Annotated in this window: 41 protein-coding genes (1 of these 41 running past the window's edge); 24 read left to right on the forward strand and 17 right to left on the reverse strand. The window is 72.3% G+C overall.

What is annotated here, in order from left to right; translation table 11 throughout:
• The 5 genes from AB0G52_RS25375 to AB0G52_RS25395 form a co-directional block, all read right to left on the reverse strand.
• On the reverse strand, window positions 1–2,634 hold the 5' portion of the coding sequence (locus AB0G52_RS25375) for a S8 family peptidase (protein WP_361338874.1). 678 nt of this gene lie to the left of the window's left edge; 2,634 of the gene's 3,312 nt are visible here — the first part of the coding sequence; its start codon is at window positions 2,632–2,634; the stop codon falls past the left edge of the window.
• Between the two features lie 230 nt (window positions 2,635–2,864).
• Window positions 2,865–3,548, reverse strand: a complete 684-nt coding sequence (locus AB0G52_RS25380) for an ABC transporter ATP-binding protein (protein ID WP_132891256.1) — start codon at window positions 3,546–3,548, stop codon at window positions 2,865–2,867.
• Window positions 3,549–3,648: 100 nt separating this feature from the next.
• The gene (locus tag AB0G52_RS25385) at window positions 3,649–5,121 is read right to left on the reverse strand and encodes an ABC transporter permease (protein ID WP_361338878.1); all 1,473 of its coding nucleotides are present in this window, start codon (window positions 5,119–5,121) and stop codon (window positions 3,649–3,651) included.
• Between the two features lie 155 nt (window positions 5,122–5,276).
• Window positions 5,277–6,521: an Ig-like domain-containing protein gene (locus AB0G52_RS25390; RefSeq protein ID WP_361338881.1), complete on the reverse strand. Its 1,245-nt coding sequence runs from the start codon at window positions 6,519–6,521 to the stop codon at window positions 5,277–5,279.
• Between the two features lie 223 nt (window positions 6,522–6,744).
• Window positions 6,745–7,089 carry a hypothetical protein gene (locus tag AB0G52_RS25395; protein WP_361338884.1) on the reverse strand — a complete coding sequence of 115 codons (345 nt, stop codon included), beginning with the start codon at window positions 7,087–7,089 and terminating at the stop codon, window positions 6,745–6,747.
• A gap of 109 nt (window positions 7,090–7,198) precedes the next feature.
• Between AB0G52_RS25395 and AB0G52_RS25400 the strand changes: the two genes are divergently transcribed.
• Together AB0G52_RS25400 and AB0G52_RS25405 are read left to right on the forward strand one after the other, a co-directional pair.
• Window positions 7,199–7,516 (forward strand): LAETG motif-containing sortase-dependent surface protein, encoded by a 318-nt coding sequence (locus tag AB0G52_RS25400; protein WP_132891260.1) that lies wholly within the window; start codon window positions 7,199–7,201, stop codon window positions 7,514–7,516.
• Between the two features lie 41 nt (window positions 7,517–7,557).
• Window positions 7,558–8,340, forward strand: coding sequence for a hypothetical protein (locus AB0G52_RS25405; RefSeq protein ID WP_361338887.1), 783 nt, complete (start codon window positions 7,558–7,560; stop codon window positions 8,338–8,340).
• Between the two features lie 116 nt (window positions 8,341–8,456).
• Here AB0G52_RS25405 and hutH read toward each other — a convergent pair whose 3' ends face one another.
• From hutH to AB0G52_RS25420, 3 genes are all read right to left on the reverse strand, one after another.
• A complete protein-coding gene (hutH, locus tag AB0G52_RS25410; protein WP_132891364.1) occupies window positions 8,457–9,995 on the reverse strand; it encodes a histidine ammonia-lyase in 1,539 nt (512 codons plus the stop codon).
• A 76-nt stretch (window positions 9,996–10,071) separates the two neighbouring features.
• A complete protein-coding gene (locus AB0G52_RS25415) occupies window positions 10,072–11,217 on the reverse strand; it encodes a sensor domain-containing diguanylate cyclase (RefSeq protein WP_132891261.1) in 1,146 nt (381 codons plus the stop codon).
• A 79-nt stretch (window positions 11,218–11,296) separates the two neighbouring features.
• A complete protein-coding gene (locus tag AB0G52_RS25420) occupies window positions 11,297–12,091 on the reverse strand; it encodes an enoyl-CoA hydratase-related protein (protein WP_132891262.1) in 795 nt (264 codons plus the stop codon).
• A 213-nt stretch (window positions 12,092–12,304) separates the two neighbouring features.
• Between AB0G52_RS25420 and AB0G52_RS25425 the strand changes: the two genes are divergently transcribed.
• A complete protein-coding gene (locus AB0G52_RS25425; protein WP_361338891.1) occupies window positions 12,305–12,841 on the forward strand; it encodes a hypothetical protein in 537 nt (178 codons plus the stop codon).
• Between the two features lie 687 nt (window positions 12,842–13,528).
• On the opposite strand, the gene AB0G52_RS25430 is transcribed toward AB0G52_RS25425, so the two are convergent.
• Both AB0G52_RS25430 and AB0G52_RS25435 read right to left on the reverse strand, forming a co-directional pair.
• Complete coding sequence (locus AB0G52_RS25430) at window positions 13,529–14,635, reverse strand: adenylate/guanylate cyclase domain-containing protein (RefSeq protein ID WP_132891263.1); 1,107 nt, start codon at window positions 14,633–14,635, stop codon at window positions 13,529–13,531.
• Window positions 14,636–14,810: 175 nt separating this feature from the next.
• Window positions 14,811–15,686, reverse strand: a complete 876-nt coding sequence (locus AB0G52_RS25435; protein ID WP_361338894.1) for a biotin--[acetyl-CoA-carboxylase] ligase — start codon at window positions 15,684–15,686, stop codon at window positions 14,811–14,813.
• A gap of 110 nt (window positions 15,687–15,796) precedes the next feature.
• Between AB0G52_RS25435 and AB0G52_RS25440 the strand changes: the two genes are divergently transcribed.
• From AB0G52_RS25440 to AB0G52_RS25455, 4 genes are all read left to right on the forward strand, one after another.
• Window positions 15,797–17,380 carry an acyl-CoA carboxylase subunit beta gene (locus AB0G52_RS25440; RefSeq protein WP_132891265.1) on the forward strand — a complete coding sequence of 528 codons (1,584 nt, stop codon included), beginning with the start codon at window positions 15,797–15,799 and terminating at the stop codon, window positions 17,378–17,380.
• A gap of 17 nt (window positions 17,381–17,397) precedes the next feature.
• Window positions 17,398–17,610, forward strand: coding sequence for an acyl-CoA carboxylase epsilon subunit (locus AB0G52_RS25445; protein WP_132891266.1), 213 nt, complete (start codon window positions 17,398–17,400; stop codon window positions 17,608–17,610).
• 89 nt (window positions 17,611–17,699) lie between these two features.
• Window positions 17,700–17,828: a hypothetical protein gene (locus AB0G52_RS25450; RefSeq protein WP_361338898.1), complete on the forward strand. Its 129-nt coding sequence runs from the start codon at window positions 17,700–17,702 to the stop codon at window positions 17,826–17,828.
• Window positions 17,829–17,865: 37 nt separating this feature from the next.
• The gene (locus tag AB0G52_RS25455) at window positions 17,866–18,468 is read left to right on the forward strand and encodes a nucleoside triphosphate pyrophosphatase (RefSeq protein ID WP_361338901.1); all 603 of its coding nucleotides are present in this window, start codon (window positions 17,866–17,868) and stop codon (window positions 18,466–18,468) included.
• Here AB0G52_RS25455 and AB0G52_RS25460 read toward each other — a convergent pair.
• Window positions 18,440–18,961, reverse strand: coding sequence for a hypothetical protein (locus AB0G52_RS25460; RefSeq protein ID WP_361338904.1), 522 nt, complete (start codon window positions 18,959–18,961; stop codon window positions 18,440–18,442). The genes AB0G52_RS25455 and AB0G52_RS25460 overlap by 29 nt on opposite strands.
• Window positions 18,962–19,333: 372 nt before the next feature.
• Between AB0G52_RS25460 and AB0G52_RS25465 the strand changes: the two genes are divergently transcribed.
• Window positions 19,334–21,106 (forward strand): biotin carboxylase N-terminal domain-containing protein, encoded by a 1,773-nt coding sequence (locus AB0G52_RS25465; RefSeq protein ID WP_132891269.1) that lies wholly within the window; start codon window positions 19,334–19,336, stop codon window positions 21,104–21,106.
• A gap of 523 nt (window positions 21,107–21,629) precedes the next feature.
• Here AB0G52_RS25465 and AB0G52_RS25470 read toward each other — a convergent pair.
• Both AB0G52_RS25470 and AB0G52_RS25475 read right to left on the reverse strand, forming a co-directional pair.
• Window positions 21,630–22,574 carry a DeoR/GlpR family DNA-binding transcription regulator gene (locus AB0G52_RS25470; protein ID WP_207921842.1) on the reverse strand — a complete coding sequence of 315 codons (945 nt, stop codon included), beginning with the start codon at window positions 22,572–22,574 and terminating at the stop codon, window positions 21,630–21,632.
• A gap of 190 nt (window positions 22,575–22,764) precedes the next feature.
• Window positions 22,765–24,213, reverse strand: coding sequence for an NAD(P)H-quinone dehydrogenase (locus tag AB0G52_RS25475; protein ID WP_361338907.1), 1,449 nt, complete (start codon window positions 24,211–24,213; stop codon window positions 22,765–22,767).
• Window positions 24,214–24,310: 97 nt separating this feature from the next.
• Between AB0G52_RS25475 and AB0G52_RS25480 the strand changes: the two genes are divergently transcribed.
• The 7 genes from AB0G52_RS25480 to AB0G52_RS25510 all read left to right on the forward strand — a co-directional run bounded on the left by AB0G52_RS25480 (window position 24,311) and on the right by AB0G52_RS25510 (window position 30,946).
• Window positions 24,311–24,751, forward strand: coding sequence for a gamma-glutamylcyclotransferase (locus AB0G52_RS25480; RefSeq protein WP_132891272.1), 441 nt, complete (start codon window positions 24,311–24,313; stop codon window positions 24,749–24,751).
• Between the two features lie 93 nt (window positions 24,752–24,844).
• Entirely contained in the window at window positions 24,845–25,669 is an 825-nt protein-coding gene (locus AB0G52_RS25485; RefSeq protein WP_132891273.1) for a purine-nucleoside phosphorylase, read from the forward strand.
• Between the two features lie 366 nt (window positions 25,670–26,035).
• Window positions 26,036–27,667 (forward strand): phospho-sugar mutase, encoded by a 1,632-nt coding sequence (locus AB0G52_RS25490; RefSeq protein ID WP_132891274.1) that lies wholly within the window; start codon window positions 26,036–26,038, stop codon window positions 27,665–27,667.
• 244 nt (window positions 27,668–27,911) lie between these two features.
• The gene (locus AB0G52_RS25495; protein WP_361338931.1) at window positions 27,912–29,057 is read left to right on the forward strand and encodes a hypothetical protein; all 1,146 of its coding nucleotides are present in this window, start codon (window positions 27,912–27,914) and stop codon (window positions 29,055–29,057) included.
• Between the two features lie 104 nt (window positions 29,058–29,161).
• Window positions 29,162–29,641 carry a hypothetical protein gene (locus tag AB0G52_RS25500; protein WP_132891276.1) on the forward strand — a complete coding sequence of 160 codons (480 nt, stop codon included), beginning with the start codon at window positions 29,162–29,164 and terminating at the stop codon, window positions 29,639–29,641.
• Window positions 29,638–29,997 (forward strand): hypothetical protein, encoded by a 360-nt coding sequence (locus AB0G52_RS25505; protein WP_132891277.1) that lies wholly within the window; start codon window positions 29,638–29,640, stop codon window positions 29,995–29,997. The genes AB0G52_RS25500 and AB0G52_RS25505 overlap by 4 nt, the downstream gene beginning before the upstream one ends.
• A 184-nt stretch (window positions 29,998–30,181) precedes the next feature.
• Window positions 30,182–30,946, forward strand: coding sequence for an SDR family oxidoreductase (locus tag AB0G52_RS25510; protein WP_132891278.1), 765 nt, complete (start codon window positions 30,182–30,184; stop codon window positions 30,944–30,946).
• A 137-nt stretch (window positions 30,947–31,083) separates the two neighbouring features.
• Here the strand turns inward: AB0G52_RS25510 and AB0G52_RS25515 are convergent, their stop codons facing one another.
• Both AB0G52_RS25515 and AB0G52_RS25520 read right to left on the reverse strand, forming a co-directional pair.
• Window positions 31,084–31,707, reverse strand: a complete 624-nt coding sequence (locus AB0G52_RS25515; RefSeq protein WP_132891279.1) for a TetR/AcrR family transcriptional regulator — start codon at window positions 31,705–31,707, stop codon at window positions 31,084–31,086.
• Window positions 31,708–31,769: 62 nt separating this feature from the next.
• Window positions 31,770–32,432 carry a PH domain-containing protein gene (locus AB0G52_RS25520; protein WP_132891280.1) on the reverse strand — a complete coding sequence of 221 codons (663 nt, stop codon included), beginning with the start codon at window positions 32,430–32,432 and terminating at the stop codon, window positions 31,770–31,772.
• Between the two features lie 138 nt (window positions 32,433–32,570).
• On the opposite strand from AB0G52_RS25520, the gene deoC reads away from it, so the two are divergent.
• Genes deoC through AB0G52_RS25535 form a run of 3 tightly spaced genes read left to right on the forward strand, consistent with a single transcriptional unit; the run spans window position 32,571 to window position 35,876 of the window.
• Window positions 32,571–33,530 carry a deoxyribose-phosphate aldolase gene (deoC, locus tag AB0G52_RS25525; protein ID WP_132891281.1) on the forward strand — a complete coding sequence of 320 codons (960 nt, stop codon included), beginning with the start codon at window positions 32,571–32,573 and terminating at the stop codon, window positions 33,528–33,530.
• A 20-nt stretch (window positions 33,531–33,550) separates the two neighbouring features.
• Window positions 33,551–34,987, forward strand: a complete 1,437-nt coding sequence (locus tag AB0G52_RS25530) for an aldehyde dehydrogenase family protein (RefSeq protein WP_361338934.1) — start codon at window positions 33,551–33,553, stop codon at window positions 34,985–34,987.
• A complete protein-coding gene (locus AB0G52_RS25535; RefSeq protein ID WP_361338914.1) occupies window positions 34,980–35,876 on the forward strand; it encodes an aldehyde dehydrogenase family protein in 897 nt (298 codons plus the stop codon). The genes AB0G52_RS25530 and AB0G52_RS25535 overlap by 8 nt, the downstream gene beginning before the upstream one ends.
• A gap of 94 nt (window positions 35,877–35,970) precedes the next feature.
• On the opposite strand, the gene AB0G52_RS25540 is transcribed toward AB0G52_RS25535, so the two are convergent.
• The gene (locus tag AB0G52_RS25540; RefSeq protein WP_132891283.1) at window positions 35,971–36,369 is read right to left on the reverse strand and encodes a hypothetical protein; all 399 of its coding nucleotides are present in this window, start codon (window positions 36,367–36,369) and stop codon (window positions 35,971–35,973) included.
• A 127-nt stretch (window positions 36,370–36,496) separates the two neighbouring features.
• On the opposite strand from AB0G52_RS25540, the gene AB0G52_RS25545 reads away from it, so the two are divergent.
• The gene (locus AB0G52_RS25545) at window positions 36,497–37,126 is read left to right on the forward strand and encodes a uridine kinase (RefSeq protein ID WP_361338917.1); all 630 of its coding nucleotides are present in this window, start codon (window positions 36,497–36,499) and stop codon (window positions 37,124–37,126) included.
• 225 nt (window positions 37,127–37,351) lie between these two features.
• Here the strand turns inward: AB0G52_RS25545 and AB0G52_RS25550 are convergent, their stop codons facing one another.
• Entirely contained in the window at window positions 37,352–38,086 is a 735-nt protein-coding gene (locus AB0G52_RS25550) for a SigE family RNA polymerase sigma factor (RefSeq protein WP_132891284.1), read from the reverse strand.
• Between the two features lie 246 nt (window positions 38,087–38,332).
• On the opposite strand from AB0G52_RS25550, the gene afsQ1 reads away from it, so the two are divergent.
• The 5 genes from afsQ1 (at window position 38,333) to AB0G52_RS25575 (ending at window position 42,246) form a co-directional block, all read left to right on the forward strand.
• Complete coding sequence (gene afsQ1, locus AB0G52_RS25555; RefSeq protein WP_177232965.1) at window positions 38,333–39,010, forward strand: two-component system response regulator AfsQ1; 678 nt, start codon at window positions 38,333–38,335, stop codon at window positions 39,008–39,010.
• Entirely contained in the window at window positions 39,007–40,599 is a 1,593-nt protein-coding gene (locus tag AB0G52_RS25560) for a HAMP domain-containing sensor histidine kinase (protein ID WP_361338921.1), read from the forward strand. The genes afsQ1 and AB0G52_RS25560 overlap by 4 nt, the downstream gene beginning before the upstream one ends.
• Window positions 40,599–41,201 (forward strand): hypothetical protein, encoded by a 603-nt coding sequence (locus tag AB0G52_RS25565; protein WP_132891286.1) that lies wholly within the window; start codon window positions 40,599–40,601, stop codon window positions 41,199–41,201. Before AB0G52_RS25560 ends, AB0G52_RS25565 begins: the two co-directional genes overlap by 1 nt.
• 201 nt (window positions 41,202–41,402) lie before the next feature.
• Complete coding sequence (locus AB0G52_RS25570; protein WP_132891287.1) at window positions 41,403–41,954, forward strand: VanZ family protein; 552 nt, start codon at window positions 41,403–41,405, stop codon at window positions 41,952–41,954.
• 94 nt (window positions 41,955–42,048) lie between these two features.
• Window positions 42,049–42,246, forward strand: a complete 198-nt coding sequence (locus AB0G52_RS25575) for a PspC domain-containing protein (protein ID WP_132891288.1) — start codon at window positions 42,049–42,051, stop codon at window positions 42,244–42,246.
• The last annotated feature ends 138 nt before the right edge of the window (window positions 42,247–42,384 follow it).

Here is a 42,384-nt window from a genome sequence, read left to right on the forward strand (position 1 = left end):
GTACGCCTGCATGCCGTCCTGTGAGTAGCCGGCGTCGGCGATCGGCAGACCCTGCGCGTCGTGTCCGCTGTACTGCGTGGCGTCGAAGGCCCACTGGGCGCCGTCGACGGTGGAGACGTGGAAGGTGCGGGTGGCGGGCAGCTTCTGCTCGACCCCGAGGCCGATGACGATGTCCTCGCCGACGACACCCCAGGGGCTGACCGCTCCGGTCTTGCCGGGGGCGGAGGCGCCGAGGGTGTTGCGCACCGTGGCCAGCTCGCCGGCCTTGAAGTGCCGGACCTTGCCGCCCTGGAACCTCTTGACCTGGGCGCTGGTGGCGACGTCGTACTCCTCGCCGCCGCCCTTGACGAACTGGCCGCTCCAGGTCTGCGTCAGGCCGCTGACGTCCGGTCCCAGACCGGCGGTCCTGATCTTGTCGAAGGTGTCGAAGCCGGCCCCGATGCCGATGCCCGCCGGGTCGTACATGTAGTCGACCGTCGCGAAGTTCGACGTGGCCGCCGCGTCCGGCACGGTGATGTCGGACGCCTTGGTGGTGCGGGCGTCGACGGTGACCGTGAGGTCCTTGGTGACGCTCAGCTTCGGCTGGACCAGCCAGTCGAGGCCGCCGTCGAAGGTGGTGAAGTCCTTGGCGATCCAGGCGTCGAGCAGGTACGTGCCCTTGGGCACCCGGAAGGTGGCGGTCCCGGTGTCGGACACCGGCACGTTGATCCCGCTGCCGTTGCCGAGGCCCGAGTAGCCCAGCAGACTCGTGTTGTAGAGCCCCGCCGGCTTGCCGTCCCGCCCGATGTGCTTGACCGTGACGCTGTACGACTGCACCTCGCGCTGGACCGCGGCCGCCGTGCGGACGCTCTGGCCGCCGCCGGTCGCCGTCACGTACGCCGAGTAGGCGCCGTCGAGGGTGCCGCCCAGCTTGGTGTTGACGGTGACGCCGACCGAGGCCGTGCCGCCCGCCGGGACGATCACCTTGGTCGCGTCCAGCGAGAAGAAGCCGGCCGGGGCCGCCGCGCCCTTGGGGTCGATGGCGGACGAGGTGAGGCTGAGGGTGACGTCCTTGGTGCCGACGTTGCGGTAGGTCAGCTGCTTGGTGACCGGGGTGTCGTCGGTGTGCGGCCACTGCTGCACACCGAAGTTGATCGACGACGGCTCGGCGAGCACGGTCTGCTTGATCGCCTTGTCGACCGCGATCCGGCCCGAACCCTGCTGGAACGGCGTGTACTTGCCGCCCTTCGCGGAGCCGGTCAGGGCCGACTTCAGCTCCTGGTAGCCCCAGTCGGGGTGCTCCTGCTTGAGGATCGCGGCGGCGCCCGCGACGTGCGGGGTGGCCATCGACGTCCCGGAGATCGTCAGGTAGCCGGCCGGGTTCTCGCCGACCTCCTGGTCGATGACGCTGCCCTTGGCCGCGGCGGCGGTGATGTCGACGCCCGGGGCGGTGACGTCCGGCTTGATGGAGCCGTCGGCCGCGGGTCCCGTGGAGGAGAAGTCGGCGAGCTTGTCGTTGCCGTCGACGGCGCCGACGGTGAGCGCGGCGGCCGCGCTGCCGGGCGAACCGATCGACTGGGGGCCCTCGTTGCCCGCGGCGATCGCGAACAGGATGTTCTTCTCCGCGGAGAGCTTGTTGACCTCCGCCTCCAGCGGGTCGATCTCCGGGGAGTCGTAGCCGCCGAGGCTGAGGTTGACGACGTCGGCGCCCTCGGCCGCCGCCCACTCCATGCCGGCGAGGATCCCGGAGTCGTCACCGGAGCCGGTGTCGTCGAGGACCTTGCCGTTGAGGATCTTGGCGCCGGGTGCGACACCCGTGTACTTGCCGTGCGACTTGGCGCCGGTGCCGGCCGCGATGGACGCGACGTGCGTGCCGTGGCCGAAGTGGTCCGAGGCGTCGGCGGCCGTGGTGAAGTTCTTGGAGGCGATCACCTGGTCCTTGAGGTCCGGGTGGGTGGTGTCCACACCGGTGTCCAGGACGGCGATCTTCACGCCCTTGCCGTTGTAGCCGGCCGCCCACGCCGCGGGGGCGCCGATCTGCGGCACGGACTTGTCGAGGGCGGCCTTGCGGACGCCGTCGAGCCAGACGTGCGCGATGCCGGCGGCCGCCTTGTCGCCGTTGGTGACCGCGTCCCACAGCTCGGGCGTTTCCTTGACCGGGGTCTGCACGGCGTCCGCGTTGAGGGCCTTGAGGCTGTGCCGCAGGGTGCCCGCGTCCCGCACGTCGGCCTTGGCCGTGGTGGCGGCACCGCTGTAGCCGACGATGACCTTCAGGCCGTTCCTCTGCGCCCTGCGGGTGGCGGCCTTGTTCAACTCGGTGACGTCGAAAAGCCGTTGGTCCAGCTTTCCGGAGGCCACCAGCCGGACGGCGTCACCGGGCACGACGAGGGTGTGCCCGTCGACCTTGCTGATCCGGAACGGTATGTGCTCGCGCCCCTTCGCCCGCTCCAGGCCGACGACGCGGCCCTTGGCGTCGAGGGTGACGCGGTCACCGGTGATCAGGGTGACGTGCTGCTTGCCGGCGAGCGAGGCGCGGGCCGCGGCGACGGCCGCTGCCGGGCGCTGTTCCGGCTTCGCCGACGCCGGGCTGGTCATGCCCGCGGCGAGGGCGACGGCGGCCGCGGTGGCCACCGTGGCCGCCGCGGCTCTTTTCACTTGTCTGCGCAAGACTCCCCCTGGGAGACGGTGTGCCGGGCGAATTCCCCGTTCACCCGGTCGGGGGCAGTCTCGTACGTGCGTACGTCAACCCCCCGGACACGGAGTATGCCGGGGGGTGATCAGGGGGCTCAAGAGATGAGAGAGCGGTAAGAAGAGAGCGAGAGATTTGTTACCGGCCGGGGCGGACACCGTTACACAACCGCGCGGTTGTGCGCGGGAGTTCGGTGTTATGCGCCGGCGTTCTCCTTGACGGTGATCCTGCCCTTGCGGAGGGTCGCGAGGCGCGGGGCCTTCTTCGCGATCGCGGAGTCGTGGGTGACCATGATGAAGGTCAGCCCGTGCTCCTTCCACATGCGCTCCAGTACGTCCATGATCTCGTCGCGCATGCCCTCGTCGAGGTTGCCGGTCGGCTCGTCGGCGAGCAGCACCTTGGGCTGTTTGACGAGGGCCCGGGCGATGGCGACGCGCTGCTGCTGGCCGCCGGACATCTCGCCGGGGAGGTGGCCGAGGCGTTCGCCGAGACCGACGGACGTGAGCGCCTCGGCGGCGCGTTCCCGGCGGTCCTTGGTCCTGACGCCGAGGGGGACGAGGGCGGTCTCGACGTTCTCCTGGGCGGTGAGCGTCGGGATCAGGTTGAAGGACTGGAAGACGAAGCCGATGTTCGCGCTGCGGACCGAGGTGAGCTTCGTCTCGGAGAGCTTGGCCAAGTCGGTGCCGTCCAGGACGACTTCGCCGGAGGTGGGGCGGTCCAGGCCGCCGAGCATCTGCAGGAGGGTGGACTTGCCGCCGCCGGTGGGGCCCTGGATGACCAGGCGGTCGCCGTCGGCGATGGTCAGGTCGATGCCGTCGAGGGCGCGGACGGGGTCCTTGCCGCGTGCGTAGAGCTTGGTGACGTTTCTGAGTTCGTACATGGGGGCTCCTGAAGGTACTGGGGTGGGGCGGCCGCTTGTCGGCTGCGGACCGGTGGGGGTTGTTCGCGCAGTTCCCCGCGCCCCTTGCGGGGCACGTCGGCTACTCGACGCGCCGCAGTGCGTCCGCAGGGCGGAGCCGTGACGCGCGCCAGCCTCCGAACGCGCCCGCGATCAGGCCGCCGGCCACCGCGAGGGCCACCGCGAGGACGATCGTCGTCACGCTGACCGGGGCCGTCAGGGCGACCTCCAGGGTCTTCGCGGCCTGCCGGCCGGGGCCGAAGCCGCCGCCACCGCCGAACCCACCGCCACCGCCGGGGCCGCCGCCCGCGTTCCCGCCGCCGAGGGAGGCCTGCAGGGTGGGGCTGATCTCGGTGACGACGTACGCGCCCGCCAGGCCGAGCGCGATGCCGAGGGCGCCGCCGACCAGACCGTTGACCATGGCCTCGCCGATGACCTGCCGGGTGACCCGGCCGGACTTCCAGCCCAGCGCCTTCAGCGTGCCGAACTCGCGGACGCGCCGGGAGACCGCCGAGGAGGTGAGCAGACCGGCCACCAGGAACGCGGCCACCAGCACCGCGACGGAGAGCCACTTGCCGACGTTGGTGGCGAGGCTGGAGGCGGTGGACAGCGAGCCGGACACCGTCTTGGCGAGGTCGGCGGAGGTGGTGACGGTCGTACCCGAGACGTTCTTCTGGATGGCGCTCTTGACGCTGTCGATCTGCTGGGAGTCGGTCGCCTTGACGTAGATCGTGGTGACCTTGTTCTTCGCGCCGGCCAGCGTCTGGGCCTGCTGCAACGGGATGTAGAGGTTCGCCGCGGAGTCACCGGAGCTGGCGGTGGCGATGCCGATCACCTTGAACGTGACGCTCTTGACGGTGACCGTGGAGCCGACCTTGTACTTCTTCTCCTTGGCGTAGGCCGAGTCGACGACGGCGACCTTCGCGTCGGCCTCGCTCGTCCGGAAGGTACGGCCGCTGGTGATCTTCGACGAGGTCAGCGGGCCGAGGTCGGCGTTGGCGACGTCGGTGCCGAAGACGCTGTAGCTGTTGACGTCGAAGTTGGCGCCGCCGCCGCGGACCTCGCCCTGCGGCGCCCCGGTGCCGCCACCGCGCTCGCCGAACCCCCCGCCGCTGCCGGAGTTCCGGTTCTGCTGGAACTGCCCCCGGGTGAACTGACCGCTGATCTTCACCACGTTGAGGCTCAGTCCGCCGACCGCGGTCGAGACGCCCTTCTGGTCGGCGACCTTGCCGACGGTCGAGGAGGCGAGGGTGGTGAAGCCCTGCACCAGGACACGGTCGCTGCTCTGCGTCTTCGGCGAACCGTTGTTCTGCGCGTCGAAGTTGAAACGCGGCCGCTGGGAGCTGCCCGTGGTCGCGGAGGCGGCCTTGGTGACCGTCATGTCCGTGCCCAGGCCGTACAGCGACTGGAGGACCTTGTCCTGCGCCTTCCCCATGCCGTTGGACACGGAGGTGACCACGATGACCAGTGCGATGCCCAGCGCGAGGCCGGAGGCGACCACGAGAGCCGCTTTTCTGCGGCGGCGCAGTTCGCGCCTCAGGTAGGTGAAGAACATGACCGCACGGTAGGGACGCACCGTGATGGCTCACTAAGGCCGAAATAAGAGAACCATGAGAAGGCTGTGACGGACCCCGGAAACGCCGGTGCCGCCCCTGGGGACGGCACCGGCGAGCTGTGCGGCGGCTGTGCGTCGAGGCCGCCCGGGCGGGTCTAGACGGCCGAACCGGCCTTCCAGGCGGCCCAGTTCATGTTCCAGCCGTTGAGGCCGTTGTCGGGGGCCACCGTCTTGTCGCCGGTGTTGGAGATGACCACGACGTCACCGACGATCGAGTGGGTGTACATCCAGTAGGCGGGCGTGCTGGTGTCGTCGGCGCCCTTGGTGTCGGACAGGCCGACGCAGCCGTGGCTGGTGTTCACGCTGCCGAAGACGGACTTGGCGCCCCAGTAGTTGCCGTGCAGGAAAGTGCCGGAGCTGGTGAGGCGGATGGCGTGCGGCACGTCCTTGATGTCGTACTCGCCCTTGCCGTCGCTGTCGGTGAAGCCCACGGTCGCGCCGTTCATGCGCGTCTCCTTGAACTTCTCGGACATCACCATGACGCCCTGGTACGTCTTGTGCTCCGGCGAACCCGCGGAGATCGGGATGGTCTTGATGGTCTTGCCGTCCTGGGTGACCTTCATCTCCTTGGTCTTCGCGTCGACGTAGGAGACCTGGTTGCGGCCGATGTGGAAGGTGACCGTCTTCTGCTGGACTCCGTAGACACCGGAGGCGCCCTCGACACCGTCGAGCGCCAGCTTCAGCGTGACGGTGGAGTTCTCCTTCCAGTAGTCCTGGGGACGGCAGTCCATGCGCTGGGTGGAGAACCAGTGGCAGGCGACCTCCTGGCCACTGGTGGTGCTGACCGTGATGCCCTTCTGGACGGCGGCCTTGTTGGTGATCTGCTTGTCGAAGTTGATCGACACGGGCATGCCCACGCCGACGGTCGAACCGTCCTCCGGCGTGAAGGTGCCTATGAAGCTGTTGGCCGGCGAGACCGTGGTGAAGGACGCGTTCTCGTGCGCGACCAGCCCGGCGGAGTCCTTGGCCTCGGCGGCGACCTTGTAGGTGGTGGACCGCTCCAGCTGGACGGACGGCTTCCAGCTCTTCTTGTCGGCGGACAGCGCGCCGGAGACCGCCTTGCCGTCGGCGGTGGTCATGGTGACACCGGTGAGGGTGCCCTTGCTGACGGTGACGGCGGCCGAGTTGTTGATGGACGCGTTGCTCGACCCGTCCTTGGGTGTGATCGTGATGTCGGCCTGCGACGACTTCTTGGCCGCGGCCTCGTCCGCCTGGGCCTGGGTGCTGCTGCCGCCGCCGGACGCCTTGTCGTCGCTCCCGGAACACGCCGTGAGCACCAGAACACCACCGAGCAGAGCGGACGCGGCCACCAGGCCCTTGCGCCGCTTACTGTCCGTCATCACACGCTTCTCCATCGTTGCCGAGTCCGCGAACACACCGGGAGTCCCCGCCAGAGAGCCTCAACGCTACGGCTGCGTCGTCCCGTTCCGCATTCTTCGGATCTGTGGGGCACACCACGTCCGCGGGGGCGGCCGGTGCGCGAGGGGCCGGTCCGAGCGCCCTCTGGGACGACAAGACCCCGGACGGCGACCGCCGTCCGGGGTCACTGGTTCCCCGGATCGCTCAGCCGATGCCGTCCTCTTCTTCGTCGTCCTCGTCATCATCCTCGTCGAGATCCCACTCCGGCGAATCCGGATCGTAGGAAATCCGCTCGGTGGACCAGGACGCCTGCTGGAGCTCGATGCCGGGCACCTCGCTGACCAGGTCGAACGGGTCCACCAGATAGGCAACGGCCTCGGCGGTGTCTTCCGTCACAGCGATCTCGGCGTGCGTCCGCTCCTCGGCGGGCAGCTCGGGGTCCTCGGCGATACGGCGCAACGCGGCCTTGGTGACCTCGTCGGCGTCCTCGACCTCGAGGACCAGCTCCACCCGAAGCCGTACAAAACGTGATGTCTCTGGAGTGCTCATGCCCGGAGCGTACGACTGAAACCTCCCGTGACTTTCCTGTGACCCGCGATTTTCACTAACATCTGCCCACACGGCCAATTCGCCAGCGTCACAAGGGGATCGATATTCCGTGTCATCCGCTCGCCGCCCGTTGCTGACCGCCACCGCCGCAGGCACGCTCCTGTGCGCACTGTGGTTCGTCCCGTCCGCCAACGCGTCGCAGGACGCCCCGGCGAGAACCAGCACGTCGGAGGGCGCCGCGACCCAGGTCACCCAGCAGGCCAGAGCGCTGTCCGAGGCGACGTCCGAGGCCACCGGGGACGCCACCCGGCTCGCCGACACCGGCAGCCCGAACACCACCCCGTACGTCGTCGGCGGCAGCCTCTTCCTCGCGGTCGGCGCGGGCTTCGTGGTCTACTCGGTGCGCCGGGAACGACTGGAGTTCTAAACAACTTGACCGTCCCTTGACCGGCGTCTCACAGTCCTCCCATGAAGAGATCATCGGGCGTGCGGAGCTGCGCCCTCGCCGTCGGCGGCGCACTGTCCCTCGCCCTCATCACGGGCTGCTCCGGGGGCGGTTCGAAGGACGACCCCGCTTCGAAGGCCGCCTCGCCGTCCGTACGGGCGCTGACCGCCGCGCAGTTGAAGCAGCGGATCCTCGCCCAGGGCGAGGTGGACGGCTACAAGGTCAACGCGCTCGGCGAGGGGGCCGCGGTCAGGGGCAGGATAAGGACGAGCGACGAGAAGTGCCGTCCGCTGGCCTACGTCCTCACCGGCCTCGCCCCCACCGACGCGCCCGCCGAGATCGGCCGCACGGTACGGGAGGACAGGAAGGACCCGACCGACAAGGCCACGTCCCTCGACGACATGGCCGACGGCACCTTCCAGAGCGCGCTCAAGGATTCGCTGGACCTGGACGTCACGTCCCTGGACCTGTCGTCGTACGACGGCCGGGGCGCCGAGGACGCCGTGAAGGCGGTCTCCGCCGCGCTGAAGGACTGCGCCGCCGGCTTCACGGGCGGCACCGCCGGCGACGAGCAGAAGATCACGAAGGTGACGCCGGTCAAGCCCTCGGGCACGGGCGACGAGTCGGTGGCCTTCACGGCGACCACCGACATGGACGGCGACAAGGCCCCCCTGCACGCGGAGGTGGTCCGCCACGGCAACACCCTCGCGACGTACTTCACGATGAACATCGGCGCGATGATGGCCGGGAAGACCTACGGCGTCCCCCCGGCGGTCATCAAGGCCCAGTCGGCAAAGCTGAACTGACTGGTGCTTGAAAGGGGCGCTTCTGGAGCGCCCCTTCAGGGGCGCTGGGGGTCCCCCCGGCCGAAGGCTGGGGGAGGAACTGCGCGACCAGCCCCCACGCACCCGCACGGAACGACCTACCGCAGCGCCCCGGTCACCGTCTCCGCCGCGGCGACGACCCCCCCGCCCCGCACGAACTCCTCCGCAGCCGCGAGGTCCGGCGCCAGGAACCGGTCAGGCCCGACCCCCCGCACCCCCGCGGAGCGCGCCGCCTCGATGACCGCCCGCGACGCCGGCGCGGGCGACAGCCCCTCGCGCAGCTCGATCGCCCGGCCGGCCGCGTACAGCTCCACGGCGATGATCCGCGCCAGGTTGTCCACCGCAGTGCGCAGCTTGCGCGCGGCGGACCATCCCATGGACACGTGGTCCTCCTGCATCGCCGAGGAGGGGATCGAGTCGGCCGACGCCGGGACGGCCAGCCGCTTCAACTCGCTGACCAGCGCCGCCTGCGTGTACTGGGCGATCATCAGACCCGAGTCGACACCGGCGTCGTCCGCGAGGAACGGCGGCAGCCCGTGGCTGCGGTTCTTGTCCAGCAGCCGGTCCGTCCGCCGCTCGGCGATGGACCCGAGGTCGGCCACCGCGATGGCGAGGAAGTCGAGGACGTAGGCGACGGGCGCCCCGTGGAAGTTGCCGTTGGACTCGACCCGTCCGTCGGGCAGGACGACGGGGTTGTCGACCGCCGACGCCAGCTCCCTCTCCGCGACCAGCCGGGCGTGCGCGAGCGTGTCCCGGCCCGCCCCGGCCACCTGCGGAGCACACCGCACGGAGTACGCGTCCTGGACGCGCGGCGCGTCGTCCTGGTGATGCCCGGTCAGCTGGGAACCCCGCAGCACGGCGAGCATGTTGGCGGCGCTGTCGCCCTGCCCCGGGTGCGGACGGATGGCGTGCAGTTCGGGCGCGAGCACCTTGTCCGTGCCGAGCAGCGCCTCAAGGCTCAACGCGGCCGTGACGTCGGCCGACTTGTACAGCATGTCCAGGTCGGCGAGGGCCATGACCAGCATGCCGAGCATGCCGTCGGTGCCGTTGAGGAGGGCGAGCCCCTCCTTCTCGCGCAGTTCGACGGGCGCGATCCCGTGCTCGGCGAGCAGCTCGCCGGCGGGCCGTACGACCCCGTCGGGGCCCTCGGCGTCGCCCTCGCCCATGAGCGTGAGGGCGCAGTGCGACAGCGGGGCCAGGTCGCCGGAGCAGCCGAGGGAGCCGTACTCGTGCACGACGGGGGTGATGCCGGCGTTGAGCACGTCGGCCATGGTCTGGGCGACCTCGGGACGCACACCGGTGTGCCCGGAGCAGACGGTCTTCAGCCGCAGGAACATCAGGGCCCGTACGACCTCGCGCTCGACGCGCGGGCCCATGCCGGCGGCGTGCGAGCGGACGATGTTGCGCTGCAGCTGGGCCCGCAGTTCCGGGCTGATGTGCCGGGTCGCGAGGGCACCGAAGCCGGTGCTGACGCCGTAGACGGGCTCCGGCTTGGCCGCCAGCGCGTCCACGATCTCCCGGGCCGCCGCGAGCGCCGCGACCGCCTCCGCCGACAGCTCGACGCGGGCGCCGCCGCGTGCCACGGCGAGAACGTCGGACGCGGTGACACCGGACGTCCCCACCACCACAGTGTGCATATCCATATTCAGGATCGTAAGCACTGAATGCAGCCGCTGTCACTAGTGGGGTACGGGGTTGCCCCTTACTTCTACGTCACAGTCCCCGGCGCCCCCGGAAGCTGCGCCGCTCGGCCCGCTCCGGCGGGGGCGCGTCCGCCAGCCGCACGACGGGGTCGTCCGGCCCCTCCCGTCCGGCCACCACCGGACGGTCCGCGCGCAGCGCCTTGGCACGGTACTGGGCGGCGTCCGCGAGCCGGAACAGACGGCGGGCGGACCGCACGGGACCGATCGGATCCGCGGTCGAGGCGACCCCGCACGCGACCCCCTCCCCCAGCTCCAGCTCCCCGGCGCGGCGGCACAGTTCGTCGGCCGCCTTGACCACGTCGTCGGCCGGCGGGCCGACCGCAAGCAGACAGAACTCGTCACCGCCGAGCCGCGCGGCGAGGGCGCCCGGCAGCATCGCCCCGCACAGGGACAGCACCGAGCCGAAGCGTTCGAGGAGCCGGTCGCCGACGGCGTGCCCGCGGGTGTCGTTCACCTTCTTCAGCCCGTTGAGGTCGCAGACGACCAGGCTGACCACGGCGCCGTCCGCGCGGTGCCGGTCGATCGCCTCGTCGAGGCGCGCGTCGACGGCCCTGCGGTTGGCGAGCCCGGTGAGGGCGTCGGTGTAGGCGAGCCTGCGGGCCTCCTCCAGGCGCTCGGTCTGGGCGATCCCGGCGGCGACGACGGAGGCGAGGACGGTGGCGAAGCCGGCGTCGGCGCGGGCGAAGACGGGGGCGTGCACGGCACGGGCGACGTACAGCTCGCCCCAGGCCCTGCCGTGCAGCACGATCGGGGCGACCAGGCAGCAGCCGCGGCCCCGGCGGCGCAGGGCGTCGACGCGGCGGTGCGAGTAGCCGGGGCGGCCGGCGGCGGTGCCCTCGGCCGTCTCGACCCAGGCGTTGGGGCTGCCGCCGCCCGCCCAGCGTTCGTGCAGGAACTCGGTGATCTCCGGGAACTGGTGCACCGGATAGGCCTCGGTCTCCGGGAACTCCTCCTCGTCCGGGGCGCGCTCGCCGACGTTCACGAGGACCCGCAGCCGGCCGAGTTCGCGCTCCCACACGGAGAGTGCGGCGAAACTGCCGTCCAGGGCGCGGCAGGCACCGGTCGCGGCGGCGTGCCAGCACTCACGCGGGGTGTGCGCGGCGGCCATGCCCTGCGCCAGCGCCACTATGGCGGCGAGGCGGTTGTCATCACCCATTACTCCAGGTTAGGGATGATTTGACGCATTCGGGACGTGGGTGCGGCGAACAGGTGTTGCCGGACGAGGGCGTCGCCGCCTATTCGCCCGGCCACTGCGGCTTCCGCTTCTCGTTGAAGGCCGCGACGCCCTCCGCGCGGTCGCCCGAGAAGGCCACCGACCGCCAGGCCGCGTCCTCGACCTCGAGACCGGCCCTCAGGTCCAGCCCCTGCCCGAGCCGCAGCGCCCGCTTGGCCGCCCGCAGCCCCACCGGCGAGTTCGCCGCCATCCGGGCCGCCAGCGCCAGCGCCGCCGACCGGTCCTGCCCCGCCTCCACCAGCTGGTCGACCAGGCCCAGCTCGTGCGCCTCCGGCGCCTCCACCCGCCGCGCCGAGAAGATCAGCTCGGCCGCGCGGGCCGCGCCGACCCGGCGGGGCAGCAGCTGCGTGCCGCCGCCCCCCGGGATCACGCCCACCGACACCTCCGGCAGGCCCACCACGGCCGTGCCGTCGGCCACGATCACGTCGCAGGACAGCGCCAGCTCGAAGCCGCCGCCGAGCGCGTAGCCGTGCACGGCGGCGATCGTCGGCATCGGCAGCTCCAGCACGCCCGTGTACGCCCCGCGCGACAGCGGCCGCGCCCGGACCAGCTCCGCGTCGGTCATGGAGTTGCGCTCCTTGAGGTCGGCGCCGACACAGAACGCCCGCTCGTGCGAGGAGGTCACCACCACCACCCGGGCGTCCCGGTCGGCGCTCAGCGCGGCACACGCGGCCACGATCGAGCGCGCCATGTCCGCCGACACCGCGTTCATGGCCTTGGGCCGGTCCAGGACCAGCTCCGCGACCTGACCGTGCCGTCGCACCAGCACGAACTCCCCGAACCGCTCCTCGCTCACGACACCCTCCGGTTAACGCGGGTTAACAGCTTGGGCCCGATCATCGCAGCCGGGGCGGGCCGGGGAAAGGGGCAGCGGCGGGTCCCGGGCACCGATCGGCCCGGCAACCCCCCGTTCGGGTGACATCCCGGGAGACTCCCGGCGCACACCCCACAGGAACGCATAACGTGCGCTCGCCATGGCGTGTCGGGGGCACGACGGGAGGGGAAGGTCATGACGGGAACGTCCGCAGTCGGTCACCGGGGGCGGCACCGCAAGCCCCGCCCCCGCAAGGCGCTGCTCGCCTCCGGAGGGCTCGCGCTGGCCGCCGGTGTGCTGAGCCTCGTGCAGCTGGCGCCCGACGGCGGCGGGGGCGGGGGCGCGCCCGGCGCGGCGGAGGCCGAGCCCCGGCTGGATCCGACCGCCGACGCGACGACGGCCCGCTCGGCGAACGCGGCCGCCACCATCGGCACTGTCGCCGCGGCCATCCCCTCGACGGCGGCCGCCACGGGAGCGGCGAGTCCGGCACCGTCGACCCCCACGGCAAGCTCCGTACCCGCCGCGTCGCCTTCCACCTCCCCCACCGCCGTACCCGGCACGGTCCCGGCCCCGACGGCCGCCCCGGCGCCCCCGACCCGGCCGGCGGACCCACCGCCCCCACCGGCCACCAGCGCCCCGCCCGCCACCCCGACACCGGCGACGCACCCACCGGGCGACGACGTCTGCGTACCGATCGTGGGCCTGTGCGTGACGCCGCTCACGGCAGGCTAGTGCTGCCACCGGGCAGAGACGGGAGCCGGGGCCTGCCGACCCCGCGGCACGGGCCGCCCGGCGGACCACGTCGCAGAAGAGCAACGGTGACTCATCGGCCGGGGTGAGCGGGGTCCGACGCGTCCGACCACAAGCCGGCAAAGCCATGACCGATCGGCCACTGCCGCGACGGAGAACGCGGTGGGCACACCTCCCGGCCGGAAGGCGGCGGACGTCGGCGACCAAAACGGTGGAGGCGCCTCCGGGGCGGACGCCGACGGGCGTCGGCGGGCAACGCCGTGGGGACACCTCCCGGCCGGACGCCGACGGACGTCGGCAGGCGACGCGGTGGGGAAACCTCCCGGCCGGAAGGCGGCGGACGTCGGCGACCAAAACGGTGGGGGCGCCTCCGGGGCGGACGTCGGCAGGCGACGCGGTGGGCACACCTCCCGGCCGGACGCCGGCGGACGTCGGCGGACGTCGGCGGACGTCGGCGGACGTCGGCGACCAAAACGGTGGGGGCGCCTCCGGGGCGGGCGTCGGCGGGCGACGCGGCGGGCGCACCACCCGGCCGGACGCCGGCGGACGTCGACGGGCGACGCGGTAACGGCGCCTCCTGGCCGGAGGCCGGGGACGTCGGCGGGCGGCGGCGGCGCCGCGGGCGGGGGTCTCGGAGTCCGCGTTGCGGGACGGTCCGCCGGGCGGTTCCTAGGGCTCCACGTCGCGGCGGGTCAGCAGCCATGGCTCCACGACGCCCAGGCCGCGTACCGGACGCTGCCACATCGGCTGGAGCGCGAAGCGGTAGGTGGGCGGCTCCTCGCCCTCCTTCTCCGCCGCCGCGGCGGCCTCGGCGGCCTCCGCCTCCGAGGCGGGCGCCTCGCCGCTGCGGATCAGCTCCTCGGCGAAGGCGGAGTCGACGAGCACGGCGTCGCGGGGGGCTATGGAGGTGAGCCGGGAGGCGAGGTTCACGGTCGTACCGAAGACATCGCCCATCCGGGTGGTGACGGTGCCGAAGGCCATGCCGACGCGCAGCTCCGGCATGGTCTCGTCGTTCGCCATGGTCTCCACCAGGCGCAGCGCGATGTCCGCGGCGACACCGGAGTCGTCGGCGGCGTACAGGACCTCGTCGCCGAGGGTCTTGATGAGCCGGCCGCCCCGGGCCGCGACCAGGTCGGCGGCGGTGGTCTCGAAGGCCTCGACCAGCTCGCCGAGCTCCTCCTCCTCCATCCGCCGGGTCAGCCGGGTGAACCCGACGAGATCGGCGAAGCCGACGGCCAGCCGCCGGTCGACCATCTCCTCGTCGTCGGCGGCCTGCACGACCCGGCCCGCCGAGGCGGCCAGCTGGCGGCGCCACACGTAGACGAGGAACTCCTCCAGCTCGGGCAGCAGCAGCTCGACGATGGGATACGTGACCTCGGTGCGGGTCATGCCCGGCTCCGGGGGCTCGGTCAGCCCCTCCAGGAAGGAGTCGATCTGCCACTCCGCCAGACGGGCGGTGGTCTGCCCGGTCGACCGCGCCACCTGCACCGCCATGGCCTCGCTGAGCAGCCCCGCCTCGACGAGGCCCGCGAGCCGGCGCAGCGCCAGCACGTCGGCCTCGGTGAGCGCCTTGGCCTGCCCGATGTCCGCGAAGCCCATCGCCCGCCAGAACCTCGACGCCAGCTCCATGGAGACGCCCGCGCTGCGGGCCGCCTGGAACGGGGTGTAGCGGCGCTCGGCCCCGAGGATCAGGCCTTCGAGGCGCAGCGCGAGGGGGTCCTCGCCGGAGTCGGCGGCGTCCGCGCCCTCGCCGGAGCCCGTGTCGTCGACGGTCACGCCTGCTGCCCTTCCGATCTACCGCGGTCGCATACCGACCGGCCTCAACTCTACGGCAGGTGTGCGGTAGCTCACTTCGTGAGGTGGGCCGACCTCGGGGTGGTGTCCCTTACGGGACGCCGCGGCCGCGTCAGTCGCACAGCGCCGGTGAGCGTCCCCACCGCCGCCGCGACCCTCACGCCGGACGCAGGTGCACGATGTCCCCGGCCCCCACCGGCTCCCGCACGCCCTCCTTCGTGGCGATCACCAGCCTCCCGTCGCCGTCGATCGCCACCGCCTCCCCGGTCAGCGACCGGTCCCCGGGCAGCTCGGCCCGCACCGTCCGCCCGAGGGTCGCGCAGCCCGCCGCGTACGTCTCCTGGAGGCCGCTGGCCGCCGGATCGCCGCCCGCCGCGCGCCAGCGCCCGTACCAGTCCTCCAGGGGCCGCAGAACGCCCCGCAGCAGGGTCTCCCGGTCCGTACTGACCGCCCCGGCCAGCGCCAGCGACCCCGCCTGGGGCACCGGCAGCTCGGCCGCGCGGAGCGTGACGTTGATGCCGACGCCCACCACCACACCGTCCTCGCCGGCCCGCTCCGCGAGGATGCCCCCGGCCTTGCGCTCCTCGCCGTCCACGGTGACCAGCAGGTCGTTCGGCCACTTGAGGGCCGTGTCGACGCCCGCCGCCCGCGCCAGCCCCGTCGCCACCGCCACGCCCGTGAGCAGCGGCAGCCAGCCCCAGCGGGCCACCGGCACCTCCGCGGGCTTCAGCAGCACCGAGAAGAACAGCCCCGAGCGCGCCGGCGCCGTCCACTGGCGGTCCAGCCGCCCGCGCCCCGCCGTCTGCTCCTCGGCGACCAGGACGGCACCCTCGTCCGCCTCCCCCGCGAGGGCGCGGGCGACGAGGTCGGAGTTGGTGGAGCCGGTGCGCTGCACGACCACGACGTCGCGGTAGAGACCCCCCTGGCCGCCGTCCCGCACCAGGGCCCTGCGCAGGCCGGTCACCTGGAGCGGTGGACGGTCCAGGTCGGACCAGCGATTGTTGTTCTCGTCTGCTGCATCTCGCGGCGTCATGCAAGCCACCCTAGGTGTGTTGTACGCCGCACTGCCGTTTGGTAGGTGCCCCACTACGCTACGGATGAGTAACCGTCCCCCCTTTTGAGCAGGCAGGGAGCCGCATCCCGATGTCCGAGCCGGAAGAGATCGACATTCACACGACCGCGGGGAAGCTCGCGGATCTCCAGCGTCGTGTCCACGAGGCGACACACGCCGGTTCGGAGCGCGCGGTCGAGAAGCAGCACGCCAAGGGCAAACTGACGGCCCGTGAGCGGATCGAACTGCTCCTCGACGAGGACTCCTTCATCGAGCTGGACGAGTTCGCCCGGCACCGCTCCACCAACTTCGGCCTGGAGAAGAACCGCCCCTACGGCGACGGTGTCGTCACCGGCTACGGCACGGTGGACGGCCGTCCGGTCGCCGTCTTCTCCCAGGACTTCACCGTCTTCGGCGGGGCGCTGGGCGAGGTCTACGGCCAGAAGATCGTCAAGGTGATGGACTTCGCCCTGAAGACCGGCTGCCCGGTCATCGGCATCAACGACTCCGGCGGCGCCCGCATCCAGGAGGGCGTCGCCTCGCTCGGCGCCTACGGCGAGATCTTCCGCCGCAACACCCACGCCAGCGGTGTCATCCCGCAGATCTCCCTCGTCGTCGGTCCCTGCGCGGGCGGCGCGGTCTACTCCCCGGCCATCACCGACTTCACGGTCATGGTCGACCAGACCTCGCACATGTTCATCACGGGACCGGACGTCATCAAGACGGTCACCGGCGAGGACGTCGGCTTCGAGGAGCTCGGCGGCGCCCGCACCCACAACGCGGTCTCCGGCGTCGCCCACCACATGGCGGGCGACGAGAAGGACGCCGTCGAGTACATCAAGCAGCTGCTGTCCTACCTGCCGTCCAACAACCTCTCCGAGCCCCCGGTCTTCCCCGAGGAGGCCGACCTCTCGGTCACCGCGGAGGACCTGGAACTGGACACCCTGGTCCCGGACAGCGCCAACCAGCCGTACGACATCCACACGGTGGTCGAACACGTCCTGGACGACGGCGAGTTCTTCGAGACCCAGGCCCTGTTCGCGCCGAACATCGTCACCGGGTTCGGCCGCGTCGAGGGCCACCCGGTCGGCATCGTCGCCAACCAGCCGATGCAGTTCGCCGGCTGCCTGGACATCAAGGCGAGCGAGAAGGCGGCCCGCTTCGTGCGCACCTGCGACGCCTTCAACGTCCCGGTGCTCACCTTCGTCGACGTCCCCGGCTTCCTGCCCGGCGTCGGCCAGGAGCACGACGGCATCATCCGCCGCGGCGCCAAGCTGATCTACGCCTACGCCGAGGCCACCGTCCCCCTGATCACCGTGATCACCCGCAAGGCCTTCGGCGGCGCCTACGACGTCATGGGCTCCAAGCACCTGGGCGCCGACCTCAACCTCGCCTGGCCCACCGCCCAGATCGCCGTCATGGGCGCCCAGGGCGCCGTCAACATCCTGCACCGCCGCACCATCGCCGAGGCGGACGACGCCGAGGAGACCCGGGCCCGGCTCATCCAGGAGTACGAGGACACCCTCCTCAACCCCTACACGGCGGCCGAACGCGGCTACGTCGACGCCGTGATCATGCCCTCGGACACCCGCCGCCACGTCGTACGGGGCCTGCGCCAGCTGCGCACCAAGCGCGAGTCCCTGCCCCCGAAGAAGCACGGCAACATCCCCCTGTAAGCACCCAAGGAGCCACGGTGACGATCAAGGTCGTACGGGGCAACCCCACCCCGGAGGAGCTGGCCGCCGCACTGGCGGTCGTAAGGGCACGTGCGGCGGCCATGGCGGCGGCCGTACCCGAGCAGGGCGCGGGGCCGAAGGACGCCTGGTCCGACCCGGCGCGGATCGCCCAGCGCCGGATCCCGCTGCCGAGCCGGACCGCGTGGACGCGCACGTACTGGCCGAGCTAGGGCGGACACGGCCGGAAGTGCGACATCGGGCTCCGATTTGAGTACCCCTACTCAGGCGCCCGCCCCCGCCGGCGCCGCACGCTGGTGCCATGCTCTGGTCGGACCCCGAGGACGAGCCGCCGAAGGAACTGCGGGACATGCAGAACACCCTCCGGCGGCTCGGCGTCTTCCTGGCCCTGGTGATGCTGGTACTGATGTTCGTCCTCGGCCTGAGATGACGAACGCCCCGCCGGGCCCCACCGATACCCTGCACCCATGCGCAGACTCGTCCTCGCCTCCCAGTCCCCCGCCCGGCTGAACCTGCTGCGTCAGGCGGGCCTCGCCCCCGAGGTGATCGTCAGCGGCGTCGACGAGGACGCCGTCACCGCCCCCACCCCGGCCGACCTGGCGCTCGCCCTCGCCGAGGCCAAGGCGTCCGTGGTCGCCGCCCGCCCGGACGTGCGGGGCGCGATCGTGATCGGCTGCGACTCGGTGCTGGACCTGGACGGGCAGGCGCTCGGCAAGCCGAGCGACGCCGAGGAGGCGACGGCCCGCTGGAAGTCGATGCGCGGCCGGGCGGGGACCCTGCAGACCGGGCACTGCGTGTGGGACACGGCGGCCGAGCGCTGGGTGTCGGCGACCGCGTCCACCGTCGTACGGTTCGGCGAGCCCACCGACGAGGAGATCGCCGCGTACGTCGCCACCGGCGAACCCCTCTACGTGGCGGGGGCCTTCACGCTGGACGGCCGCAGCGCGCCGTTCGTCGAGGGCATCGACGGCGACCACGGCAACGTCATCGGCATCAGCCTGCCCCTGGTCCGGCGGCTGCTCGCCGAGCTGGGCGTCGGCATCACGGAGTTGTGGGCGTCGGCGGGATGACCGGTCCGGCGGCCGGCGTGTCGTCCTCGCGGTGCTCCGGTTCCGGGCCCTCCTGCGGGCCCGGCCCGGACGCGTCCCCGCCGCCCTGCGCCGCCACGCCGTCCGTGTGGTCGTACGTCATCAGGAGCAGCACGATGAGGGCGAGGACGGCCACCATGTACACGAACGCGGGCCATCCGCTCAGCCCCCACAGCACGGCGCCCAGCAGGGCGTGCACGACCGCCGCGCTGACCAGCAGCACGCGGCCGAGGCCGGCGGGCGGGCGGTTGCGTACCGCCACCAGCAGGGCCACCAGGGCGCACAGCGCGAAGTAGAGGCCGAAGACCACGGCGCCGACCCGCGCGGACATCGACATCCGGTCCGGGTCGAGGCCGGCCAGGGACATGTGCTGGCGGTCGACGGCCGTCGCCATGAACCAGTTCAGCGCCGCGATGCCGAGCGCCTCGGCGAGGAGTACGACCGTCACGATCCACGCCACCGGTCTGCGCACCACCGGTCCACCCACTTTCGTCCCCGACCCGACCGAGCCGGCGTTCCTTGAAGTTCGTTCAAGACATCGCGAACGCTACTAACGGGTAAACCCGGGGACAAGGGTCCGGTCGCCGGCAAAGAATCATTGGGCCATTCGTAGGGACTCAACAAAGAAACGGAGTGGGGCGCGGCACGCTCTCACAGAGACCTTGACCACACGGCGGGGCTAGGGTTTCCCGAAGGAGCCCTGCGTACCAAGGTGCGACAAGGGCTTTCGCGGGTCGGGCGAGCCTCGCATCACGCTCCGTGTGGGCAAGCTCACCATTGGGGACGGGTCGAAGTGCCGTGTCGGCCTTCCCTAAACTCGGCTTGTTTCAAGGAGGGAGCCTCAATCGTGCGCAAGGTGCTCATCGCCAACCGTGGCGAAATCGCTGTCCGCGTGGCCCGGGCCTGCCGGGACGCTGGGATCGCGAGCGTGGCCGTCTACGCGGACCCGGACCGGGACGCTCTGCATGTCCGCGCCGCGGATGAGGCGTTCGCCCTGGGCGGTGACACCCCGGCCACCAGTTACCTGGTCATCGACAAGATCCTGAACGCGGCCCGCGAGGCCGGGGCGGACGCCGTCCACCCGGGCTACGGCTTCCTCTCCGAGAACGCGGAGTTCGCGCAGGCCGTCCTGGACGCGGGGCTGACCTGGATCGGCCCCCCGCCGCAGGCGATCCGCGACCTGGGCGACAAGGTGGCGGCCCGTCACATCGCCCAGCGCGCCGGCGCGCCGCTGGTGGCCGGCACCCCGGACCCGGTCTCGGGCGCCGACGAGGTGGTGGCCTTCGCCGAGGAGCACGGGCTGCCGATCGCCATCAAGGCGGCCTTCGGCGGGGGCGGACGCGGCCTGAAGGTCGCCCGCACCCTCGAAGAGGTCCCGGAGCTCTACGACTCCGCCGTCCGTGAGGCGGTGGCCGCGTTCGGTCGCGGCGAGTGCTTCGTGGAGCGCTACCTGGACCGTCCCCGGCACGTGGAGACCCAGTGCCTGGCCGACACCCACGGCAACGTGGTCGTCGTCTCCACCCGTGACTGCTCGCTCCAGCGCCGGCACCAGAAGCTCGTCGAGGAGGCCCCGGCGCCGTTCCTCTCCGAGGCCCAGGTCGCCGAGCTGTACCGCGCCTCCAAGGCCATCCTCAAGGAGGCCGGCTACGTCGGCGCCGGCACCTGCGAGTTCCTGGTCGGCCAGGACGGCACGATCTCCTTCCTGGAGGTCAACACCCGCCTCCAGGTCGAGCACCCGGTGACCGAGGAGGTCGCCGGCATCGACCTGGTCCGCGAGATGTTCCGCATCGCCGACGGCGAGGCGCTCGGCTACGACGACCCCGAGCTGCGGGGTCACTCGTTCGAGTTCCGGATCAACGGCGAGGACCCGGGCCGCAACTTCCTGCCCGCGCCCGGCACCGTCACCCGTTTCGAGGCTCCCACCGGTCCCGGTGTCCGCCTGGACGCGGGCGTCGAGGCGGGCTCGGTCATCGGCCCCGCCTGGGACTCCCTGCTCGCCAAGCTGATCGTCAGCGGCCGCACCCGTGCCGAGGCGCTGCAGCGGGCCGCCCGCGCGCTGGACGAGTTCCAGGTCGAGGGCATGGCCACGGCGATCCCCTTCCACCGCGTCGTCGTCCGTGACCCGGCCTTCGCTCCCGAGCTGACGGGCTCCGAGGACCCCTTCACGGTCCACACCCGCTGGATCGAGACCGAGTTCGTCAACGAGATCAAGCCCTTCGCCGCCCCCGCCGACGCGGAGGCCGAGGAGGACACCGGCCGCGAGACCGTGGTCGTCGAGGTCGGCGGCAAGCGCCTGGAAGTGTCGCTGCCCGCCTCCCTGGGCATGACGCTGGCCCGCACCGGTCTGGCCGCCGGCGCCAAGCCCAAGCGCCGCGCCGCCAAGAAGTCCGGCCCGGTCGCCTCCGGCGACACCCTCGCCTCGCCCATGCAGGGCACGATCGTCAAGGTCGCGGTCGAGGAGGGTCAGGAGGTCAAGGAGGGTGACCTGATCGTCGTACTCGAGGCGATGAAGATGGAACAGCCCCTGAACGCGCATCGCAGCGGCACCATCAAGGGCCTCGCCGCCGAGGTCGGCGCGTCCCTCACGTCCGGCGCCGTGATCTGCGAGATCAAGGACTGACGCAGCCCGATCCCTGACGCCCGGCGAACGACACCCACCGTTCGCCGGGCGTCGCCGTCTGCGCGCGTCACCCGCGAAACGACCACCTCCCCCGACCGGCGCAACCCCTCGGCGGCGATTACGGCGACCACAGCCACACGGCCGTCCCCACCCCGCCGACCACACCGGCCGCACCCGCGACCGGCCACTCACCGAACCCGCACGCGCCCGCGCCGAGCGCACCCACGACCGGCCACTCGCCAAGGCCCACCAAGTGCATCCGCGACCGGCCACTCACCGAACCCGCGCCCGACTGCCCATTCACCAGCCCGCACGCCGACAGTCGGGAGCGGTACGGAAGGGCGTACGGCGACGGCGCGGCGATCCGGTTCGGCTCACCCCGGCGCACCCCTGCCCACCCTGCGCACGCCTGCGCGCCCCTGCCCCCCTCACCCCTGCCATCGCCCTGGCAGGCAGGTGAGGCACCCCGGGGCTCAGGGGCCGGCGCAACCGCAGGGGGCACTGGAAATGGCGCGCCCGTCCCTCATCGTCGCCGCATGTCGGCGACCCGACCCCGCTGTTCGGTCCCCGTCGGCTGTTCCGCCCCGAGCACCGAGGCCGACCGCAGGCCCGCCCCGGGGACTCCCCGTCGCGGTCCCGGAAGGGACACGTCCCGACGCTGCTGGTGCTGTTGCTGTCGCGTCGGGACCTGGTCACCCCCCGGGTTCCCGGCCGCCCCGGCCACGGCGATCTGCACCCCCTGGTCGGCGAGGGCCTGGAGCTCGGTGGCGGCGCGGTCGTCATGGGCCGGCGGCTCGTCCGTGACCAGCCGGGTGATGAGGTCGGTCGGCACGGTCTGGAACATGGTGTCCGTACCGAGCTTGGTGTGGTCGGCGAGCACCACCACCTCCGCGGCGGCCTGCACCAGCGCCCGGTCGACGGACGCCGACAGCATGTTGGACGTGGACAGCCCCCGCTCGGCCGTCAGACCGCTCCCGGAGATGAAGGCCCGCGACACCCGCAGTCCCTGCAGGGACTGCTCGGCGCCGGAGCCGACGAGCGCGTAGTTGGAGCCCCGCAGGGTCCCGCCGGTCATCACGACCTCGACCCGGTTGGCGTGCGCCAGGGCCTGCGCCACCAGCAGCGAGTTGGTGACGACGGTGAGGCCGGGCACTCTCGCCAGCCGGCGTGCGAGTTCCTGCGTGGTGGTACCCGCTCCGACCACGACGGCCTCGCCTTCTTCGACGAGACCCGCGGCGAGATCGGCGATGGCCGTCTTCTCGGCGGTCGCGAGATGAGATTTCTGCGGAAAGCCGGACTCCCGCGTGAACCCGCCCGGCAATACCGCACCGCCATGCCGGCGGTCGAGGAGTCCTTCTGCCTCCAGTGCGCGCACGTCCCGCCGTACGGTCACTTCGGAGGTCTGGACGACGCGGGCGAGCTCACGGAGCGACACGGCCCCGTTCGCTCGCACCATTTCGAGGATCAATTGGCGACGTTCTGCAGCGAACACGAAACTGACAGTAACCCCAACGACCGTCTGCTTTCAGCAGTTTGCGCCGAATAGCAGAAGTTGTTCGCACGGCTGAGTCGGAAGTGGTATAGGGCCTATCCGCTCCGACTATGCCGTACGCATGCTCGACAACTCCCCGTGACCAGCGGGGAGTCGGTTCCGGCCGTCAGAGTTCGCTGCCGGTCTTCCGCGTGTGCAGCTGCCGCGCCACCTCCGCGATCGACCCCGAAAGGGACGGGTACACGGTGAACGCGTTCGCGATCTGTTCGACCGTCAGATTGTTGTCGACGGCGATCGAGATCGGATGGATCAGCTCCGAGGCCCGCGGCGAGACGACCACGCCGCCCACCACGATCCCGGTGCCCGGCCGGCAGAACATCTTCACGAAGCCGTCCCGGATGCCCTGCATCTTCGCGCGCGGGTTGCGCAGCAGCGGCAGCTTCACCACCCGGGCGTCGATCTTCCCGGCGTCCACGTCGGCCTGCGTGTAGCCGACCGTGGCGATCTCCGGGTCGGTGAACACGTTCGACGAGACGGCCTTCAGGTTCAGCGGCGCCACCGCGTCGCCGAGGAAGTGGTACATGGCGATGCGCCCCTGCATGGCGGCTACCGACGCGAGGGCGAAGACACCGGTCACGTCACCGGCGGCGTACACACCGGGCGCGGTCGTCCGGGACACCTTGTCGGTCCAGATGTGCCCGGAGTCGCGCAGCTTGACGCCGGCCTCCTCCAGACCCAGACCGGCGCTGTTCGGAATCGCGCCGACGGCCATCAGGCAGTGCGAACCGCTGATGACGCGACCGTCCGCCAGCGTCACCTCCACCCGGTCCCCCACCCGCTTGGCCGCGGCCGCCCGCGACCGGGCCATGACGTTCATGCCACGCCGCCGGAACACGTCCTCCAGCACGGCGGCCGCGTCCGGGTCCTCACCGGGCAGCACCCGGTCCCGCGACGACACCAGCGTGACCTTGGACCCCAGCGCCTGGTAGGCACCGGCGAACTCGGCACCGGTCACACCCGACCCGACCACGATGAGCTCCTCGGGCAGCTCGTCGAGGTCGTACACCTGCGTCCAGTTCAGAATGCGCTCGCCGTCGGGCTGGGCGTCGGGCACCTCACGGGGATGCCCGCCGGTCGCGATCAGCACCGCGTCGGCGACGAGCGTCTCCTCGCTCCCGTCCGCCGCGCTCACGACGACCTTCCGCGACCCGTCGAGGGCCTGCATGCCCTCCAGGCGCCCCCGCCCCCGCATGACCCGGGCGCCGGCGCGCGTCACCGAGGCCGTGATGTCGTGCGACTGCGCCAGCGCGAGCCGCTTCACACGCCGGTTGACCTTCCCCAGGTCGACCCCCACCACGCGCGCCGCCTGCTCCAGCGGCGGCGTGTCGTCGGCGACGATGATCCCCAGCTCTTCATACGACGAATCGAAGGTCGTCATGACCTCGGCCGTAGCGATAAGGGTCTTCGACGGCACGCAGTCGGTCAGCACCGACGCCCCGCCCAGACCGTCGCAGTCGACGACGGTCACCTCCGCGCCGAGCTGCGCGGCCACCAGCGCCGCCTCATAGCCGCCGGGTCCGCCACCGATGATCACGATCCGAGTCACGTACTCCATTGTCCCGCACGCTTCAAGGTGCTACTGCCCGGGGGCCGCCACCCGGCGCCGCCTGGGACAGGAGTGGCGCACGGGACGGCTGCCGTACCCTCTCCCCATGTCGTCGCTCTACGCCGCGTACGCCGGCAATCTCGACGCACGGCTGATGTCGCGCCGCGCCCCGCACTCGCCCCTGCGCGCCACCGGCTGGCTGAACGGATGGCGGCTGACCTTCGGCGGCGAGCAGATGGGCTGGGAGGGCGCCCTGGCGACGATCGTCGAGGACCCGCTCTCCCAGGTCTTCGTCGGCCTCTATGACATCGCGCCGATGGACGAGGAGTCCATGGACCGCTGGGAGGGCGTCGGCCTGGGCATCTACCGCCGGGCACGCGTGCGCGTGCACACCCTGGAGGGCGAGGAGACGGCCTGGCTCTACGTCCTGGACGGCTACGAGGGCGGCCTCCCGTCCGCCCGCTACCTGGGCGAGATCGCCGATGCCGCCGAGTCCGCGGGCGCACCGCACGATTACGTGATGGAGCTGCGCAAGCGCCCCTGCTGACGACCCCCTCATAGGAAACGACAAGACAACGATCGCCATCCCGTGAGCTCCGTCATCTACGCGCGTAGGCCCGGACCGGCTACTCTCATCCGCGTGAACGCATCTCTTCTTCCGGACGACATCCAGGGCGATCCGTACGCCGCCGCCGACGTGGCCGCCGCTCGCCTGCGCGAACTCACGGGCGCCGAGACCCACGACGTCGCCCTCGTGATGGGCTCCGGCTGGGCCCCGGCCGTCGACGCCCTGGGCGCCCCCGACGCCGAGTTCCAGGTCACCGAGCTGCCCGGCTTCCCGCCGCCGGCCGTGGAGGGGCACGGCGGCAAGATCCGCTCGTACTCCATCGGTGACAAGCGCGCGCTGGTCTTCCTCGGCCGCACGCACTACTACGAGGGCCGGGGCGTCGCCGCCGTCGCGCACGGCGTCCGCACGGCCGTCGCCGCCGGCAGCAAGACGATCATCCTCACCAACGGCTGCGGCGGCCTGCGCGAGGGGATGCGTCCCGGCCAGCCGGTCCTCATCAGCGACCACATCAACCTCACGGCGACCTCCCCGATCGTCGGCGCGAACTTCGTCGACCTCACCGACCTCTACTCCCCTCGCCTGCGCGCCCTGTGCAAGGAGGTCGACCCGAGTCTCGAAGAGGGCGTCTACGCCCAGTTCCCCGGCCCGCACTACGAGACCCCGGCGGAGATCCGCATGGCCCGCGTGATCGGCGCCGACCTGGTGGGCATGTCGACGGTCCTGGAGGCGATCGCCGCACGCGAGGCGGGCGCCGAGGTCCTGGGCATCTCCCTGGTCACCAACCTCGCCGCGGGGATGACCGGCGAGCCGCTGAACCACGAGGAGGTCCTCCAGGCGGGCCGCGACTCGGCGGCACGCATGGGCGCCCTGCTGACGCAGGTACTGGGCAAACTCTGAGGACGCCATCCGGGCTGCCACCCACGCCGTGACGGCGGCCTTCTCCGGGGGCACCCCCAGCGCCCCTTTCGGGGCGCCGCGCCCGCCGTCGGCCGACCCGCGCGCCCGCTCGCGCGGTTACCCGCGCCCCGTTCGGGCGCTGCGGCCGCCGTCGGCGGGAAGGGGACGGGGTGGGGAGTTCCCGCCCGCAGCGGCCGGCGTCGGCCGACCCGCGCGGCACGAGATGCAGCACCGCCGGTCCGAGGACGGGGACTGCCCACCCCGGCCCCGACCCAGCACCACCCGTAGGCGCTACGCGCACCCCCACCGAAGCCGCGGATGCGCCGCAGGCATCCACCCGCACCACCGGAGACCAGGAGACCGACCGTGCACGACGATCTCACCGCCCGGGCCAGGACCTGGCTCGCCGAGGACCCCGACCCGGACACCCGCGCCGAGCTGGCCAAGCTCATCGACGCAGGTGACACCGAGGAACTGGAGGCCCGCTTCAGCGGCACCCTCCAGTTCGGCACCGCCGGCCTCCGCGGCGAACTCGGCGCCGGCCCGATGCGCATGAACCGCTCCGTCGTCATCCGCGCCGCCGCCGGCCTCGCCGCCTACCTGAAGAAGCAGGGCCACGGCACCGGCACCGTCGTCATCGGCTACGACGCCCGCCACAAGTCCGCCGACTTCGCCCGCGACACCGCCGCCGTCATGACCGGCGCGGGCCTCACCGCCGTCGTACTCCCCCGCCCCCTCCCCACCCCTGTGCTCGCGTTCGCCATCCGGCACCTCGGCGCGGTCGCGGGCGTGGAGGTCACCGCCAGCCACAACCCGCCCCGCGACAACGGCTACAAGGTGTACCTCGGCGACGGCTCCCAGATCGTCCCGCCCGCAGACGCGGAGATCGCCGCCGAAATCCAGGCCATCACCACCCTCCACGAAGTCCCCCGCCCCGACACCGGCTGGGAAACCCTCGACGACACGGTCCTGGAGGCCTACCTGGCCCGTACGGACGCTGTCCTGGCCCCCGGCTCCCCCCGCACCGCCCGCACCGTCTACACGGCCATGCACGGCGTCGGCAAGGACACCCTCCTCGCCGCCTTCGCCCGCGCCGGCTTCCCCACCCCGGCCCTCGTCGCCGAACAGGCCGACCCGGACCCGGACTTCCCGACCGTCGCCTTCCCCAACCCGGAAGAGCCCGGCGCGATGGACCTCGCCTTCGCGAAGGCCCGCGAGACCGACCCCGACCTGGTCATCGCCAACGACCCCGACGCCGACCGGTGCGCCGCCGCCGTCAAGCAGGACGGCGAGTGGCGCATGCTCCGCGGCGACGAGGTCGGCTCCCTGCTCGCCGCCCACCTGGTCCGCCGCGGCGCGACCGGCGTCTTCGCCGAGTCGATCGTCTCCTCCTCCCTCCTCGGCCGCATCGCCGCGAAGGCGCACCTCCCCTACGAGGAGACCCTCACCGGCTTCAAGTGGATCGCCCGCGTCGACGGCCTGCGCTACGGCTACGAGGAGGCCCTCGGCTACTGCGTCGACCCCGACGGCGTCCGCGACAAGGACGGCATCACCGCGGCCCTCCTGATCACCGAACTGGCGTCCGTCCTCAAGGAGGAGGGCCGTACCCTCCTCGACCTCCTCGACGACCTCGCCGTGGAGCACGGCCTGCACGCCACCGACCAGCTCTCGGTCCGCGTCCAGGACCTCTCCGTCATCGCCCGGGCCATGCGGACCCTCCGCGAGCACCCCCCGACCGAACTGGCCGGCCTCCCGGTCACCAGCGCCGAGGACCTCACCCGGGGCACGGACACGCTCCCGCCCACCGACGGCCTCCGCTACACCCTGACCGGCGCCCGGGTGATCGTCCGCCCCAGCGGCACCGAGCCCAAGCTGAAGTGCTACCTGGAGGTGGTGGTCCCCGTCGCGGACCGCGACGAGCTGCCCGCGGCCCGCACCAGGGCGGCCGACCTGCTCGCGGCGATCAAGCGGGACCTCTCCACGGCGGCGGGCATCTGACCGGCGGAGGACGGGGGACGCCGCCGGGCGACCGGACCGGCTCCCCCACGGACCGGCTCCCCACGGACCCGGGTACGAGTCCGGGGCACCCCATCGGGTGATTTCCCACCGGTAGGTGACCCGGGCTCCACGTCCGGCCCCGACGGCCGGGAAACGGTGGTGCGGTAACGCCCGCCCCGCCAGCCGTCGTACAGGAGCCGCCGCCGTGTCCTCGACCGCCTCCGACACCGTCCCCAGCGGGCACATCCCGGGCACCCGGCGACCCGGCCCGCCGACCGCGGCAGCACCGCGCCCCGCCTTGCGCCGGGCGGCCCCGGCCCTGGCCGGGTACCTCGCCGTACGGCTCACCGGGCTGGCGTTCCTGGCCGTCTGGGCGCACCGGCGGCACCACGGGATCTGGCCGATGCTGGCGACGCAGTGGGACTCCCGCTGGTACCTCGGGATCGCCGACCACGGGTACGCGCACACCCTGGGCGTGGCCTACGACCACAACAACCTGGCCTTCTTCCCGCTCTACCCGCTGCTGGTCAAGGCGGTCGCCGTGCTGACCCCGGGCACCCGGGCCAGTACCGGCCTGGCGCTGGCGTGGCTGGCCTCGCTCGTCGCCGCCTGGGGGGTGTTCGCGGTGGGCGACCGGCTGGCCGGCCGCCGGGTCGGCGTCCTGCTCACGGTCCTGTGGGCGGCGTACCCGGTGGGCCTCGTCGAGTGGATGGGCTACACCGAGTCGCTCTTCACGGCGTTCGCCGCGTGGACGCTGTACGCGGTGCTGGCCGAGCGCTGGTGGTGGGCGGCGGCGGGCGCGGTGCTCGCCGGGCTGACCCGGCCGACGGGCATCGCCGTGGCCGCGGCCGTCACCGTCACCGCGCTGCTCTCCCTGCGCACCCGCTTCTCACCCCGCGCCCTGGCGGCGGCCCTGCTGGCCCCCCTCGGCTGGTGTGCCTACGTCGGCTGGGTGGGCGTCAGACTCGGCCGCTGGGACGGCTACTTCGCCGTCCAGCGGTTGTGGCACAACGAGGTGGACGGCGGCGCGGAGACCGTGCGCTGGCTGCGGCAGCTGTTCGGGCAGGTGTCACGGCCGGAGCTGTTCCTGGTCGTGGTGAGCGTGACGATGCTCGTGTCGGTGGTGCTGTTCGGGTGCGCGCTGGCGGACCGGCAGCCGGTGCCGCTGCTGGTCTTCGGCGGGGTGCTGCTGGTGATCGTGCTGACCAGCGGCGGGGTGTACTTCCCGCGCGCCCGTTTCCTCCTCCCGGGTTTCCCGCTGCTGCTGCCGCTCGCCGGGTACCTGGCCCGCGCCTCGCGCCGCCTGCGGCTGCTCGTGCTGACGACGGCGGTGCTGGGGTCGGCGTACTGCGGCGCGTACATGCTGCTGGTGTGGCCGAGCGCGCCGTGAGCGGTCAACGGCGCCGGCGTCGTCGTCAACAGCGCACCTGCGTGCCGGTTCCCCACCCGTGCGGGTGATGGCACTGCAGTGAGTTTCGAAGTACTTTCAAAATCATGAGTGCCGAGAGCGCAGCCGTGAACTTCTCCGAGCTGGTGAACAGGAACAAGCAGACACTTGCCCGGCTCCAGGAATCTCCGAGACTGCTCCTGCACCGCAGAGACGGTGAGGACCTGGTCCTCACCACCGCCGCACGGGCCGAGCAGGACCGGACCGTGGTGTCGGCGGCCACCCGCATGCTGGTCGCGCTGGCCCGCCGGGAGCCCGGCAGCATGGAGTTGCTCCTCGACATACTGCCGGACGCGTTCCCGTGGGTCAGATTCCTGCCGGAGCCCGACCTCCACGGCTTCGCCGTCGAACTGGTCGACACCATGCGGGCCGCCGACTCGGTCGGCAACGTCGCCTCCGTCGCCCAGTTGCTCATCGCCTGGCAGCACACGGCCGAGGTCTACTCCGACCCCGCACTCCTGGCCGCCCTGACCAGGGATCACGACGAGGACTACGGCCCGGCCCCCGACCCCAGGGACCCGGCATGACCGCGGGCCGCGGCGACCGCGCCGCACCACCGGCACCCGAGGGCCACTGGGAAGTCCGCTTCGCCGACGCCGCCTCGGCCAAGGGCTGGGACAGCCTTGCCCAGCAAGCCCGCGAGAACACGTACCGCGCCTGGATCGCCTTACGCACCGCCCCGAGACCGGCCGCCGAGACACCTCGGCACCATCGCCTCAAGGGCAGCCTGGCGCACGGCACCCACCGCGGGCAGACCTGTGAGCAATGGCAGATCGAGGTGACCGGTGAGGGCCGGATCCGGTATCTCCTCGACGTCGCGAGGGAGACCTGCTGGATCACCTTCGCGGGCACAGGACACCCTCGGGCCACGGACCGACGCTGACAGCCCGCCGAACGGCGACGCCGCCCGCCAGCCGCCCGTAGCGGGAGTCGGCCGGCGAGGGAGCCGTCTGCCCCGTGCTCGGGCACGGCCCGCTGGCGCCTCGTTTTCTGGACTTGCTGGTCCATTTTTCTGGGCGCACAGTGGTCCGCACCTGACCGGGAAACCGAGGACACGGAGGCTGATCATGGGTACGCGACTGGCAGGAAAGACCGCGCTGGTGACCGGATCCACCAGCAACATCGGGCGGGCGATCGCGGAGGCGTTCGCCGCCGAGGGCGCGCATGTCGTCGTCTCGGGGCGGAGTGCCGAGCGCGGGGCGGAGGTGGTCGACGGGATCCGGGCACGGGGCGGCCGCGCCGAGTTCGTGCGGGCCGACCTGGACGGCAGCGCCGCCGCCTCGCACAGGCTGGCCGAGGAGGCGACCCGGGTGCTGGGCGGCCGTATCGACGTACTCGTCAACAACGCCGGCATCTACCCGGCCGACCCCACCCCCGCCACCGACGAGAAGACCTTCGACCGGGTCTACGCGGTCAACGTCAAGGCCCCCTTCTTCCTGACGGGGGCCGTCGCACCCGCCATGGCCGAGGCGGGCGCGGGCGCGATCATCAACCTGAGTTCGTGGATCGTACGCCTGGGCATCCCCGTCGGCGCGCTGTACAGCTCCACCAAGGGGGCCGTGGAGGCCCTGACCCGCGCCTGGGCTGCCGAGTTCGGGCCGCAGGGGGTGCGGGTGAACGCGATCTCGCCGGGCGCGGTGCTGCCGTCGGACGCCGAGGTGGCCGAGCTCGGCGGGGCCATGATGAAGGGGACACCGGCGGGCGGGATGGGCACGCCGGAGGCGATCGCGAGCGCGGCGGTATACCTGGCCGCCGACGAGTCGACGTTCGTGCACGGGATCGTGCTGGACGTGGACGGCGGCCGTACCGGTGTCGCGGTCGTCGCCGCCTGACGATCCTTGCGACCGGGCCGCCCCGGAGGCCGTCGCGGCGCGACGAGCCCTACGACCAGGCGGCCCGGCGGCCCGGCGGTCCGGCGGTCCGGCGGTCCGGCGGCCGTCGCAGTGTGCCCAGCCCCGCGGCCCGGCGGTCACCTCGGCGCGACGGCCCCCGCCGGGGTCAGGTCGCGGCGCAGGTCCGCGAGCCCCTGGTCGAGGGCGGCGCGCAGATGGGCGGACGAGCCCGTCGCCAGCAGGATGGACACCCCGCCCTGGATCGCGGCCAGCAGCGCGGCGGCCCGCGCCTCCACGTCGAACTCGGCCGACGGGCCCCCGGCCGCCCGCAACGCCCGCATCCCGGCCGCCAGGCTCTCCTGCCAGCGCCGCATCAACTCGGCGACGATCGCCCGCGCCCCCGGCGTCGAACGCCCGACCTGGAGGAAGAGCGACCCGAGGGGGCAGGTGTCCCCCAGGATCTCGTACCGGGCGACCACCGCGTCCCGCCACCGCTCCCAGTTCTCCCAGGAGTCGAGGCACCCCAGATACGGCTGCTGGTCCTCCAGCACCTGGTCCGCCTCGTAGTGCGCGACGGCGAGCAGCAGTTCGTCCTTGCCGCCGGGGAAGTAGTGGAAGAGCTGGCTCTTGCTGGTGCCGGTGCGCGCCATGACGTCGTCGAGGGTGACCGAGCCGACGCCCTGCTCCCGCAACACCTCGGCAGCCCCCTCGACGATCCGGTGCCGGGTGGCCCTGCCCTTGGCCGTGAGTTCCCTGCGCATGGACCGCCGCCCCTTCCCGGGAGTGGACTGTACGGTCCACTGTAGGGGCCGGCCGCCCGGAACTACCCCACCGCCAGCAGGATCGCCAGCAGCACCGCGCCCGCGACGGCCGGCGCGGCCACCTCGTAGGCCCAGCGCACCGTCACCTCGCCCTGCGCCGACTCCGCCGCCTCCCTGCTCTCCAGCAGCTCCCGCAGGTCGTCCATGATCCGGTCGGTCTCCGCGCGCGTCGGCCCGGTCGCGCCGTCGGTGTCGCGCAGCGCCCGGAACCCGCCGCCGAACCCGCCGGGCATCCGCCCCTCGGCCCCCTGCCGCCCGCGCTGCGCGTCCGCCTCCGCCTTGGCCGTGCGGCGCGCCGCCTTCTTGCGGCCGCGCAGGGACACCGGGATCGACCACAGCTGGTACTTCGCACCCGACTTGGTGATCACCTCGTTCGAGTAGCCGGAGCGCAGCGCGGCGACCTCCCCCCACGGCAACGTGACCACCCGGAACGGGTTGCGCACCCGCAGCCGGTCCTCGCCCGCGAACACCGCGGGCCGCAGGGTGAAGGCGATCACCAGCGGCACGATGAGGATCATCGCGGCCAGCGCGAGCCAGGGGGTGCGGCCGTGCCCGCGGATCAGCGCGTCGACGCCGAGCCAGCAGATGATCGCGAGCAGCAGGACACCGCCGACCACCGCCATGGGTGAGCGGTAGACGCGGTCCTTGACGAGGGGCGTGGTCATGCCGCCGATTCTGCCTCAGCCCGCCGGGGGACAGCCGATCGCCTCCACTCGCGCCTCCACTCCCCGCACCCCTTCGCCCCACACAAGAACCACTCCCTCGGGGTGTACAGCCGCTACGCGCGTAGATATGCTCGGCTGGTGACCATGCCCACCACCGCACCCCACGCACTTGCTGACGTCACCGCGTCCGACAGCACGCTGCGCCGCTTCCTCCACGGGCTGCCCGGCGTCGACGCGGTCGGCCTGGAGGCGCGTGCCGCCTCCCTCGGCACCCGTTCGATCAAGACCACCGCGAAGGCGTACGCCATCGACCTCGCCATCTCGATGGTCGACCTGACGACGCTGGAAGGCGCGGACACCCCGGGCAAGGTCCGGGCGCTCGGCGCCAAGGCGGTCCACCCGGACCCCACGGACCGTACGACCCCCGCCACGGCCGCCGTCTGCGTCTACCCCGACATGGTGGCCACCGCGAAGGAGGCCGTCGCCGGTTCGTCCGTCAAGGTCGCCTCCGTCGCCACCGCCTTCCCCGCGGGCCGCGCGGCCCTGCCGGTGAAGCTCGCCGACGTGCGGGACGCCGTGGCCGCGGGCGCCGACGAGATCGACATGGTCATCGACCGCGGCGCGTTCCTCGCGGGGAACTACCGCAAGGTGTACGACGAGATCGTCGCCGTGAAGGAGGCCTGCGGGGCCGCCGCCCGGCTCAAGGTCATCTTCGAGACCGGCGAGCTGTCGACGTACGACAACATCCGCCGGGCCTCCTGGCTCGGCATGCTGGCGGGCGCCGACTTCATCAAGACCTCCACCGGCAAGGTCGCCGTCAACGCCACCCCCGCGAACACCCTCCTGATGCTGGAGGCCGTGCGCGACTTCCGTGCGCAGACCGGCGTCCAGGTCGGCGTGAAGCCTGCCGGAGGCATCCGCACCAGCAAGGACGCGATCAAGTTCCTCGTCCTGGTCAACGAGACCGCGGGGCAGGACTGGCTGGACAACCACTGGTTCCGCTTCGGCGCCTCCTCGCTCCTGAACGACCTGCTGATGCAGCGTCAGAAGCTGGCCACCGGCCGCTACTCCGGCCCCGACTACGTGACGGTGGACTGATCACCATGGCCAAGGAAAAGATGACCACCGCTTTCGAGTACGCACCGGCGCCCGAGTCCCGCTCCGTCGTCGACATCGCCCCCTCCTACGGCCTCTTCATCGACGGCGAGTTCACGGACGCGGCCGACGGCAAGGTCTTCAAGACGGTCAGCCCGTCGACCGAGGAGGTCCTCTCCGAGGTCGCCCGGGCCGGCGCCGAGGACGTGGACCGGGCCGTAGGGGCCGCCCGCAAGGCGTTCGAGAAGTGGTCCGCGCTGCCGGGCTCCGAGCGGGCCAAGTACCTCTTCCGCATCGCCCGGATCATTCAGGAGCGCAGCCGTGAGCTGGCCGTCCTGGAGACACTGGACAACGGCAAGCCGATCAAGGAGACGCGCGACGCGGACCTCCCCCTGGTCGCCGCGCACTTCTTCTACTACGCGGGCTGGGCCGACAAGCTCGACCACGCCGGCTACGGCGCGAACCCGCGGCCGCTGGGCGTCGCCGGCCAGGTCATCCCCTGGAACTTCCCGCTCCTGATGCTCGCGTGGAAGATCGCCCCGGCGCTCGCCACCGGCAACACGGTGGTCCTCAAGCCCGCCGAGACGACCCCTCTGTCCGCGCTCTTCTTCGCGGACGTCTGCCGCCAGGCGGGCCTGCCCAGGGGCGTCGTCAACATCCTTCCCGGGTACGGCGACGCGGGCGCCGCGCTCGTCGCCCACCCCGACGTGAACAAGGTCGCCTTCACCGGCTCCACCGCCGTCGGCAAGGAGATCGCGCGCACGGTCGCGGGCACCCGCAAGAAGCTCACGCTGGAGCTGGGCGGCAAGGGCGCGAACATCGTCTTCGACGACGCCCCCGTCGACCAGGCCGTCGAGGGCATCGTCACCGGCATCTTCTTCAACCAGGGCCAGGTCTGCTGCGCGGGTTCCCGGCTGCTCGTCCAGGAGTCGATCCACGACGAGCTGCTCGACTCGCTCAAGCGCCGCCTGTCGACGCTCCGGCTCGGCGACCCGCTGGACAAGAACACCGACATCGGCGCGATCAACTCGGCCGAGCAGCTGGCCCGGATCACCGCGCTCGCCGAGCAGGGCGAGGCGGAGGGTGCCGAGCGCTGGTCCCCGGCCTGCGAACTCCCGTCCGCCGGCTACTGGTTCGCCCCGACGCTGTTCACGAACGTCACCCAGGCGCACACCATCGCCCGCGACGAGATCTTCGGCCCGGTCCTGTCGGTCCTCACCTTCCGCACCCCGGACGAGGCGGTGGCGAAGGCCAACAACACGCAGTACGGCCTGTCCGCCGGCATCTGGACGGAGAAGGGGTCGCGGATCCTGGCGGTCGCGAACAAGCTGCGCGCGGGCGTCGTCTGGTCCAACACGTTCAACAAGTTCGACCCGACCTCGCCGTTCGGCGGGTACAAGGAGTCGGGCTTCGGCCGCGAGGGCGGTCGTCACGGCCTGGAGGCGTACCTCGATGTCTGACCGCAACGACCGTCTGAGCGTCTTCAAGACCTACAAGCTGTACGTCGGCGGGAAGTTCCCGCGTTCCGAGAGCGGCCGGGTGTACGAGGTGACCGACGCAAAGGGCAACTGGCTGGCCAACGCGCCGCAGTCGAGCCGTAAGGACGCGCGGGACGCGGTCGTCGCCGCCCGCAAGGCGTTCGGCGGCTGGGCCGGGGCCACCGCCTACAACCGGGGCCAGGTCCTCTACCGCGTCGCGGAGATGCTGGAGGGCCGCCGGGACCAGTTCGTGCGCGAGGTCGCCGACGCGGAGGGTCTCGGCAAGTCCAAGGCCGCCGTGGTCGTGGACGCGACGATCGACCGCTGGGTCTGGTACGCGGGCTGGACCGACAAGATCGCCCAGGTGGTCGGCGGCGGCAACCCGGTCGCCGGCCCCTACTTCAACCTCTCCTCCCCCGAACCGACCGGCGTGGTGGGCGTCCTGGCCCCGCAGGAGTCGTCGTTCCTCGGCCTGGTGTCGGTGATCGCCCCGGTGATCGCGACCGGCAACTCGGCGGTCGTGGTGGCGAGCGAGCGGGCGCCGCTCCCGGCCCTCTCCCTCGCCGAGGTGCTGGCCACCTCCGACGTCCCCGGTGGCGTCGTCAACGTCCTCTCCGGCCGTACGAAGGAGATCGCGCCGACCCTGGCGTCCCACCAGGACGTCAACGCGATCGACCTCGCGGGCGCCGACGAGACGCTGGCCAAGGAGCTGGAGATCGCGGCGGCCGACAACCTCAAGCGCGTCCTGCGTCCACAGCCTGTGGACGACTGGACGGCGACACCCGGGACCGACCGCATGACGGCGTTCCTGGAGACGAAGACGGTGTGGCACCCGACGGGTTCCCTGGGCGCGTCGGGCTCCGCGTACTGACCACGCCCCTCAACCCGGCGAGCCGTGCTTCCTCTGCGCCCCAGGGGAGCACGGCTCTTCGTCTTCCGGGACGGCCCGCGGTTTCCCGCTGCGTTCAGCCACCCAGGAGCAACTGCCCCACCACCGGCAGGTCCCCGATCGACGGCGCTTCCGCCACCGGTTCCGTCAGCGGCTTGGAGGCCAGCGGCTTGAAGTCGGCGAGCCGCGTGGCGACGCCGTTGTCCAGGGGGTCGACGCCCGTGCCCGCGAGCGGGTTGGGCTTCAGGCCCGTCACCGGTCCCGTGACGTACGGCAGCAGACCGCCCAGTGCGGTCAGTCCCGCCTGCGGGTCGACGGGGCTGACGGAGGCGGGCCGGTGCCGTACCGCGTCCTGCGCGGGCTGCGGGGCCGCGGCGGCCGTCGCGGCGCCCGCGCCGAGCGCGACGGAGGCGGTCGCCAGGGCGATCAGCGTGCGCTGGGCGGTCGGGTTCGGGGAGGACGCGGGTCGGGACATCGCTGGTGCCACCTTCGGGTGCGCAGGGTGATCGGGTCGGCACACAGGGTAGTTGAGGCGAGACTCACGCTCAAAAGCCGACCCGCGGGGTCGGCAGGAGGCTCCCCATACGTCAAACTGGTGTTCCGTGAGCATTCATCCTCCGCCCCCCGCCCGCGTCGTGCTGCTGTGCGGCCCCTCGGGTTCGGGCAAGTCCCTCGTCGCCGCCCGTTCCGGGCTTCCCGTGCTGCGTCTCGACGACTTCTACAAGGAGGGCGACGACCCGACCCTGCCGCTGGTGGCGGGGAGTTCGGACATCGACTGGGACCACCCGCAGTCCTGGGACGCGGAGGTCGCGATCGAGGCCATCGGCCGGCTGTGCGCGACGGGTTCGGCGGGTGTGCCGGTGTACGACATCTCGTTGAGCGCCCGCGTCGGCGAGGAGACGCTGCACATCGGCCGCACCCCGCTGTTCATCGCGGAGGGCATCTTCGCCGCCGAGATCGTGGAGCGCTGCCGCGAACTGGGGCTGCTGGCCGACGCGCTGTGTCTCAGCCGGGGCCCGCTGAAGACCTTCCGGCGCCGCTTCCTGCGCGACCTCAGGGAGGGCCGCAAGTCGGTGCCGTTCCTGCTGCGCCGCGGCTGGCGGCTGATGCGCGCGGAGCGCACCATCGTGGCCCGCCAGGTGTCCCTGGGCGCCCACCCGTGCGACCGGGACGAGGCGCTGAGCCGGATGGCGGCGGCCGCGGTGGGCCGCACCCGGGCCCCGGTGGCCTGAGCGCCGTGGGCGGCGCATGACGAAAGCGGGACTGGACGGACCCCCCGGCCCTCCAGTCCCGCTTCCCCCGTCGCTCCGCCGAACACCCCCGTGTCCCCCGTGGCGGAGCTCCCCCGTGCTTTCGAGCCCCCCGGACTCGTTTCCCCCGTGGGTCCCCCCGGACCCTCCCCCGGGCCCCCGTTTCCCCCGGTTTCCCCGTCGGGATCCCCCCGGATCCCCTTACCTTCAGGCCACGAGCTCCCCGAAGGCGTCCTCCTCGTCACGGCCGAAGCTGAGGACCTCGTCCTCGCGCAGCCGGCGGAGCGACCGCCAGATGCTGGACTTCACCGTGCCGACACTGATGTCGAGGATCTCCGCGATCTCCGGGTCCGTGCGGCCCTCGTAGTAGCGCAGGACCAGCATGGTGCGCTGGAGCTCGGGGAGCCGGGCGAGCGCCTGCCACAGGACCGCGCGCAGCTCGGTGCCGCTCATCGCGTCCGTGTCGCCGGGCGTCTCCGGCAGTTCCTCGGTCGGGTACTCGTTGAGCTTGCGGCGCCGCCAGGCGCTGATGTGCAGGTTGGTCATGGTCCGGCGCAGGTAGCCGCCGACGGCCGCCTTGTCGCTGATCCGCTCCCACGCCCGGTACGTCGAGAACAGCGCGCTCTGCAGCAGGTCCTCGGCCTCGAAACGGTCGCCGGTCAGGTGGTAGGCGGTCGCGTACAGGGAGGCGCGGCGCTCCTGGACGTAGGCGGTGAACTCCGCCTCCGTCAGCGAGCGGCGCTCCCCCTGGTCCTCCCCGTACGCGGCTGCGCCGGTCTCCCCCGTCCCCCCGTCGACCACCGTCATGTAGGCGGTGTGCTGCCGCCCGGTGCCGCGAGCGCACCCCCGCCCGCTCACGGCACCGGACTTCTCGGAACCCCGGTGCACGTCGTGCAGACGCGTGATCACTGCGCTGGTGCTGTGACCGATCAGCGTGTTCATCTCGCGCCCCCCGTCGTGGACTTCCGGTAGTTCGGTCTGCCCGGGCTTCCCACTTGCTCGGTTGCCCGTGCCGAGAACTCTGCCGGGCCACCTTCACGGCCGTATCCGCCGACTGTCACAGACCTGTCACAGGGGTCCGGCACGGCCGGTCCCCAGCGGGCGCACAGGAGGCGGGGCTATGCCGGTCCCGGCGGCTCCGAACAGCACAGGTCGTACGACAGGGCCCTCATGGGCCAGAATGAGCCCGTGCCTTCCCTGTTGCTGATCGAGGACGACGACGCCATCCGAACGGCCCTGGAGCTCTCTCTGACGCGCCAGGGACACCGGGTGGCCACCGCTGCGACCGGTGAGGACGGTCTGAAGCTGTTGCGTGAGCAGCGGCCCGATCTGATCGTCCTCGACGTCATGCTGCCCGGGATCGACGGGTTCGAGGTGTGCCGGCGCATCCGGCGCACGGACCAGTTGCCGATCATCCTGCTGACCGCGCGCAGCGACGACATCGACGTGGTGGTCGGCCTGGAGTCCGGTGCCGACGACTACGTCGTCAAGCCCGTCCAGGGCCGGGTGCTGGACGCCCGGATCCGGGCGGTGCTGCGGCGCGGGGAGCGGGAGTCCACCGACTCGGCGACGTTCGGGAACGTCGTCATCGACCGGTCGGCGATGACCGTGACGAAGAACGGCGAGGACCTCCAGCTCACCCCGACCGAGCTGCGGCTGCTCCTGGAGCTGAGCCGGCGTCCCGGTCAGGCGCTGTCCCGGCAGCAGTTGCTGCGGCTGGTCTGGGAGCACGACTACCTCGGTGACTCCCGGCTGGTGGACGCGTGCGTGCAGCGGCTGCGCGCCAAGGTGGAGGACGTGCCCTCGTCCCCGACCCTGATCCGTACCGTGCGTGGTGTCGGCTACCGCCTGGACGCCCCTCAGTGACGGACCGGCAGGAGGGTTTCCGCGGCTGGGCCGCGGATCGCAAGGGAGCCGTGTCCCGGCTGCGTTTCACCAGTCTGCGGCTGCGGCTCGTGGTCGTCTTCGGGCTCGTCGCGCTGACCGCCGCGGTGTCCGCGTCCGGCATCGCGTACTGGCTCAACCGCGAGGCCGTGCTCACCCGTACCCAGGACGCGGTGCTGCGCGACTTCCAGCAGGAGATGCAGAACCGGGCCGGCGCCCTGCCCGTCCACCCCACCCAGGACGAACTGCAGCGCACGGCCGGGCAGATGGCCAACAGCAGCCAGCGCTTCAGCGTCCTGCTGGTCGGCGACGGCGCCGACGGCAAGGTGGTGTACGGCAATTCGGGCGGGCTCAGCGGGTTCGCGCTGGACGAGGTGCCGGCGTCGCTGCGCAAGGCCGTCGACAAGCAGCAGAAGATCACCGACGCCAACAAGTCGGCGTACCACCTGTACTGGCAGCGGGTCGTCGACCACGGCACGCCCTGTCTCGTCGCCGGGACGCGGCTGAGCGGCGGCGGACCGACCGGCTACATGATGAAGTCCCTCGAACCGGAGGCGAAGGACCTCAACTCCCTCGCCTGGTCGCTCGGTATCGCCACCGCGCTGGCGCTGATCGGCTCCGCGCTGCTCGCGCAGGCCGCCGCCACGACCGTGCTGAAGCCGGTGCACCGGCTGGGGGTCGCCGCGCGGCGGCTCGGCGAGGGCCGGCTGGACACCCGGCTGCGGGTCTCCGGCACCGACGAACTCGCGGACCTGTCCCGGACGTTCAACGACGCGGCCGAGGCGCTGGAGAAGCGGGTCGACGACATGGCCGCCCGCGACGAGGCGTCCCGGCGGTTCGTCGCCGACATGAGCCACGAGCTGCGCACCCCGCTCACCGCGATCACCGCCGTGACGGAGATCCTGGAGGAGGAGCTGGAGGCGGAGTCCGGTTCGATCGACCCGATGATCGAGCCCGCCGTCCGGCTGGTGGTCAGCGAGACGCGCCGCCTCAACGACCTCGTCGAGAACCTGATGGAGGTCACCCGCTTCGACGCCGGCACGGCCCGTCTCGTCCTCGACGACGTCGACATCGCCGACCAGATCACCGCCTGCATCGACGCCCGCGCCTGGCTGGACGCGGTGGAGCTGGACGCCGAGCGCGGCATCCACGCCCGCCTCGACCCGCGCCGCCTCGACGTCATCCTCGCCAACCTGATCGGCAACGCGCTCAAGCACGGCGGCTCCCCGGTGCGGGTGTCGGTGCGGATGGACCAGCAGGAGGGCGGCGAACTGGTGATCGCGGTCCGCGACCACGGTCCCGGTATCCCCGAGGACGTGCTCCCGCACGTCTTCGACCGGTTCTACAAGGCCAGCGCCTCCCGGCCGCGCTCCGAGGGCAGCGGCCTGGGCCTGTCCATCGCGACGGAGAACGCCCGCATCCACGGCGGTTCCATCACCGCCGCCAACTCCCCCGAGGGCGGCGCGGTGTTCACGCTCCGGCTGCCCCGGGACGCCTCGGCGCTGACCGAGGAGACGAAGGACGCCGGGGGCTCCGGGGAAGCCGGAGAGACCGGGGAGAAGGGCGCGTGATGCACGTACCGAGACTCCTGGGCGTCGCCGGGCTCGCGCTGGCGCTCGCCGGGTGCGGGATCCGGGCGACCGAGGTGCCGACCGACTTCGGCGCGGCGCCGTCGCGGGTGCCGTGCTCGATGCCCCAGCCCGATCTGTCGGCGCAGTCCTCGCGGGGGGTGCCGGTGCAGGTGTTCCTGCTGTGCGGGGCCTCGCTGGTGACCGTCGACCGGGAGGTGCGCGTCCCCGACGGCACGGCGGACGCCAAGCGGCGGGTGATCGTCGCCCAGGGGCTGCTGGACCAGCTCGCCGAGACGCCGTCGGCAGCCGAGAAGGAGGCGGGCTACACGACGTACGTGCGCGGCGGGATGAGCGTCGGCGGGCCGCGGCGCGGGGACCCCGACGACACGCTGCGGCTGAGCACGTCGCCGCCGCAGCTGACGTCGTACGCCCTCGCCCAGATCGTGTGCACGCTGTCCGACTCGGCGGCCGCGGAGGGCGACGGGTCGGTGATCCTCGGAGGGCCGGGGCCGGAGCCGTCGCGGCGGTACGCGTGCACGGACGCGGTGCGGAACGCCCCGGGCGGGAACCGGCCGCCGTCCGGTGAGGTTCCTTCCGGGTGAGGGGGGTCGGGGCGCCCGGTGGGGTGCCGCCTCGGGTCGTGGGGCGGGTGCGGGTCGCATTCGGTTGATCGCGCACTTCCTCCCCAGCCTTCGGCCGGGGCACCCCCGGCGCCCCTTTCAGGGGCGCTGTCGGGGGCGCGTGTTCGCGGGCTCACGCCCCCGTCCGGAACCGTTCGGGTGCGCGCGGGCGTCTTGGGGGGCGTGCAGCGTCAAGGGTTCATCGGCGGGAGCGCCGGGATTCGGGTCCGTGCGACGGGGGGTGTTCTCCTCGCCGCACACCTCGCGCTCGTCGCCTGGCTGATGCTGCGCCCGCTGGACGTGCCCTGGGTGATGCCCGCCAACCTGCACCCGTTCGCCGGCATCCGGGCCGACCTGGCGCTGGGCCCCCGCGAGGCGGTGCACCGCATCGGTGAGGGGCTCGCGCTGCTCGCGCCGCTGGGGGTGCTGCTGCCGATGGCGCACGGCAGAGTCCGTGTCTCCCCGCTCGGTTCCCTGGTCGGCACGGCCACCACGGCCGCCCTGCTCTCGCTGGGCATCGCTCTGTTGCAGACCGGGGTGCCCGGGCGGGTGGTGGACGTCGACTCGATCCTGCTGAACACCGTCGGGGTGGTCGTCGCGCACCTCGCGGTGGTCCCGGCGGCCCGTGCCCGGCTCCGCCGCAGGGACCGGCGGGAGCGGTCAGCCGCCGTCCCCCAGGAGGACCCGGCTCAGGGTCGTACCCCGACGATTCCCAGGGTCGGGATCGCCCCGTAGAGCGACGCTTCGACCCGGTTCGTCTCCGTACCGTGGTGGGCAGACGAGGGGCCGTACGGGCCTCTCGCACCGGACGCTCACGAAGGAGCCGCAGATGTCCAGCCTCGCCCGCCCCACCCACGGCCGCATGATCGGCGGAGTGTGCGCCGCGCTGGCCCGGCGCTTCGGCACCTCCGCCACCACGATGCGGGTGGTCTTCCTGCTGTCCTGCCTGCTGCCCGGCCCGCAGTTCCTGCTCTACATAGCCCTGTGGATCCTCCTCCCCTCGGAGGAGAAGGCCACCGCCTGGTGATCCCCCGGGTACGACAACGCCGTCGGGGCGCCCCGGACCGGTCCGGGGCGCCCCCCCCGCGGCCCCCCCCCGCCCGGGGGAGGGGGAGCCCCGCCGGCAACCCGGGTGCGGCCCGCCGGGGGGGGGGCGGGCCCGCCC

This window comes from Streptomyces sp. NPDC021562, from assembly GCF_040640875.1.
GTDB lineage: Bacteria > Actinomycetota > Actinomycetes > Streptomycetales > Streptomycetaceae > Streptomyces.

What these genes read in the sequence shown, in the direction of transcription:
- AB0G52_RS25380 (WP_132891256.1), bottom strand. Translation starts at nt 3,548, where the DNA reads ATGTACGAACTCAGAAACGTCACCAAGCTCTACGCACGCGGCAAGGAC.
- AB0G52_RS25395 (WP_361338884.1), bottom strand. Translation starts at nt 7,089, where the DNA reads ATGAGCACTCCAGAGACATCACGTTTTGTACGGCTTCGGGTGGAGCTG.
- AB0G52_RS25575 (WP_132891288.1), top strand. Translation starts at nt 42,049, where the DNA reads ATGTCCAGCCTCGCCCGCCCCACCCACGGCCGCATGATCGGCGGAGTG.
- AB0G52_RS25540 (WP_132891283.1), bottom strand. Translation starts at nt 36,369, where the DNA reads ATGTCCCGACCCGCGTCCTCCCCGAACCCGACCGCCCAGCGCACGCTG.
- AB0G52_RS25510 (WP_132891278.1), top strand. Translation starts at nt 30,182, where the DNA reads ATGGGTACGCGACTGGCAGGAAAGACCGCGCTGGTGACCGGATCCACC.
- AB0G52_RS25405 (WP_361338887.1), top strand. Translation starts at nt 7,558, where the DNA reads ATGAAGAGATCATCGGGCGTGCGGAGCTGCGCCCTCGCCGTCGGCGGC.
- AB0G52_RS25550 (WP_132891284.1), bottom strand. Translation starts at nt 38,086, where the DNA reads ATGAACACGCTGATCGGTCACAGCACCAGCGCAGTGATCACGCGTCTG.
- AB0G52_RS25390 (WP_361338881.1), bottom strand. Translation starts at nt 6,521, where the DNA reads ATGACGGACAGTAAGCGGCGCAAGGGCCTGGTGGCCGCGTCCGCTCTG.
- AB0G52_RS25520 (WP_132891280.1), bottom strand. Translation starts at nt 32,432, where the DNA reads ATGACCACGCCCCTCGTCAAGGACCGCGTCTACCGCTCACCCATGGCG.
- AB0G52_RS25450 (WP_361338898.1), top strand. Translation starts at nt 17,700, where the DNA reads ATGCTCTGGTCGGACCCCGAGGACGAGCCGCCGAAGGAACTGCGGGAC.
- AB0G52_RS25455 (WP_361338901.1), top strand. Translation starts at nt 17,866, where the DNA reads ATGCGCAGACTCGTCCTCGCCTCCCAGTCCCCCGCCCGGCTGAACCTG.
- hutH (WP_132891364.1), bottom strand. Translation starts at nt 9,995, where the DNA reads ATGCACACTGTGGTGGTGGGGACGTCCGGTGTCACCGCGTCCGACGTT.
- AB0G52_RS25440 (WP_132891265.1), top strand. Translation starts at nt 15,797, where the DNA reads ATGTCCGAGCCGGAAGAGATCGACATTCACACGACCGCGGGGAAGCTC.
- AB0G52_RS25385 (WP_361338878.1), bottom strand. Translation starts at nt 5,121, where the DNA reads ATGTTCTTCACCTACCTGAGGCGCGAACTGCGCCGCCGCAGAAAAGCG.
- AB0G52_RS25500 (WP_132891276.1), top strand. Translation starts at nt 29,162, where the DNA reads ATGAGTGCCGAGAGCGCAGCCGTGAACTTCTCCGAGCTGGTGAACAGG.
- AB0G52_RS25415 (WP_132891261.1), bottom strand. Translation starts at nt 11,217, where the DNA reads ATGGGTGATGACAACCGCCTCGCCGCCATAGTGGCGCTGGCGCAGGGC.
- AB0G52_RS25435 (WP_361338894.1), bottom strand. Translation starts at nt 15,686, where the DNA reads ATGACGCCGCGAGATGCAGCAGACGAGAACAACAATCGCTGGTCCGAC.
- AB0G52_RS25475 (WP_361338907.1), bottom strand. Translation starts at nt 24,213, where the DNA reads ATGGAGTACGTGACTCGGATCGTGATCATCGGTGGCGGACCCGGCGGC.
- AB0G52_RS25535 (WP_361338914.1), top strand. Translation starts at nt 34,980, where the DNA reads ATGTCTGACCGCAACGACCGTCTGAGCGTCTTCAAGACCTACAAGCTG.
- AB0G52_RS25530 (WP_361338934.1), top strand. Translation starts at nt 33,551, where the DNA reads ATGACCACCGCTTTCGAGTACGCACCGGCGCCCGAGTCCCGCTCCGTC.
- AB0G52_RS25515 (WP_132891279.1), bottom strand. Translation starts at nt 31,707, where the DNA reads ATGCGCAGGGAACTCACGGCCAAGGGCAGGGCCACCCGGCACCGGATC.
- AB0G52_RS25505 (WP_132891277.1), top strand. Translation starts at nt 29,638, where the DNA reads ATGACCGCGGGCCGCGGCGACCGCGCCGCACCACCGGCACCCGAGGGC.
- AB0G52_RS25565 (WP_132891286.1), top strand. Translation starts at nt 40,599, where the DNA reads ATGCACGTACCGAGACTCCTGGGCGTCGCCGGGCTCGCGCTGGCGCTC.
- AB0G52_RS25480 (WP_132891272.1), top strand. Translation starts at nt 24,311, where the DNA reads ATGTCGTCGCTCTACGCCGCGTACGCCGGCAATCTCGACGCACGGCTG.
- AB0G52_RS25425 (WP_361338891.1), top strand. Translation starts at nt 12,305, where the DNA reads ATGACGGGAACGTCCGCAGTCGGTCACCGGGGGCGGCACCGCAAGCCC.